This is a genomic window from Comamonas thiooxydans, assembly GCF_002157685.2.
GTDB lineage: Bacteria > Pseudomonadota > Gammaproteobacteria > Burkholderiales > Burkholderiaceae_C > Comamonas > Comamonas testosteroni_H.
Genome location: NZ_AP026738.1, coordinates 3,365,941 through 3,422,751, shown reverse-complemented (window position 1 = coordinate 3,422,751; position 56,811 = coordinate 3,365,941). Strand labels below are relative to the sequence as shown.

52 protein-coding genes and 2 pseudogenes (1 of these 54 only partly in view) are annotated in these 56,811 nt (G+C 59.1%); 29 read left to right on the top strand and 25 right to left on the bottom strand.

Translation table 11 applies throughout. From position 1 onward, the window contains the following. Positions 1-25: 25 nt before the first annotated feature. Complete coding sequence (locus CTR2_RS15835; RefSeq protein WP_087082780.1) at positions 26-1,534, bottom strand: M81 family metallopeptidase; 1,509 nt, start codon at positions 1,532-1,534, stop codon at positions 26-28. Positions 1,535-1,658: 124 nt separating this feature from the next. Here CTR2_RS15835 and CTR2_RS15830 point away from each other — a divergent pair, with 124 nt between their 5' ends. Next, on the top strand, positions 1,659-2,603 hold the full coding sequence (locus CTR2_RS15830) for a LysR family transcriptional regulator (protein ID WP_087082782.1): 945 nt from the start codon (positions 1,659-1,661) through the stop codon (positions 2,601-2,603). Between the two features lie 219 nt (positions 2,604-2,822). Here the strand turns inward: CTR2_RS15830 and CTR2_RS15825 are convergent, their stop codons facing one another. Continuing rightward, positions 2,823-3,728, bottom strand: a complete 906-nt coding sequence (locus tag CTR2_RS15825; RefSeq protein WP_087082784.1) for a LysR family transcriptional regulator — start codon at positions 3,726-3,728, stop codon at positions 2,823-2,825. A gap of 114 nt (positions 3,729-3,842) precedes the next feature. Here CTR2_RS15825 and CTR2_RS15820 point away from each other — a divergent pair, with 114 nt between their 5' ends. Genes CTR2_RS15820 through CTR2_RS15810 form a run of 3 tightly spaced genes read left to right on the top strand, consistent with a single transcriptional unit; the run spans position 3,843 to position 7,128 of the window. After that, positions 3,843-4,835, top strand: a complete 993-nt coding sequence (locus CTR2_RS15820) for a Bug family tripartite tricarboxylate transporter substrate binding protein (RefSeq protein WP_087082786.1) — start codon at positions 3,843-3,845, stop codon at positions 4,833-4,835. A gap of 16 nt (positions 4,836-4,851) precedes the next feature. Beyond that, the gene (locus CTR2_RS15815; protein ID WP_087084555.1) at positions 4,852-6,381 is read left to right on the top strand and encodes a M81 family metallopeptidase; all 1,530 of its coding nucleotides are present in this window, start codon (positions 4,852-4,854) and stop codon (positions 6,379-6,381) included. Positions 6,382-6,399: 18 nt separating this feature from the next. Further along, on the top strand, positions 6,400-7,128 hold the full coding sequence (locus CTR2_RS15810) for a sulfite exporter TauE/SafE family protein (protein WP_254913300.1): 729 nt from the start codon (positions 6,400-6,402) through the stop codon (positions 7,126-7,128). 28 nt (positions 7,129-7,156) lie between these two features. Here the strand turns inward: CTR2_RS15810 and CTR2_RS15805 are convergent. Both CTR2_RS15805 and CTR2_RS15800 read right to left on the bottom strand, forming a co-directional pair. Beyond that, positions 7,157-7,780, bottom strand: a pseudogene (locus CTR2_RS15805) (IS3 family transposase); the annotation flags it as partial. Positions 7,781-8,429: 649 nt separating this feature from the next. Next, the gene (locus tag CTR2_RS15800; RefSeq protein WP_087084556.1) at positions 8,430-8,699 is read right to left on the bottom strand and encodes a helix-turn-helix domain-containing protein; all 270 of its coding nucleotides are present in this window, start codon (positions 8,697-8,699) and stop codon (positions 8,430-8,432) included. 238 nt (positions 8,700-8,937) lie between these two features. Between CTR2_RS15800 and CTR2_RS15795 the strand changes: the two genes are divergently transcribed. Both CTR2_RS15795 and CTR2_RS15790 read left to right on the top strand, forming a co-directional pair. Beyond that, on the top strand, positions 8,938-9,357 hold the full coding sequence (locus tag CTR2_RS15795; RefSeq protein ID WP_087082790.1) for a hypothetical protein: 420 nt from the start codon (positions 8,938-8,940) through the stop codon (positions 9,355-9,357). A gap of 255 nt (positions 9,358-9,612) precedes the next feature. Beyond that, the gene (locus CTR2_RS15790; RefSeq protein ID WP_140401012.1) at positions 9,613-9,993 is read left to right on the top strand and encodes a hypothetical protein; all 381 of its coding nucleotides are present in this window, start codon (positions 9,613-9,615) and stop codon (positions 9,991-9,993) included. A 132-nt stretch (positions 9,994-10,125) separates the two neighbouring features. On the opposite strand, the gene CTR2_RS15785 is transcribed toward CTR2_RS15790, so the two are convergent. Further along, positions 10,126-10,542 (bottom strand): hypothetical protein, encoded by a 417-nt coding sequence (locus CTR2_RS15785; protein ID WP_176391628.1) that lies wholly within the window; start codon positions 10,540-10,542, stop codon positions 10,126-10,128. Positions 10,543-11,020: 478 nt separating this feature from the next. Between CTR2_RS15785 and CTR2_RS15780 the strand changes: the two genes are divergently transcribed. Both CTR2_RS15780 and CTR2_RS15775 read left to right on the top strand, forming a co-directional pair. Then, positions 11,021-12,136, top strand: a complete 1,116-nt coding sequence (locus tag CTR2_RS15780) for a ParB/RepB/Spo0J family partition protein (RefSeq protein WP_087082797.1) — start codon at positions 11,021-11,023, stop codon at positions 12,134-12,136. Between the two features lie 224 nt (positions 12,137-12,360). Then, positions 12,361-14,010 (top strand): site-specific integrase, encoded by a 1,650-nt coding sequence (locus tag CTR2_RS15775; protein WP_140401013.1) that lies wholly within the window; start codon positions 12,361-12,363, stop codon positions 14,008-14,010. A gap of 472 nt (positions 14,011-14,482) precedes the next feature. Here CTR2_RS15775 and CTR2_RS15770 read toward each other — a convergent pair whose 3' ends face one another. The 7 genes from CTR2_RS15770 to CTR2_RS15740 all read right to left on the bottom strand — a co-directional run bounded on the left by CTR2_RS15770 (position 14,483) and on the right by CTR2_RS15740 (position 18,183). After that, positions 14,483-14,737 carry a hypothetical protein gene (locus tag CTR2_RS15770; RefSeq protein ID WP_087082801.1) on the bottom strand — a complete coding sequence of 85 codons (255 nt, stop codon included), beginning with the start codon at positions 14,735-14,737 and terminating at the stop codon, positions 14,483-14,485. A 251-nt stretch (positions 14,738-14,988) separates the two neighbouring features. After that, positions 14,989-15,321 carry a helix-turn-helix domain-containing protein gene (locus tag CTR2_RS15765; RefSeq protein WP_087082803.1) on the bottom strand — a complete coding sequence of 111 codons (333 nt, stop codon included), beginning with the start codon at positions 15,319-15,321 and terminating at the stop codon, positions 14,989-14,991. Positions 15,322-15,418: 97 nt separating this feature from the next. Next, positions 15,419-15,790, bottom strand: a complete 372-nt coding sequence (locus CTR2_RS15760) for a hypothetical protein (RefSeq protein WP_087082805.1) — start codon at positions 15,788-15,790, stop codon at positions 15,419-15,421. A 44-nt stretch (positions 15,791-15,834) separates the two neighbouring features. After that, the gene (locus CTR2_RS15755) at positions 15,835-16,440 is read right to left on the bottom strand and encodes a hypothetical protein (RefSeq protein ID WP_087082807.1); all 606 of its coding nucleotides are present in this window, start codon (positions 16,438-16,440) and stop codon (positions 15,835-15,837) included. A 145-nt stretch (positions 16,441-16,585) separates the two neighbouring features. Beyond that, positions 16,586-17,629, bottom strand: coding sequence for a hypothetical protein (locus tag CTR2_RS15750; protein ID WP_087082809.1), 1,044 nt, complete (start codon positions 17,627-17,629; stop codon positions 16,586-16,588). A gap of 64 nt (positions 17,630-17,693) precedes the next feature. After that, the gene (locus CTR2_RS15745) at positions 17,694-17,966 is read right to left on the bottom strand and encodes a hypothetical protein (RefSeq protein ID WP_176391629.1); all 273 of its coding nucleotides are present in this window, start codon (positions 17,964-17,966) and stop codon (positions 17,694-17,696) included. After that, positions 17,938-18,183, bottom strand: coding sequence for a hypothetical protein (locus CTR2_RS15740; RefSeq protein ID WP_140401014.1), 246 nt, complete (start codon positions 18,181-18,183; stop codon positions 17,938-17,940). The genes CTR2_RS15745 and CTR2_RS15740 overlap by 29 nt, the downstream gene beginning before the upstream one ends. Before the next feature lie 157 nt (positions 18,184-18,340). Here CTR2_RS15740 and CTR2_RS15735 point away from each other — a divergent pair, with 157 nt between their 5' ends. Both CTR2_RS15735 and CTR2_RS15730 read left to right on the top strand, forming a co-directional pair. Further along, positions 18,341-18,685: a helix-turn-helix domain-containing protein gene (locus tag CTR2_RS15735; RefSeq protein ID WP_310220717.1), complete on the top strand. Its 345-nt coding sequence runs from the start codon at positions 18,341-18,343 to the stop codon at positions 18,683-18,685. A gap of 35 nt (positions 18,686-18,720) precedes the next feature. Beyond that, positions 18,721-18,951, top strand: a pseudogene (locus CTR2_RS15730) (IS5/IS1182 family transposase); the annotation flags it as partial. Here CTR2_RS15730 and CTR2_RS15725 read toward each other — a convergent pair. Then, positions 18,948-19,445 (bottom strand): HAD domain-containing protein, encoded by a 498-nt coding sequence (locus CTR2_RS15725; protein ID WP_176391630.1) that lies wholly within the window; start codon positions 19,443-19,445, stop codon positions 18,948-18,950. The pseudogene CTR2_RS15730 and the gene CTR2_RS15725 sit on opposite strands and share 4 nt — an antisense overlap. 1,669 nt (positions 19,446-21,114) lie before the next feature. Between CTR2_RS15725 and CTR2_RS15720 the strand changes: the two genes are divergently transcribed. From CTR2_RS15720 to CTR2_RS15690, 7 genes are all read left to right on the top strand, one after another. Then, complete coding sequence (locus CTR2_RS15720; RefSeq protein ID WP_087082815.1) at positions 21,115-22,182, top strand: efflux RND transporter periplasmic adaptor subunit; 1,068 nt, start codon at positions 21,115-21,117, stop codon at positions 22,180-22,182. Next, positions 22,182-25,280 carry an efflux RND transporter permease subunit gene (locus CTR2_RS15715; RefSeq protein WP_087082817.1) on the top strand — a complete coding sequence of 1,033 codons (3,099 nt, stop codon included), beginning with the start codon at positions 22,182-22,184 and terminating at the stop codon, positions 25,278-25,280. The genes CTR2_RS15720 and CTR2_RS15715 overlap by 1 nt, the downstream gene beginning before the upstream one ends. Positions 25,281-25,345: 65 nt before the next feature. Further along, positions 25,346-26,590: a TolC family protein gene (locus CTR2_RS15710; RefSeq protein ID WP_087082818.1), complete on the top strand. Its 1,245-nt coding sequence runs from the start codon at positions 25,346-25,348 to the stop codon at positions 26,588-26,590. 118 nt (positions 26,591-26,708) lie between these two features. After that, on the top strand, positions 26,709-27,233 hold the full coding sequence (locus tag CTR2_RS15705; RefSeq protein WP_087082820.1) for a cytochrome b: 525 nt from the start codon (positions 26,709-26,711) through the stop codon (positions 27,231-27,233). A 523-nt stretch (positions 27,234-27,756) separates the two neighbouring features. Beyond that, entirely contained in the window at positions 27,757-28,386 is a 630-nt protein-coding gene (locus CTR2_RS15700) for a tyrosine-type recombinase/integrase (protein WP_087082822.1), read from the top strand. 155 nt (positions 28,387-28,541) lie between these two features. Next, positions 28,542-29,033, top strand: a complete 492-nt coding sequence (locus tag CTR2_RS15695; protein WP_087082824.1) for a GNAT family N-acetyltransferase — start codon at positions 28,542-28,544, stop codon at positions 29,031-29,033. Between the two features lie 73 nt (positions 29,034-29,106). Continuing rightward, positions 29,107-29,388 carry a hypothetical protein gene (locus CTR2_RS15690; RefSeq protein ID WP_140401015.1) on the top strand — a complete coding sequence of 94 codons (282 nt, stop codon included), beginning with the start codon at positions 29,107-29,109 and terminating at the stop codon, positions 29,386-29,388. A gap of 1,666 nt (positions 29,389-31,054) precedes the next feature. On the opposite strand, the gene msrA is transcribed toward CTR2_RS15690, so the two are convergent. The 3 genes from msrA to msrB are packed head-to-tail and all read right to left on the bottom strand — an operon-like array spanning position 31,055 to position 34,137. After that, positions 31,055-31,795 (bottom strand): peptide-methionine (S)-S-oxide reductase MsrA, encoded by a 741-nt coding sequence (msrA, locus tag CTR2_RS15685; protein ID WP_087082828.1) that lies wholly within the window; start codon positions 31,793-31,795, stop codon positions 31,055-31,057. A 4-nt stretch (positions 31,796-31,799) separates the two neighbouring features. Continuing rightward, positions 31,800-33,632, bottom strand: coding sequence for a cytochrome c biogenesis protein DipZ (locus tag CTR2_RS15680; RefSeq protein WP_087082830.1), 1,833 nt, complete (start codon positions 33,630-33,632; stop codon positions 31,800-31,802). Between the two features lie 13 nt (positions 33,633-33,645). Further along, positions 33,646-34,137, bottom strand: coding sequence for a peptide-methionine (R)-S-oxide reductase MsrB (gene msrB / locus CTR2_RS15675; protein WP_087082832.1), 492 nt, complete (start codon positions 34,135-34,137; stop codon positions 33,646-33,648). 177 nt (positions 34,138-34,314) lie between these two features. Between msrB and CTR2_RS15670 the strand changes: the two genes are divergently transcribed. The 6 genes from CTR2_RS15670 (at position 34,315) to CTR2_RS15645 (ending at position 41,634) form a co-directional block, all read left to right on the top strand. Beyond that, positions 34,315-35,031: a response regulator transcription factor gene (locus CTR2_RS15670; protein WP_087082835.1), complete on the top strand. Its 717-nt coding sequence runs from the start codon at positions 34,315-34,317 to the stop codon at positions 35,029-35,031. After that, on the top strand, positions 35,028-36,494 hold the full coding sequence (locus CTR2_RS15665; RefSeq protein WP_087082837.1) for a sensor histidine kinase: 1,467 nt from the start codon (positions 35,028-35,030) through the stop codon (positions 36,492-36,494). Before CTR2_RS15670 ends, CTR2_RS15665 begins: the two co-directional genes overlap by 4 nt. A gap of 449 nt (positions 36,495-36,943) precedes the next feature. Beyond that, a complete protein-coding gene (locus CTR2_RS15660) occupies positions 36,944-37,642 on the top strand; it encodes a gluconate 2-dehydrogenase subunit 3 family protein (RefSeq protein WP_087082839.1) in 699 nt (232 codons plus the stop codon). 3 nt (positions 37,643-37,645) lie between these two features. Then, on the top strand, positions 37,646-39,415 hold the full coding sequence (locus CTR2_RS15655) for a GMC family oxidoreductase (RefSeq protein ID WP_087082841.1): 1,770 nt from the start codon (positions 37,646-37,648) through the stop codon (positions 39,413-39,415). Between the two features lie 12 nt (positions 39,416-39,427). Next, positions 39,428-40,807, top strand: coding sequence for a cytochrome c (locus CTR2_RS15650; protein ID WP_087082843.1), 1,380 nt, complete (start codon positions 39,428-39,430; stop codon positions 40,805-40,807). Positions 40,808-41,178: 371 nt separating this feature from the next. Next, complete coding sequence (locus CTR2_RS15645; protein ID WP_003062481.1) at positions 41,179-41,634, top strand: Lrp/AsnC family transcriptional regulator; 456 nt, start codon at positions 41,179-41,181, stop codon at positions 41,632-41,634. A gap of 63 nt (positions 41,635-41,697) precedes the next feature. Here CTR2_RS15645 and phnE read toward each other — a convergent pair whose 3' ends face one another. The 4 genes from phnE to CTR2_RS15625 all read right to left on the bottom strand — a co-directional run bounded on the left by phnE (position 41,698) and on the right by CTR2_RS15625 (position 47,248). Then, positions 41,698-43,272, bottom strand: a complete 1,575-nt coding sequence (gene phnE / locus CTR2_RS15640; RefSeq protein WP_087082845.1) for a phosphonate ABC transporter, permease protein PhnE — start codon at positions 43,270-43,272, stop codon at positions 41,698-41,700. Then, the gene (locus CTR2_RS15635) at positions 43,263-44,108 is read right to left on the bottom strand and encodes a phosphonate ABC transporter ATP-binding protein (RefSeq protein WP_087082847.1); all 846 of its coding nucleotides are present in this window, start codon (positions 44,106-44,108) and stop codon (positions 43,263-43,265) included. Before CTR2_RS15635 ends, phnE begins: the two co-directional genes overlap by 10 nt. A 75-nt stretch (positions 44,109-44,183) precedes the next feature. Further along, complete coding sequence (locus CTR2_RS15630; RefSeq protein ID WP_087082849.1) at positions 44,184-45,065, bottom strand: putative selenate ABC transporter substrate-binding protein; 882 nt, start codon at positions 45,063-45,065, stop codon at positions 44,184-44,186. Between the two features lie 224 nt (positions 45,066-45,289). Continuing rightward, positions 45,290-47,248 (bottom strand): choice-of-anchor I family protein, encoded by a 1,959-nt coding sequence (locus CTR2_RS15625; protein ID WP_409021330.1) that lies wholly within the window; start codon positions 47,246-47,248, stop codon positions 45,290-45,292. A gap of 507 nt (positions 47,249-47,755) precedes the next feature. Between CTR2_RS15625 and CTR2_RS15620 the strand changes: the two genes are divergently transcribed. Continuing rightward, on the top strand, positions 47,756-48,592 hold the full coding sequence (locus tag CTR2_RS15620) for an RNA ligase family protein (RefSeq protein WP_087082853.1): 837 nt from the start codon (positions 47,756-47,758) through the stop codon (positions 48,590-48,592). Between the two features lie 72 nt (positions 48,593-48,664). After that, positions 48,665-49,810, top strand: coding sequence for an AAA family ATPase (locus CTR2_RS15615; RefSeq protein WP_087082855.1), 1,146 nt, complete (start codon positions 48,665-48,667; stop codon positions 49,808-49,810). 63 nt (positions 49,811-49,873) lie between these two features. Here CTR2_RS15615 and CTR2_RS15610 read toward each other — a convergent pair whose 3' ends face one another. From CTR2_RS15610 to CTR2_RS15590, 5 genes are all read right to left on the bottom strand, one after another. After that, positions 49,874-51,112, bottom strand: a complete 1,239-nt coding sequence (locus CTR2_RS15610; protein ID WP_087082857.1) for a cyanate transporter — start codon at positions 51,110-51,112, stop codon at positions 49,874-49,876. A gap of 96 nt (positions 51,113-51,208) precedes the next feature. Further along, on the bottom strand, positions 51,209-51,649 hold the full coding sequence (locus CTR2_RS15605; protein ID WP_087082859.1) for a nucleoside deaminase: 441 nt from the start codon (positions 51,647-51,649) through the stop codon (positions 51,209-51,211). A gap of 179 nt (positions 51,650-51,828) precedes the next feature. Beyond that, a complete protein-coding gene (locus CTR2_RS15600) occupies positions 51,829-52,830 on the bottom strand; it encodes an alpha/beta hydrolase fold domain-containing protein (RefSeq protein ID WP_087082861.1) in 1,002 nt (333 codons plus the stop codon). Continuing rightward, entirely contained in the window at positions 52,827-53,783 is a 957-nt protein-coding gene (locus CTR2_RS15595) for a class I SAM-dependent methyltransferase (RefSeq protein WP_087082863.1), read from the bottom strand. Before CTR2_RS15595 ends, CTR2_RS15600 begins: the two co-directional genes overlap by 4 nt. 150 nt (positions 53,784-53,933) lie before the next feature. Continuing rightward, positions 53,934-54,239, bottom strand: a complete 306-nt coding sequence (locus CTR2_RS15590) for a hypothetical protein (protein WP_043003708.1) — start codon at positions 54,237-54,239, stop codon at positions 53,934-53,936. Between the two features lie 116 nt (positions 54,240-54,355). On the opposite strand from CTR2_RS15590, the gene CTR2_RS15585 reads away from it, so the two are divergent. From CTR2_RS15585 to CTR2_RS15570, 4 genes are all read left to right on the top strand, one after another. Beyond that, on the top strand, positions 54,356-55,072 hold the full coding sequence (locus tag CTR2_RS15585; protein WP_087082865.1) for a methylated-DNA--[protein]-cysteine S-methyltransferase: 717 nt from the start codon (positions 54,356-54,358) through the stop codon (positions 55,070-55,072). A 218-nt stretch (positions 55,073-55,290) separates the two neighbouring features. Continuing rightward, positions 55,291-56,082 carry an SDR family oxidoreductase gene (locus tag CTR2_RS15580; protein ID WP_087082867.1) on the top strand — a complete coding sequence of 264 codons (792 nt, stop codon included), beginning with the start codon at positions 55,291-55,293 and terminating at the stop codon, positions 56,080-56,082. Between the two features lie 125 nt (positions 56,083-56,207). Beyond that, positions 56,208-56,630, top strand: coding sequence for a PaaI family thioesterase (locus CTR2_RS15575; protein WP_012838708.1), 423 nt, complete (start codon positions 56,208-56,210; stop codon positions 56,628-56,630). A 135-nt stretch (positions 56,631-56,765) separates the two neighbouring features. Beyond that, positions 56,766-56,811: the 5' portion of an NADP-dependent oxidoreductase gene (locus tag CTR2_RS15570; RefSeq protein ID WP_087082869.1), read on the top strand. Its footprint extends 971 nt past the window's final position; 46 of the gene's 1,017 nt are visible here — the first part of the coding sequence; its start codon is at positions 56,766-56,768; its stop codon lies beyond the right edge, outside the window.

Below are 56,811 nucleotides of genomic sequence, written 5' to 3'. Positions count from 1 at the left end.
TCGATTGGTTTTTATAAAGGGAATGTCAGGACACCGAGAATTCCAGCGGGGTATCCAGCTCCAGCGGATAGATGGGCCGGCGCAGATTCTCGAAAGGAAACAACTTGTAGTCAGAGCTGCACACGCCCGGGCCCGCCACCAGCACGATGTGCTGGGCAATGGGACCGAATCCGGCGCGAAAGTGCTGTCGTGACTTGATCAGAATGTATTTCTTGCGCGCCGGATCAATCCCGGCATGGGTGAACACCCCGGTGTCGAACGGTTCCTGCGGTTTCTCGCAGACCATGACCAGAATGCCCCCCATGTCCAGTACCGCAGTCCGTCCCAGACTGAGATGAACACCGGTGAACATGGGTCCGGTGACCTGATAGTTGCCATCGGTAATGCACTTAATGCGCCCGCTCAACTTCAGCGGCTGACCCTTGAGCTTCATGGCCGGCATATCGGTCTTACCGCCCACCTCCAAGCTGATGGTCTGGCCAACACCTGCCGCTATCATTTGTGCCACGGCGCCGGGGTCACAGAAAGGACCTGCCACCACATCATCAAGGCCCTGACGCATCACTTCCGCCAATACGGCCATCTGGTCCGTAGGCCCGCCTGCACCACAGTTGTCGCCATGGTCCACCAGAACAATCGGCCCACCCTCGAGCGTCTTGGCATGTGCAACCGACTCAGCCATGGGCTCGACGGGGTAGACAAAATCGGCACGCCGCTCCCAAGCCATCTGCGTCAGCTCATCTAGCAACTGCTGGGCAGCCTGCTTCCGACCGGCATCGGCCACCAGCAGCACGGTCAGGCCAACGTGGGGAATGTCCGAAAGCGGAAAGCCGCCGAATAAGGAAGCATTGAGCACCTCGCCATCGAGCTCCGCGGCCAGGACACGGTCCATGATGTCCTTCATAGGCTGCTCCCGCGGGGATTGGCGCAGCATATGGGTGAGCATGGGCAGCGTGCGGCGGAGGATGACAGGCTGCACCTCGCCTCGCAGCTTGGCCATCAGCGTGCGCGCGGCACGCACACCGGTTTCGTAGACATCCACGTGCGGGTAGGTGCAATAGCCGGCAATAACCGTTGCGTTACTCACCAGCGCATCGCTGAAATTGGCATGAAAATCCAGTGCGACCGCAATCGGTATCTCGGGTGCCACAGCCCGAATGCGTCTGAGTAACTCGCCTTCTGCGTCCGCAAAGCCTTCGGCCACCATCGCGCCATGTAGATCGAGCATCACGGCATCGCATCCCTCACGCACCGCGGACACAATGCGCTCGCTCATGAATTCGAAGGCCTCGGCCGTCACGATCCCGCTGGGAACGGCATTGCCCAACAGCGGCATGACGAACTCATCGCCCTGGCTGCGCACGATGTCGATAAAGGCTGCAGCCGCGTTGTTGGTGCCTTCACAGGCGCGGATGGCATTTTCACCAACCGCCGGTCCATTGGTGTCCGAGCCACGATTAAAGGCCGTGAGCGGCGTGGCAATGGGGGAGAAGGTATTGGTTTCATGCCGCATCAGGGCAATGACAAAGCGCATTTTTTCGTTCCTTGGCTCGCATGATTTCGCTCGCGTTCAGGAAAATATAGTCCAGGCACTCATTAGCTAAAAGCGAATTAATATTGATGTATGTTGAGCAAATAGTTAACCATCTGGGAATTGCATGTTGTCTGCCGTCCATCCCGTCCAATCGCTGCTGGCGCGTCTCAAGCTTCGTCATTTGCGCGTGATCCAGGCGCTGGGAGAACTGCGCACCGCAGCCAGAGTGGCAGAGCATTTCCATGTCAGCCCGGCTGCTGTTTCAAAGACGCTTTCGGAAGTGGAAGAGATAGTCGGCATGCCCCTGTTCGAACGTGAGCATCGAGGAATGCGCCCCACCGAAATAGGCAAGGAAATGTTGGAAGGAGCCGCCATCGTCATCGGGCAACTCGGCCGCATGGCAGAGTCGCTACATGCGCTGAAAGAGGGCACGCAAGGCCAGCTCAGCCTAGCCTTTCGCACTACCTCGATGCACGCTTACATTGCTCAAGCAATTTGCACATTCCGCGAGAGCCATCCGAACGTGGACATCACCATCGTGGAAGGCGGAATCCTGGAGCTGATCGATCAACTCGACGAAGGTGTGCTTGATCTGGTGTTTGCATATGACGATCCGCGCTTTGAACAGGAATTCTTGCGCCGCACACCCATGCTTGCGGAGCAAGCGCTTCTCGTTGTGGCCAGCGTGAATCACCAGTTGCTCGGTCGCAAACGGCTTACGGCCAAGGAATTGGCCGAGCATCCATGGTGCTTGCCAGTTCAAGGTGGGCGCATGCTATATCACCTGCAAGCTGCGTTTCGCGCCTTGGGTGAGGCGCCTCCGACCCAAGGAGTGCGAGTCAGCGACGTATCCATGACGACCAAGCTGATGCAGGCAGCTGATTTTCTGGCGGTCTATCCGCAGCACATCGCAACCCAGCTGGAGCAGGAGGGGCTGGTGCGAGTTCTGCCCTTCAAACTGGACAGAAAGGTTGAGCAGGTCGTTGCCGTGTGGAATGGTGCTCTGGTTTCCCGTTCAGCGGCGAAGGCATTTCGGAATTTCATTTTCAACGGGAAATCAATGGCCTAATTTCGTTGATGCAGCCGCAATGGATATCAATTCTGAGAGTGACTAGTGGCACGATCCAACGTTCCTCCTTGTAAGAATGCACGAATAAGCAAAGGTCGCTTCTTCGCTTGATGGGTAACTCCAGATGGCAATAAGTCGCCTGTAGATGGTTTGTCTCCCTCAGAGTTGGAGAGATGAGTGTTCGTGAGATTTCAAGCAACTTAGGAAAATCTGGTGGATTCATTCCTCAAGCGCTGTTGGCGAAAATTGCTCCAATATGATTGTTTTAAGACGTTCGGCCGCAGGCGGTAGCGGATGGTGGCGCGGCCAGATGATGTTCAGATGCGTGCGCAAGGCAGGGTCATCGAGTGGTACCAGGGTCGGAAGCCCTTGCATGCCGAGCTGCGCAAAGCTTTCCGGAACAAAGGCCACCCCTAGGCCTTTTTGCACCATCAATAGCATGGGCAGCGTTTCCACGCCCCAATACAGCACGTCTGGCGTGAAGCCTGCGTCCTGGCAGGCGCGCATCAGCATGTCGGAAATACCGGAGCCCAGCAGCGAGCTGTGAAGCAAAAAGCGTTCATTACGCAGCTCTCCGATATGGACCTGGGCACGGTCATGCAGCCTGTGGCCCGGCGGCAGAGCCAGCCGCAAGGGCTCATCCATGAGTATCTGGTTTTCCAGTTCTGGCGCTGTGTACTGGCTGCGGCAGATGATCAGATCTAGGCTGCGCTCGCGCAGGCGTTGTAGCATATAGCCAGTCTCGCCTTCATGGACATGCACGGTGATTTTCATCCCACTGACCGTAATGTGCTCCATGACACTGGGCATGATGAAAAGACTGGCGGCTGTGGCACAGCCTATGTGCACTGTGCCGCGCGACCCCAGCTCCGCTTCCCGTAGCTCCTGTCGCATGGCTTGCAGGCTGGCCTGCAAAGCTTTGGCACGCAGATAGAACAGCTCCCCCGTTGCAGTTGGTACAAGGCGATGCCCGCTGCGATCGAACAGTCCCACGCCCAATTCATCTTCCAGCTTGCGCAGCAGGATGCTCAAGGGGGGCTGCGTCATGTGTAGGCGCACGGCGGCAGCCGAAACGCTGCCTTGCTCGTAAACCGCGATAAAGCATTTCAGTCTGTGCTCATCCATATACTAACTATATAAAAAAATACTCAATATATATTAGACGATATCGAGATGCGTTTTTATACTCCGCCCGTTCGCACTCCACTGGAGTCCGAACCTCATAAACAGGAGACACGCATGCACCACATCCGCCGACAGGTCTTAGGCCTGGCACTCACCACATGTCTGACGCCCATGTTGGGCCTGAACGCCGCCCATGCCGAGGCGGAATGGCCAAATCGCCCGATACGGATCGTGGTGCCCTATCCGGCCGGCGGTACGGCGGACATCATGGGACGCTTGGTCGCCAACAAACTGGGCAAGGCTTTTCCCAAAGTGAGCGTGGTAGTGGAGAACATCTCGGGTGGCGCCACCGTGTCCGGAACGATGGCAGCCCTGCGCGATCCTGCCGACGGCCACACTTTGCTCATGGCCAGCGACAACACGCTCAACATCAACCGTTGGTTGCTCAAGGACGTGCGCTACGATGGCGACCGTGATTTTTCCCCTGTCACCGTTCTCGTGACCTATCCCCACTGGCTGATCGTCAACGGGCAAGGCCCGTACAAGAGCTTCGACGATCTGGTCAAAGCCATACGCGCCAAGCCAGGTAAGGTATCGATCAGCGTCAATACCGTGGGTGGAGCTGCTTATCTGGCTCTGGACAACTGGCGCCGCGAAAACGGTCTGAATTTCGAGATCGTGCCTTACCGTGGATCGCCGCCGGCCGTGGCCGATCTGATTGGCGGCCACATCGATGCGCACCTGGACGTCGTGGGATCGTCCATAGCCCATGCTCGCAGCGGACGCGTACTGCCAGTGACCGTGTTGCAAAACACGCCGCTCAAGGAATTTCCCCAGGCGATTCCGCAAAACGAAGGCAACCCCAAGTCATTGAATGCGCGTGTCAATCTGTCTGTGGTCGTGCGCAGCGGCACGCCTGCCGCCATCGTGGACAAGCTGTATTCCGTGCTGAAAACTGGCGTCAAGGAGGAAGATTTCGTCAAGACTGTGGACATGATGGGCCTGGCCACGGTGATGTATGAGCCCAAAAAAGCCAAATCCTTTCTACAGCAGGAGACCCAGCGCTATCGCGTGCTGATTGAAAAATCTGGCCTGGAAAAGCAATAAGCAGGAAATGCACGCCATGAAGTTTGTTGTTGCGCTGATCCGCCACGAAACCAATACTTTTTCGCCTGTCAGCACGCAGCTGAGTGACTTTAGGCGCGGCACCGGCAAGAGCGGCCCAGCGTATGGCGAAGCCGCCCGCAAGGCCTGTGAAGGGACGAACAGCGCCGCCGCCGCCTATCTGGACCTGGCCCGTGAGATGGGGGCCGAGGTGGAATTTGCGATCTGCGCTAATGCCGTACCTAGCGGGCTGGTGACGCGTGAAGCGTTTGAGAGCCTGTGCGATACGGTGGTGCAAAGTGTCAGCCAAGGCTGTGATGCGGTGCTGTTGGATCTGCACGGCGCCATGGTGGTCGATGGCTTCCCCGATGCAGAAGGCGAGTTGCTGCGTCGTTTGCGCGAGTCCGCGCCTGCCGGCCTGCCGATTGGCGTGGCCCTGGATTTTCATGCCAACTTCAGCTCCGAACTGATCCGCCATGCCACGGCGATTGCTGGCTACTGTACCTATCCGCACATCGATATCTACGAAACCGGCGTACGCGTAGGTCGCAGCATTCGCGCATTGCTGGAAAAGCGCAGCCAGCCGGTGATGCTGTGGCGGCGCTTGCCCATGCTCACGCATATGTTGCGTCAGGCCCCTTCCATGCAGCCCATGAAGGACATCATGGATCGTGCCATGCAGGCCGAGAAAGATGGACTGGTGTGCAACGCCTCGGTGTTTGGCGGCTTTCCGCTATCCGATATCGACTGCGCAGGCCTCTCGGTGGTCATCGTGGCGGAACGCGCTCAAATCGACGCCGGCAATCGCCTCCTGGATGAGCTGTGCGAGCTGGCCTGGTCGCGGCGTGCCGATTTTGTCTTCCCGGCCGAGTCGGTGACAGCTTCGGTAGCCTACGCCAAGACGCTGGAGCAAGGTCCGGTGGTTTTGGTGGATCATGGCGACAACTGCGGTGCCGGGGGCACTACAGACATCATGGCGGTGCTGGAGGAAGTGCTGCGCCAGGGGCTCGAGGATGTGGTGGCCGGCCCCTTCTGTGATCCTGCAACCGTGGCAATCTTGGTCGAGCAGGGCGTGAATGCCGAAGTGACCGTGGATCTTGGTGGCAAGATCGATATGCCGGCGCTGGGCTTGACCGGCCAGCCACTGCGCTTGACCGGCGTGGTTGAGCGCCTGACCGATGGCGAATACACGGTCACCGGCCCCATGTTCACAGGCATGCGGCTGAGTCTGGGACGCACGGCTGTGCTGCGTGTGGGCTCGGTGCGTATTTTCATCTCCGAGCGGCCGCAGGAGCCCAACGACACCGGTGTTTTCACCCATGCGGGCGTGGACCCAACGCAATCCAAGTATGTGCTGCTCAAGTCGCGCCAGCATTTCCGCGCGGGATTCGAGCCTTTTGCGCGGCATATTGTCTTGATCAGCGGCCCAGGTGTGTGCAGCTCCGACTATGGACTTTTCCCATTTAAGCATCTGCGCCGTCCCATGTATCCGCTCGATGCTGACGCCAGCTTGGCCCAAGCCGAAAGCTGGACGTATGACGTACGTTGATATCCAGAGGGGCTGATTTTGGATCTGGTTTATCCCGTTTGTGTCGTGTTGCTCGGCTATGTGGTGCTGGGCATTACGGGGTTTGGTTCAGCGCTGGTCATCGTGCCCTTGCTGGCCTGGCATTGGCCCCTGCCTGAAGTGGTGGCTTTGACCTTGCTCATGGATGTGCCGGCTTCCCTGCTGCACGGTGGTCTGAACCTGCGCCAGGTGAGCTTTGCCGAGTTACGGCGCTTGCTTCCGGGCATTGCGGTCGGCGCCTTGGCCGGCTTGTGGCTATCCAGCGTGCTGGCAGCGACCTGGCCCTTGCTGGTGCTGGGTCTGTACGTCGTCATGGTGGGGGCGCAAACGCTGCGCGTCGCACCAGCTAAGCGCCCCCAACTGGCCACACCTTGGGCCTATGCCATGGGTGGAGCCATTGGGGTAGTTGAAATGTTGTTTGGGACAGCAGGTCCGCTGGTAGTTGCAGGGTTCAGTCGCCGCTTATCCGATGTGAATGTGGTCCGCGCCAGCACTCCCGTGGCAATAGCTGCCAGTGCCTGCGCGGTGCTGGCGACCATGGGGTGGTCAGGTAGGCTGTCCCATATTGATCTGTGGCAGCGTTGGCTGGCTTTGATTGGTGTGGCGGTTCTCGGCGTGATGTTGGGTAACCGAATGGCACATAGCGTGCCGCCTCTAGCCTTGCGTAAAGTCATTTGTGGTCTACTGATCGTCAGCGGACTCACGCTGGTAGCGCATGCCTTGAACTAGGAGGGGGGGATAAAAACTTGGACTGGTTTTATGCCGTAAGTCCAAGGCTTACTCGATATTCAATGGGGCTGAGGGAGCCAAGAGAGATTTGGATCCGCTTTTCGTTTTACCAGCGGATGTTCGAATCGAGCGCATCGATGAATTGCTCGATGGTGGGGCCTTTCCAGCCCCTAGGATAGAACTGTTCACTCTTGGGTCGACCGAAGAAGCCCTCGCTTGCAGCGATGTCAGGAAAGCAGGTCTTACGAGACATTGAGCATGTGAGGTTTGCTTCGATCATTCTCGATAGCCAGCCGGGCCAGCACTAGCGGCCTTCCGTGTTACAGGGCACTACCGGACGCTCGGTGGTTTGCGCAAACGTCTCACTGGCGGCATCCAGCATCATGTTGGCCAGTTCCGCGTCTGGAGATGTTCCAATAGTCCAACTCACCACCATGCCGATGAGGTAATCGATAATCGGTGACAGGTGAGCCTTACCTTCCGTAATCTCGAACTCCGTGATGCCGGTGCGCCATTTCCCGTTGGGGGCTGCGGCCTGTAAGTCGCGGTTGATGTTGTTCTCGGGCGCGGGGCTGATTTCGCCGAGATAAGGCGTGTAGCGGCGCCGCTTGTGCTTTGCAACGCCAAGACTCTCTTGCTTCATCAAGCGTTGCGCTTGGCAATCTTGCCGATCCCTTGACTACTGTCTGGCTAGGCATTTCCGGTGCGTCGGCGGCCAGTGTTTTGCCATTTACTACAGTCTTGGGAGCGGCATCTTGACGATTGCTATAGGCACACTGCCGCTCACGTTGTTCGGATCTTAAGGATATGGCCAGCTTCAAGGGCGGCTCATGGTTCCAGCACGTATCGTGCAAGTCGGCTCACCATTTCTTTTCAGCTGGCCCTCGCAAACTGGGGCAACTAGGCTCTGTGACTGTCGTCTCTGCTGGTGATCACCCTATTGTCTACTACATACGAGAAACCAGTTCTTGAGGGTCAACTTTTCGGCTACTCGGGATGACTGCTATCTGGCTGAAACCGGGTGTTCCGGTAGCCGACATGAGCTACTGCAACCGCTGCGGAGCAGTCGTATGCGTATTCCGGTTGAATTGGCCGCCGAGGGCTAGTGGGTCAATTTGGGTGGAAATCAACAGACAAGGGGCTGGGCGAGCGGTGGGCTTTGGGCGTAGCTCAAGCCTACCGCTACAAGCCTGTGGCTGACAAAAACTGTGAACTTCCCAAGAGGATTAGGGCTTGGGCTTAGCGTCACCGGCGCTACGGTGTGGCCATGATTTACCTGAAACTGCGCCAGCCCACAGGGCTTATTTGGGTGGATGCTGCTCCGCCAACCCTAGAGGTGCATCGGCGAGTTGGGAAGCCAATTCCGAGAGGCTCACACCAAGGGCGTTGCACCAGCGAATCGTCTCGATGATGTCTAGACGTCGGTCTCCTCGCTCACACTTGCTCACAAAGACTTGTGTTTCCCCCATACGTTGAGCCAGCTCAGTCTGAGGAACTTTGGCCTCGATGCGAATGCGCTTTAGCAGCGCCAGAAACACTGCGTAGTCACGCGAGTGAACCGTCTTGTCCATTGGCAACTTTCTTGGAAAGTGCCAGAGCATGAATTCCCATATGGAATACTCCAAATTAGATTAGTCTAAAATAGAATATTGCTGCAATTGATATGCGACACATTGAGTAGGAAAGCGTGCCTCTAGTGGATGCCGTATCGGTACTGACATGTCAAGTGGCTTTCATACTCGATCGCCTCGTTTTTTGCTGGTGAGTTCCTGTTGGCTGCAGCACGTTTGAAGTTGCTAAGGAGTTTTTGTGAAGTTGAAGGATTTCGGCCCCATTGCCGCGCCGGACATTGAATATTTAAAAGAACAGCTCAGGAAATATGGGTGGGAAGGCTTGGTGCCATCGCGTCTCAACGATGAGGCACTTCTTAGCCTGGCCAAAGATATGCGCTATCCACAAATACGTGGGCGGATGCATTGGGTTCCCGAAGTCGGGTGGTGTAGCGAAATAGTTTCGTTTGTCGTCAATGCCATCGTGTTCGGGACTGGTAGACGCGGCACCAGCACAGGCACCAAAACGGCGGTTACACCTGACGGAATGGGCTTGGCAGTTGGCCATTTTCAGTATCTCGTCGAACACGAAATCGTTTCCAGGATTATTGACCGTGTCTTTGCGCCTGATGCCATAGGAGATGCCGAGGGTATGAGGGAACTTGCGCAAGGTGCTTGAGGCGCTCTTGGGCGACGGGCCATTGGGAGCACACGCTGTTACAGCAAGCGGGGCTATGGATTCATGGTCCTACGCACAATTCATGCCGGTATGAGGTCAACGGATGCAAGGTGGTCTGCAATCCGCGCGGCTATCCCATGGGACGGCTATCGAGCCAGTTCGAAAACGAGACATTCGATCCGAGTCTGCTGCTGGAGCAGAGCCCGCAGGGGCACTGGCAAGTGTGTGAAATCTAAGCTTTGTCGTCAGGTCGTCATGAATCATCCAGAACCTACAGCAGAAGCCCGGCTGCGTCATTTCTTGTGCCATCGCAAGGGCTCATTGGACGCAAACATGCAGGCTTGGCTGAATCAAATTGCCGATGACGATGCACGCGCCGTCCTCATCGAAGCAGAAACCGGACAACCGCCACCTAGGCTTCAACTGGCCTTACATTGCGCAAGCCAAACTTTGAAGGATGAAATCGCCAGCCAACCAGGCTTTGCCTTGCAATTTTTGGAACGTGCTACTCCTGCCTTTGACTCGCTGCGATCCAGGTATCTGCAGGTATGGGTTGCTGAATTGCTGGATTTGGCCCGGTCGGTAGTCGCCAAGTATGTGGCAGATTCTGTCTTGGCAGAGTTGCTTAAACCGTGACGCATAGTGATGGATTTCATCGGTGCTGTCGCATGGCTCAAGCCTTGATTTGCCTGCAAAACTGCGCTGCCAGGGCTGTTTGAAGATGACCTGCCGGAGGTGTCCATGAACACACTGCTTCGCCTGCTAGGCCTAGCCCCAACCCAACGTGACCGGGAAATCGCGCAATTGGTCAACAATTCCTTCAAATCCGTGCGAGTCGTTGGTCGGGGCACGATCAAGATTGACGCAAAAGAGGTATTCGATTCCCCTGAGTTTCAGCGGGCGCTTCAACGCGCCCAGGCAATCGTTGATGCACAGCGGCGACGCTGAGCGAGGATTGATGGGGCTCTGCTGGCAGGCGGTGGTTCGTGCCCCAGGCTGCAGGATGATTTGAAAGGTTGGCGCCGTTTCTGCGCCATGTCGGGCATGGATGTCGATCTGTCGATCGGCATCACACCGTAAGTTTGGCGGCTGTTGCAAGCCATGAACGGCACGCTCAAAAAACACCGGAACCAGCCAGCGACTGACGTCCATCCAATGTGACGATTCGGGCCGCAACCAAGACATATGCCGTTATGCCGCATCACGCATAGCGTGGCCCAAAGATAGGCCTCAGAGGATGCGAAGAGGAATCCGTTTGGACTCCCTTCTCCTCTATGCCCCGAACAGCCAGTTAGGAAGAATTCAAGATCGCTGCCCTGATGCAGTCTCTGCACCAGGGCAAGAACTCATTCTTGAATGTCAAAAATAAAGCGCGCTAAAAATCCACCACCGGCCCACCAACGCAAAAATCTTCGATATTCTTTAAATAGACGAGCTACTTCTGAATACCCATTGTGCAAAAACAATGGGCGGGGTCTGGCCAAGCGCATCACGCGCTATTTGCTGGGCTGGGCAGGCTCGTACTCGCGGTGATGGCCCACCCGTGAACCAAAAACCTATTCCATTAGGAATGCTTTTGCTGCAATGCGCAGCAGGTTCACGCGTGGGTTTCCTATATCGCTGAGCTTGATGCGCATGCAGTGCTTTCACAAGGAAATGCACCATGAATGCTGCTCAGAAATCTCTCGAAGCTCGTCCTGTCTCGGCTCCTGAATCCGGTCATCCGGTGGATGTCGATATCGTTCTTGCCCCGGATCCCGCCTCCGTCACTGTGGTTGGCTCTGCTCCACCTCATTCTTCACCTCCGCATCTCTCTTCGACGCTCCTCCTCTTGGCTAGCGAGAGCATTGAAGTGGGCGCTTCGCCCAATCGACTGGAGGAATCCTTTGATTCGGATGAATTCTTTAAGTTGGCAGATAGCATTCTGCACAACCGTGGCAATGTGCAGGCCATCGCCGTGCGGGAGTTGGCACCCGATGAGATCCCTTCGGACTCCCCACTTCGCTACCGTTTGATCTCCGGAGCTAGGCGTTTGCGTGCCTGCAAAATGCATCAACTCCCGGTGCTGGCCATCGTACAAAAAGTGCAGCCCACGCGTGAGCTTATCGATCGCCTTCTCGAAAACCATCTTCGTCAGCCGCTGAGTCCGTACGAATTGGGCATGCAGTTGCAGCACATCCTCGCTTCGAGCGAAAGCGTCTCCCGCAGAGAACTGGCAAGGCTTGTCGGACTTGATGTGTCCGTCGTGCAAAAAGCGATCGACATCGCCGCTTTGCCTGCGGCCGTGATTGCCGCCTTCGGCAGTGCATCAGAAATCCAATACCGGGATGCCAAACCTCTCAAGGATGCGGTGACCCAGTCCAGGGACTCGGTCATCGCTTGCGCCGAGTCCATCAAGGGCCAAGAAATCTCAGCCAAGGAAGTCATAGGAAAACTGATTGAGGTTGCTGAAGCGGCCGCCCTGGCCAACGGCCAAACCCCAGGTGTTGAACCGTTCAACACCCCAGGCAGCCCACTTGCCATTGAGGTGGATGGACAGCCTTTGGGAAATGTCGCAGTTGACAAAAAAGGCCTGCCTCAAATCCACCTTGCACTGCCACTCAACCTCAGACAGCAAGCCGACCTGGCGCAACTGATTCAAAAATTCCTGCGCAGCAAAGTGCTCCAGCCTGCAGCCAGAAAGCCTGCCGTCAAAAAAGCAGAAAAAGAAATCTTGGCAGCGACGTCGAATCAGCCTGCCGCCAACGACAGTGAAGCGGCTGCCAAGGGGCGTGCATGATGAGCAAAGGAACAGCGAAACAGCCTGCGAAGCTTGACGTTGGCGAACCCATTTCGATCACGAAAAGGTCTTCCGAAAACGATACGGACTTCACATTACCGAACCCTGCTGGCAAACCCAGCAGTAACCTCCGCCAGGAGGGTTTCCCGGATGGTTCGGTAATGTGGGACGGACCCGAACCTTTAGGTGAGGGGGCGCGTAGCGCAGTCCCGCGCATCCCGCCCATGAAAACCGTCAATCCTGCAAAAGGCGTGACAGACCCGTTGCCGGCTATGCCGGTGACGGTGTCTGGCGCGGCTTTTGCGACGGCGGACACACAGCCATTGCAGCCAGGTATTCCACAGGCTGTGCAGCCATCTGCGTCAACGAAACGGCTGTTGAATACGCAACCGACACATGGCGTGATCGAAAGTGATGTCAACGAAAGACGCGTTGACGAAAAACTTGCCTGCGCCAACGACGACATCTTTGCGAACGATCGCGATGCCCTGCATGCCAAACAACATGCCGCATTGGCCATGATCCATCACCCAGGATTGGGGAAATGGAGCGACCATCTGCTTCAAAAAGCGCAGGGATTGCTCGATTCGGGCAGGGCAGAGGATCCTGATATCCAGGCATTTGAAGCGTTGCTGGAAGCCACCACGCTGCGGCCAGAACCTATGGCTTCCCACGAGGATCAGGGCAATGCCGGGAGTGAAGAAAGGATTGAGGAGCCCAGCGTTGATGATCGGCCCATCTCGGAGAACGAGCGCCAGGAGGCGTTTGGAATCATCCAATCCGTGCGCGCAACGCTCAAGGAAACTGCCGAGACCCGTGCCCTCCGAAAAGACACCCAACCCGGTGCCGCCACCTTGGCGGACTATCAAAAGCGGATCAACTACCTCGAGCCACTGTTTGAACACACCCTGTCTCAAGGCAGTCAGATGCCGTGGACGGACACATTCGACATGCTCAATGTCGCACGCAGCACCTTCTTCCAATATCGCTCAGCCGTCAAATGGCAAAGCAGCTCGCGTTTGCAAACGCTGCTGACCGAGCAAGACCGGTTTCAGCGCAGCCTGGGCCACAGCAGAGCGTGGTATCGGGCCGTGAAGACTTTGCAAGAAGCACTGTGGGAGCATCAAGAGATCTGCGCATTGTCTTATGACGAAGATCGTGGCCAGGAACACTGGCCGCCATCACGCCTCAAAAAAGAGCACACAGGCAAAAGCAAAAAGCTTGCGCTCAAAAAACTGCCTGATGGCTGGCAAGAGCGGTTTGATTTCTTCAACGAACAGTCACCAACTTACCGATATGCCGGAGTGTTGCTGCGGTTTTGCGGCTTGCGACCCGCAGAGCTGGAGAGGGGTGTGCAAGTGCAATGGACCGCACAAGGCGTGCAGGTCCGCATCGAAGGCGCCAAAGTCCGTGCTACGGCGGGCCAGCCCTGGCGCAGCTTCTTGCTCAATCTCGCAATGCTGCCGGCATGGTTCGTGGACGAACTCAAGCGGCAAGGGCAGATACACATCAGCGCCAACAGCGACAACATGCGTTCTCACCTTGGGCGCCTGAGCACTGCTGTTCTCAATCCTGAGCAACGCAAAAACGGTTGCCAGGAAAACCTGTCGGCCTATCTGTTCAGACACGCACTGGTTACACAAATGCGTGAATCGGGCTGGGAGTCGGATGAAATTGCTGCAGCCATTGGTGAGAGCAGCGCTGAGACCACACGGCTGTACGGCCTGCGCGTGCGTGGCGGCAAGAAACCCAAGGTCCCCATCGCCATGGAAAAAAACAGCGTCGCTGCTGCAAGAGCCGTGAAGCCAGCTGACACCCAAGGACTGCAAAAATGGAAAAACCGCAAACCGGAGAAACTCACGAAACTTGGTTGAACGAGTACTCGTCCCAAGCATGCCTGAGGAAATGCTGAAGACAGAGATGACTGAGAAGTCAGGCTTTGCGGAGAAATTTTGGCGGGCGGCACAGCATAGCGGCCGTCCCTGTCTCTGCGTGCATGGATTGAACAGCTCATGGAATGTGCCTAATCCCAAGCCAGTTGGCATGCTGCAAACATCACCATGGCCGAATGGCCGGGAACCGGCATGACGCTCTCCCTACAAAGCGAAAGCGGTAGACGATGAACTATCGGGCACCGGGTTTGCTTTTTGGCCAAGTCAACTTCGCAAATATGTGGTGCTCTGCCAAGAAGGGGTGGGGCTGCAAGGGCTGGATTATCAGCGCTTGATAGAAGCCTTCACGTTGCGTGCTGGTGTGCAGAACAGTTCGAGCCAACCATGACGACAGAGCCAGAACAGTGGGCAGCTGCCTATCCCAGACCTTTCTTCAATCAAATGCTGGAAGGCTTCAGAGCTTATTTTTTTGGTAGCGATGCCTTCCTGTCTTGATGAATAGATGGGCAAAAGCCTGCCAGTCGTACAGAAAGACCAATACATCCCCGTTCGATGTCCCTAAACAGGTACTGCCTCGGGACGACTGCTTCCAGAAATCAAAAAACGGAAGCTGAGCAATCTCAGATTGCAAAACATATCTTCCATCTATGACTTGAAGGCCGAAATAGGTGCGTTGTGTGACTGGCTCTGATGTGGTGGCTTTGAACATGAAGATTGAACTTGAAACACAACTGGACTTGTGCCATTTTCCAGTCTGAACCTCCTGCACTCAGGTGTCGCTGGAGTGAGCGTCAGGTTGGCTAGGACAACTCCTGGTGGGGGCAACGTATTGAAATGTTCGCCCAAAGGCTGCAGGATGAACCGCTTACACAAAAATTCGGACACCCTGCCTCCCAGCAACTTTGATCGAAAGCTGTAGAGCGTTGACCACTTCGGCAGCAAAGCGGGATGACTGGCTTTCTATGAGTGATCCTTCTTTGACAAGGGTTGACCCATCACACTGCGCGTGGCTCGCAGGCGCTGCTTGCCTCTACGTTTGGCAATATCCATAGGGCTAATGCGCACCGTAGGACGAAATGTTTCTAGCCACTCTTCTTTGCCCAGGGCTTTCATCACTCGAATGAACGAATTCAGTCGTCCACCGGAACCATTCTCCAATGAGCGGAGTGTTTGCTCTGAAATTCCGGCTCTGAGAGCGATGTCGTGCATGGTTAGATTTTGACGAAGGCGCTCGGCTCGAAGCTGTTCACCCAGCTCTATCTCTAGTTCATCGGGCGTTTTGAAGAGCTGCATAAGCTATGAAAATTTGTAGGTTGCCTTGGTAATTTCAAGCTAACCTATGAAATTTGATAGATTGTGAAATGTCTGAGGTTGGCTGTTGCGCCAACGTTCATTGATCGGGCTGAGCACAGATGAATCCGGGAATTTCCCCTGAGTATTCATCAACAAACTTCTGTGACTTTGAGGTTTTGGAAGGTTTGCTGGCCTTGAACTCGCCTTTTTCCATGGGGCTGAAATTTTTTGGTGCTAAAAAAGTGTATTTCACGATACCTTTTTGATCCGTGGCCTTATGCGTAATGATAACGGGTTCATCATTTTTATTAGCGCATTTAAAATCATCAAACTCAGTTTCGCTCATGCCTTTAGCGGTCATCGCTTTGTCTTTTGGCAGGCTGGTCGGAATTCTGTAATGTACAGGATTGGCTGCCAATGCAAGGTTTGCAGAGACTAAATACGCAAATGCAATAAGTAGAATTTTCATGAAATGTTTTTTTGATGCTAATGGATGGATGTTTAAGAAGTGATCTACGCTTTCAGTGCACGTACATTGGAGATGTAGGTGTCAAGAATTTCCTCGATTTGCTTGTTGAGCTTCCGAACTCTCTGAATTTTTGGAATGCAGAGAGTGAATATATATATCAAAGTGAAAATCGCTGCGATCCACACGCTGGATGTGATGATTAAAGTAGCCGTCCAAATGAAAATGGTTAGTATGATCCCCCAAAATCTGATGTGATGAACTTTGAGGTTGTCATTAATTTGGGCCGGATAACGTATTATTTTATATTGATCGGCATTGTGATTGAATACACCGCAATTGACGGTTTTCTGCGTCGCACGATTGGTGGCTGTGATAAATGTGACGCTCTGACCCGTGCGCAGTTTGAGATCAATATTTGTCAGCGAAATGGGCTTTTCTATTCCGGAATCTAGCCTTAGCCAAATATCGTGATGTGAATTAACTTCCGAGGTAATCTTCTCACCTGGAATATGCATGCCGCCTACGTTGACGCCCCGCAGGGGATCGACTTCACTGCTGACTGTCACTGTTTCATGCTTGCGTTGATCGATCACCGTGCCGCTGAAGTGCTGAAAATCAATATGCTTGCCTCGGAACTCAATGGTTTCCATATTTCCTCTCTGTTTATTTCACATGCGATGGGCTTGAGGGGGTGCCTGCGGGCAGGAGGCCTCCTCAGACCCCGTCTGAATAAGGGGCTCGGGAAGAATCGGTGTGCCTGGGTTTGCGCACCAAGGCGCCCAGGCATGGCTGCGTTTACAGCGTTTTGGCCTTGGCTTGGCTGGACGTCTTGGCGCCCGCTTGGGTCAAGGCATCCGTGATTTCGGTGAGCTGCAGACGCTTGGCCTCAGCCAGTGGAGTGATCAAAATGTCGTACAGCGCAGGCATGGGGCTGGCGTTTGATTTGGTCACCGTCATCAGTCTTGAGGCAGCATTGACATCTGCACTTTGGGAGATCAGGGCTTTGACAGCGGCTGAATTAGCCCCCCATACCGCAAACATCATGGGCGTGGCATGTACTTCCAACAGCTGAGCGCTGTGGCCCGACGTCCCTGCCTGCTTGGCAATGACTTTGATATCGATCTTGCCAGGGGAGTCGGCTCCTATGCCTTCTGCTGCATAGAGCCGACTCAAGTCCTTGGTATCAAATACAAGGCCTTCGCTCTTGTTCAGCAGGGTTGCATGCTCGCCGTCAGAGAGCAGCAAATTTTCCAAACAAAAGGAAAACTGACCTTCGCCTTCTGCCTTGCTGAGCTTGATGGGCTTATCAGAAATTTGGGTCACGATTGCCATGGCTTGCATGCTCCCATCTGAGATGGCCCGACAAATATCGGCCTGAGACATGGTGTAGCCCAGCTTGGCCAAGGTTTCCGCCAGAGGCGCTTCTTGCTCCAGTTTTTCAATGATGTGTCTGGTGTTTGCTTGGGTTTGCAGACCCACGTCATGCACCTGCTGCAGATTGACGGCTTTATTGGCGCTGTATGCAGAGTAGATGGCGCCTACGCTCAGCACGAACAAGATGATCGAAAACACCTTGTCACTGCGGGCGGTTCTCAGCCCCTGGCGCACGCAGGCAAAAAGACTGCTGGCTTGTTTACCCAGAGCGGCTTTGCCAGAAAAATAAAGCGCCAATCCGATGGCAATCAACCAGGCCAGCAAGGCGATCAAAACGCTGGCCTTGCTGCCGAACAGGTGCCCGAAGATATTGGAAAAGATTCCGACCAGCGTGCATCCGGTCAGCATGACGGCATTGAGTGCCGTCATGCGCTGAACATTCATGGTTTGGGTGTGATCATCCATGGGGGGAGTTCTGAAGAGGCCGCGAATTCAAAGCAAGGCGCGAATTGCTTGTCTTTCTGATGTTTCAGTCCTGCAGGCAAAAATACTTCTGTCCTTGCAGCGCCAGAACCTGCTTTTCCATGGAATGTTTGGGATCGGTGGGATCCGCTATCCCTGCATAAGCTTGGGAGAAAGTGGAGACCTTGAAGGCCAACCTCCCGTCTGTCAGTGAGCGTAGTTCATCTAGCTGTGCGGGCTCGGCTGGGGCGGCGCACTGAATATGTTGGCCGGGGTTCGGGCTGGAATTCGTCGAGGCGACGGATGCAACTTCAGAGGCTGTTGCTGCGATAGCGGTCATCGAGCTTGCGGTCAAAACGAGAGCTGTCAGTGCATGCAAAGGAGTCATCATGTACTTCCTGAAAAATAAGCGCCAACAAGGCGCAACTTGAGAAACCGGCAAAGCTATTGCCGGTGCGCAGAGATTCAAACCATGAAAAAAATTCGCTTTGCAGAGAAGCGAAATAGGACTGCTCAAGCTGCAGCTGCGATCGCCTTTGTTCGTGGATGGCGATCACCAAAGCGTGCAGAGAGCGGCACTCTTGTCAGTTGCTTGGAAGAGGGCAGATCAAGGCCAACCGTTGTTGATCTCAATGCTCTTTGACTGACGTTCGGCATGTCTTCTCCCTATTGGTCTTGAGGTGTTTTGGAATGTGTTTTTGGTAATCATATACCGTGAAACTAAATCCCGTGGATTCTTTTCACCCAGAGCAACACCATCAAGAGATGGTTAGAGCGAAAGAATCACTGAAGAACAAGGTCCCAGAACTCGTGCGTTTTGGAGAGGCCGTAAGAGCTAGAAGAAAAGCGTGTGGCTACTCACAGGAGGCATTTGGCGATGCATGCGGCATCGATCGCAGCTACATCGGGGGGATAGAAAGAGGTGAGCACAATTTGGCCTTGATCAACATCCTCAAGATCATTGCTACTTTGAATCTGCAGCCGTCGGAGTTTTTCGAAGCATTAGATGGCCCGACCCCTGCTGCTTTAGCCGAGCGTAAAAGCAAATCCAAGCCCTGATAGGCCCTTCAGAGCAGTCTGCTCCCGACCGTGAGCACCAGAAATCAACACGCGCAGGCATTAAGTTTCTGGTGACTGTGCGTGGAAAACCAAGAAATACGAGGCTGAGCGGCGCCGTCAATGGCGCAAAAGTGCATCTGGGCTGTGATGTTGATACTTTGCAGGCTCGAGCCCGTGACCACCACATAGTGGGGGATTCACCAGTAGCTGCCCAAACACCAAGCCATGCAACGGGTGCCAGCTTCACGCTCGATGTAGGCAGCTATCGTGGCTTGCATTGCTCTCTCAACTTATCCGAGAGCTCGGCAACAGTCTCCGGTGCAGAGAGTCCTTTGTGCCCGTTGGTCAGCACAAGATGCTTAGATGCGGGGCCAACCCATCCTTCGTCGTCATCATCCAGCGCAACCCAGCCAGTCACCGCACGGCGTGTGGCGTCGGCCAACACTTGTGCGCCTCGGGTCATGGCATCGAACTCAAACTTGTTCATGGCGCTGTGAAAGGTGGCACCAATCACTCGTGAGCGCAGAGCGTCGGGAAGGTAGGTCTTAGCCTGCGAATAGCTTAATACACGTACCCAAGAAGTAGACAGGACGATGGCGACTTCAGGGTACGGCGCGAGCGCTTCAACAAGGATGCCTGCGTTTTCGAACAAGCGGTGTCCAGCATGGTCAACACTAAAGTACATCCCGCCTCGAGGGGACCGGTAGACGGGCTCCGGGTGCAGGACGCCGTCATAGTCAAGATAAAGAATCGCTTTCAATGCCGTTCAATCGATATTTCAGCCGCGTTCGTCAGGCCCTTGGAGGCCATGCATGTATGGCTTCTTACGCCGCCGGATTGCACCGCTCTTTTTGCTCGCAATGTTCAGGCTGCTGAAGTCATTTGAGTCCGTTCATACGCTAGCCAAATCTGTTCTGCCGTATCAGTCCACTCGGTAATGCCCGAATTGGCGGCTAAGGAACCTCTGCATGGGTCTAAATGGTAATCATATGCCGTGAAATCAAATGCTGTGAAACTTTCGGCCTAAGTCCAGTAAGTCGGCTCTAATTACTCAGAGGTGATCCCGGAGGATTGCGTACGTTCTTGATGGGTAAAACAGGGGCTCTCATCTTCTCGAGATCGCCCCCTGAGTCCCCGGATGCAGTCCATCGTTTCTCTTTCACATAGGCAGGTGTTCACAGGGGCGCGAAGAACTTTTCCGCCGAGCGCTGGATACGGGGCTGGCTCTCTTGATCCCCATCTCACAATGAGCTTCTCGGACTGCTTACGGTATTTCGTCAGCTGCGAACTGGTGGCGACGACTCATTGCTGCCATGCAATCATTACCAGCAGATGTCTCCTGCGCAGCGGTTGCCGCTACTCGTAGCCGCGTCTTGGCCTATCGGTCAGCACTCCATAAGGGCCATCCGAACATTGACGCTGGCGCTGCCCAACGACGGGTATCAGGTGAGCAGCGGGCAATGCCCATCAGTTGTAGGCGGATATGTTGCTGGATGTCCGCTGTCACCTCGTGCGAATAGGTGCTTGCGCTGCAAAGCCGACCTAAGTGCCTGAACGCGGCGTCAGGCTGAGGTCCATCATCAGGCTCTGGCCGCTTAATACTGATTTCCATCCAGAAGTAACCCGCTAGCTACCAGCGCCCTCAGTAGCGTCGGACTTTAGATGGTCTAGCTCTGGTCCTGGTGGCGAGAATGTGCGCGGGTAGCAATGCACACAGATGACCACGCTTCGATAATCGGAGAAATCTAGTAGTTGCCTATGGCATAGCAAGCATTAGAGCGGGGCCAAGTTGTAGGCAATCATTTCGGACGCCTTTTCCTTTGATTTGTTGAATATGGAGCCGCTTCAATAGAATTACTCTGTTGCTCTGCAAATCAAATCGCAGCAGTACAATTAATCACATGTCGCGTGCAATCCAGAGACCTTCTCTGCGGAGCGCATTGCTGCTGCTGATCATGGCGGCGCAACTGCTGATACCGCTGCTGCACGGCCACTTCGGGACTCCGAATCAATCTGGCCTGCATGTGCACACGACACCTTCCAGAATTGCTGATTCTCATTTCCATCTGTTCACTGGACACGACTCTCTCAGTGACCGCGATGTCCATCAAGCTCAATCCGAGCCTTTTGAAGTTGACGTGCAGAACGCACTGCAACCACTAGATCTGCTCCCTGTCCCGTTGCTGGCCGTTATTGGCCTCACTCTGCTGACTTGGGGTCTGCGTGCCTCGCTCATGCGTTGCACTGCTGCAAGGCCCACACCGCCCCCCGAGCCGGCGCACAGGCTTTCACGCTGGCAAGGTCGCGTCATACGACCATCCCCGGCCCAAGCTCCGCCTCAGTTTTCCTGACCCCCCAAGCCTTTCACAGGCTTGCCAGCATCCATGCAGACGCATGGATGCATGTCTTTTCTTTTTCCGGAGTCAGGAATGTTCTTCCACCAATGGCTGTTGGCCGGCGCACTTGCGCTGCCAGTCGCAGGCATGGCCGCCGAGGCCGTGTCTCTATCCCCTGAGCAGGCGCGTACCTTGGGCGTGCGCTTTCAGTCCATCCAGAGTTCTGACGAGCTCAATATTTCGGCTCATGCGCGTGTGGTTCTGAGACCCGATGCTCAGGCCGTTGTGGCTGCGCCTTATGCGGGGGGGCTGCCACGTGTGCTGGTCGCTGTAGGCCAGTCCGTGCGAGCGGGCCAGCCCGTGGTGACTTTCACCAGCCCTCAGCTCTATGAAGCGCGTCGCGCAGTGGCGGAAGCCGAGTCACAGTCGCGGCTGGCACAGCAATCCCTGACGCGAGACCGATTGCTCCATGAAGACGGCATCATCGCAGCCAGTCGATGGCAGTCAACACAGGCACGCGCCGCAGAGGCTGCGGCCATGGCCCAAGCCCGACGCGCCGAGCTGGCTGCCAGTGGTGTGAAGCTGGCTGGGAATGAGGCGCTGTTGCTGGCAACGCGTGCAGGCATTGTGACTGAAGTAATGGTCCAACCTGGCGCGCGTGTTGATGCATCGGCACCCTTGGTGAGAGTGGCTGATCCCAAGGCGTTGGAGCTTGATTTGCTACTGGGTCGAGAGGTCCCACTGCCCGCCGTAGGTGACAGTGTGCAGGTCATCACTCGCGGCGCCGCAGGCCGTGTCGAGGGTATTGCACCAGTTGGCGACGGTAGCGCGGGGATGCGTGTGCGTGTTGCGCTGGCCAAGAGCGGGGATCTGCGCTTGGGAGAAAGTGTTACAGCCATATTGACGTTGAAAGATTCAGGCACGGAAAAGGCGCAGTCGAAAGCAGGAAACCGTCTGCGCATCTCCGCCTCAGCACTGGTGTACTGGCAAGGCCAGACCGGTGTGTTCATTCGCACGGGCAAGAGCGTGCGCTTCGTCCCCTTGTCGGTGGACACCAGAGACGAAGCTACAGCCGTGGTGCGCGGAGTGCTTCCAGCAAATGCGGAGATTGCGATCGCAGGTATCGCTGCGCTCAAGAACCTGCTGTCCGGAGGTCAGTGATGCTGGCTAGGTTGATCGATTTTTCGCTACGTCAGCGGGCTCTGGTGCTACTCGCAGCCCTGGCCCTGGCACTGGCCGGCGCCTGGGCCTATGTGCATCTACCCATAGATGCGTTCCCCGACATCTCACCAACCCAGGTCAAAGTGATCCTGAAGGTGGCCGGCATGACGCCTGAAGAAGTGGAGCAGCGCGTCTCCACACTGGTAGAGCAGGAGCTACTGGGTCTGCCGCACAAGACCATCGTGCGTTCGGTTTCCAAGTACGGCATCAGCGACGTGACCGTGGACTTCTCGGAAGGCACGGACGTTTACTGGGCTCGCCAGCAGGTTTCCGAAAGGCTGACCGGCATACAGCGCGACCTGCCTGCTAGCGCAGAAGGTGGGCTGGCCCCCATCACCACGCCGTTGGGCGAGATGTTCATGTTTACGGTTGATGGCGAGAGCTACTCTCTGGCCGAACGCCGACGTGTGCTGGACTGGGTGATACGGCCAGCCTTGCGCACTGTCGCCGGCGTTGCCGACGTGAATGCCCTGGGTGGCGTGGTACGGGGCTACGAGGTGATTCCCGATCCTGCGAGGCTGCGCGCGCGTGGCGTGACCTTGGATCAGTTGCGTCAGGCACTCGATGCCAACAATCGCAACGATGGAGCAGGCCGGCTGGACCGAGGTGAGGAGCATTGGGTGGTGCGCGTGGAAGGTGGCGTGCGCGGGCTCGACGATTTGCGGGCCGTCGTGATCGTTCCGGCCAGAAACGGACAGGCCGCAGCCACGGTAGGTGATGTGGCCACGGTACGCCTGGGCGAGGCCACTCGCAACGGCGCCGTGAGTCGTGATGGCCAGGGCGAGGCCGTCCAGGGACTGGTGCTGGGACTGCGCGGCGTGGATGCTCGTAGTCTGGTCGATGCAGTGCAGGCCAGACTCGACGAACTGGAACCGCGCCTGCCCAAAGGGATGAGCATCCAGGTGTTCTATAACCGGGGCGAACTGGTTTCGCGTGCCGCCAGCACCGTAGTGCGCGCATTGGTCGAAGCCAGTGTGCTCGTAGTCGTCATCCTTTATTTGTTCCTTGGCGGCGTGCGCGCTGCATTGGTAGTGGCGGCCACACTCCCTCTGTCCATGCTGGCCACATTCCTGCTCATGCGCTACGTGGGCCTGACGGCCAATCTGATGAGCCTGGGTGGTCTGGCCATCGCCTTGGGCATGTTGGTGGATGCCTCGGTGGTGGTGGTGGAGAACATCGAGACAGCACTGGCGCACAAGCAAGAAGATGTGTCTTCGGCAAACTCCGTGGACCGCTTCAGCCTGATCGGGGATGCCGTGTCGGCAGTGTCTGCCCCCATGCTGGCAGGCGTGTCCATCATCGCCATTGTGTTCCTGCCGCTGCTGACGCTGCAAGGCCTGGAAGGCAAGCTGTTTGCGCCGGTTGCGTTGACCATCGTCCTGGCCCTAAGTGCTTCTGTACTCATTGCATTTACTGTCGTTCCGGCGCTGGCTTCACTGCTGCTGCGCTCGCACGCCAGCGATGCACCCTGGCTGATGCGAAAGCTGTCCGGTGGCTTTGCCTGGCTACAGGCCTGGAGCCAGGCGCACCGGCGCACGGTGTTTGGCATAGCACTGGCGACGCTGGCCGGCGCGGCAGCCCTGTATCTGTCAGTGGGAAAGACCTTTATGCCAACCATGGACGAAGGCGATCTCATCGTGCAGCTGCAAAAATCTCCGTCAATTTCACTGACCGCATCGCTGGATATGGATCAGCGCGTGCAACAAGCCCTGCTCGAAGGCATCCCGGAAATCCGCTCCATCGTGGCGCGCACGGGCTCGGACGATCTGGGGCTGGATCCCATGGGCCTCAACGAGACCGACACCTTTCTGGTGCTCAAGCCACGTGCTGAGTGGCGTGGCAGCAAGGAAGATATTGCAGATGCCATCCGCCGCGTGATGGAAGGCTTTCCGGGCCTGATCTACGGCTTTACGCAGCCCATCGAGATGCGCGTGTCCGAGATGCTGACCGGCTCGCGAGGCGACGTGGCCATCAAGATCTTCGGTACCGATCTGGCCAAGATCGATGCCGCGGCCCAGGCGATTGCTGCACGCATGCGCACCGTCTCCGGCGCCTCCGAAGTCATTGCTCCCAGCAACAGCGGCGTGCAATATCTGCAAGTCGTTCTCAATCGTGCTGCACTTGGCCAATCCGGCTTTTCCGGTGATGCCTTGCAGGCCCAGCTACGCGCATTGATTGAGGGCGATCGTATAGGCATCGTGCCCGAAGGCATGGTACGTACGCCGCTACTGCTTCGTGGCGGAACGACACTGCGGCAATCACCCGAAGGCCTGGCAAGCCTTCTTGTGACCGCCCCCGACGGGACCACTTGGCCACTCACTTCGCTAGCGACACTTTCCCCTCAGGACGGACCGGTACGTATCGACCATGAGGACGGAGCGCGCTTCGCCGTGGTTCAGGTCAATGTCGAAGGACGCGATCTCGCAAGCTTCGTTAGCGAGGCCCGGGCATCTTTGACTGCCGACCCCGCACTCAAGGATCTGCGCATTGTCTGGGGCGGCCAGTTCGAAAACCAGCAGCGCGCGGCTGCCCGCCTTGCGTTGGTCGTTCCTGTGGCGCTCTCGGCGATCTTCGTGTTGCTGGTTCTCACCTTCCGCTCAATGCGCCAGGCCTTGCTGGTCATTGCCAACATTCCGTTCGCACTAGTGGGAGGCATGGCCGCATTGCGCATAAGCGGCGAATACCTGTCGGTGCCCGCCTCTGTGGGCTTTATTGCACTGCTGGGCATTGCCGTGCTCAACGGCGTGGTGCTGGTTTCGCACTTCAACGCACTGCTGGTGTCGGGCATGGAGCTGACCCAGGCTGTACGTCAAGGCGTGCGCGACCGCCTGAGGCCTGTGCTTATGACGGCCTGCATCACGGCTCTGGGCATGGTGCCGCTGCTGCTGGCTACTGGCCCTGGCTCGGAAATTCAGCGTCCGTTGGCCGTCGTCGTGGCAGGGGGATTGATCAGTTCTACGGCTCTGACCTTGCTGTTGTTACCACTGCTGTTTGAGCGCTTTGGCGTAGCACGCAGTGCTAGGGAAGTACAAAAATGAAAGCTGCAAACGCTTTTTGCAATAGAGCACACGGTAGCTCCAAATCGTATTTTCTGAGTTTGCCTATGAAAAATCGTCTGCTTCATGCCTGTGCCGCAGTTCTACTTTTTACGAGTGCAGCCCAGGCTCAGAGCTACCTGCCTCCGGAGACGGCGGTGCGCATGGCGGTAGAACAGTCGCCTACTGTGCAAGCGGCCGACGCAGCACGAAGGGGTGCTCAGGCTCGAGCCGACGGTCTGCGCGTGGGCCCTCATGAAACGGTAGTCCGAGCTAGTGGTCAGCGCCGTTGGACCCATGATGGCTCCGGCCAGCGATTCACCGAAGGCCAGATTGCCATCGAGCGACCGCTACGACTCTGGGGCAAGGCAGCCGTCGACGCCGAGCTGGCCGAGACAACCCGGGCCACCGGCCTGCTGGCAGCGCAAGACGCCCGGCACGAGACTGCACGCCAATTGCTGGCCTTGTGGTTTTCGGTTCAGCGCTCTGCTCAAGCCCGGCAGGCGGCGCAGGGCAATGCTGATGCCGCCGCAGAGCTTGCAAGCATCACCGAGCGCCGTCTGCGCGCGGGCGATGCGGCCAGGCTTGAAGCCGAGCTGGCGGCCGCCGAACAGGCCCGCATGCAGGCTGCGCTGGCCGCAGCAGAGGCCGCACAGGCCTCGGCGCAGGCCGAGCTCTGCTCACGCTTTCCCGACCTCTGCCCTCTGGCCGGCATTTCAATCGACGCAAGCGCGCTGCCCGCACTCCCGAACGGATCGGAGGCTCAGCTGCGCTCGCGCTACATAGAGCACAGCCATGAGTATTTGCTGGCCCTGTCCGAGGAGACTCTTGCGCTGCACCAGGCCCGCCGCACGGATCTCGAACGCCGCCCAGACCTCACGATCGGTGTGTTTGCCAGCAGCGAGCGTGGTGGTGCCGAGCGCATTGCAGGCCTCAGCATCAGTCTGCCACTGGGCTCCGCCCACCGGGCTTCCCAGGCAGCGGCTGCGCTGGCCGATGCCGACGCGGCACTGTCACGCCGTTTGGCAGTGGAAAGGCGACTGGGCGCTGAGTTCGATGTGCTCTGGAGTCAGTTGAAAGGAAAGCGTGCGGCAGCCACGGCACAGGCTCAAACAGTGACGCTTCAGCGCAGTGCGACCGACCGAGCAATGCGAGCCTATCGTGCCGGTGAATCTGGATTAGCCGATCTGCTGGCGGCACGCCGGGTGCTCGCTGAGGCGGTGCTGGCTGAGCGCATGTCACACATCGACACGCTGGAAAGCGACAGTCGTCTGCGGCTGGACTTGCATGAGCTGTGGGATTTTGATGATTAATGCAGCCTGAATCTACCCTCGACGTTTTCTGCCCTGCAATCTGAATCAAACCAATTCGACGCAACGTGATGAATGACGGATATCAACACGTTCCTCGCCGAAAAATAAGGAATCAACAATGACCCGTTCAGACTCATATCCTCGCTCGCTGGTGCTGTTGCACTGGCTGGTTTTCGTCGCAGCAGCGCTCGCAGTCGCAGCCATCGAGCTCAAGGGCTTTTTCCCAAAGGGGTCAGCTGATCGTGCGCAGATGACTCTATGGCATGAAAGCTTTGGCCTCGCCGTACTGCTGCTCATGACAATCCGCCTCGTGGTGCGCGCCAGCGTCCAAGTGCCGCCGCTGCCCCCAGGTCCTCGTTGGATGGAGATTTCTGCTCACGCTATGCACTGGGTGCTGTACCTGTTGATGCTGGGTATGCCGGTGCTGGGAGTATTGGCCTTGGCTTGGTCCGGTAAGCCCATCGCTTTTTTTGGCGGCTCTTGGACATTGCCGTTGACTGTCGATGTGCCACTGGGCCGCAGCATTAAGGAGATTCACGAGGCAGGAGCCAACTTGGTATTCGCTGCCGTGGGTCTTCATGCAGTCGCCGCTCTATGGCACCAGTTCATAGTTAAGGATGGCCTTCTGCTGCGTATGCGTTGAGCATTGACTACGTCAACATTCGATGGGGCTAATGCCTGGCAGCTCAGTCATAGTAGTGACAGGCAAGCTCCTATCTCTGTTGCGGCCAAGCCAAGGCGGATACTTGTCCCATACTTGGAGCAGCTTGTATGTATACAGGTGTCGGGGTAGAGGAGCAGGCCGCTATCGGCTGTTAGCGCAGACAGAATATGTTATGACGTCTCCAGCGGTCCTTCGAGCCAATGCGTGGCAAACCGCGCAATCGAGCGGCCGGTCCCGAGGGTGAAGCGGCCGGACAGGTAGCCTTCAACGGCTGGTGTTGGCCATTGCTGCCGCTCAAGCACCGAACCGTGAATGGCTCAGATCAGCTTGAAGCAGTCGGCCAAGCAGTCTTCGCGAACGGCTGCTCCTGGCCGAGATGTTGAGTTCATGGCTATGCCAGGAAGCTGACAGTCATAAGCTATGGCAGCCGAGCATCACTAGTCGCTCAGGCGAGTCGAAGCCCGCGCATCCTGTGTGCCTCTCAACTCGATGGGAGACCATCATGGGATCTACAGGTAATACCGCTTATCGCGAGCCGTGGAACAAGGGCAAGATCGTCGGGCAGAAGGCTCCGTTCAAGCTCAAGGACATCTGGGCGCTGCGCGTAAGGCTCCAGATGGAAGGCCGGGTGCGCGAGCTTGCTCTCTTCAACTTAGGCATCGATAGCAAGCTGCGAGGATGCGACCCCGTCGCCCTCAAGGTTCGGGATGTATGCCACGGCGACCAGGTGGCATCGCGCGCGGTCGTCATGCAGCACAAGACTCAGCGTCCAGTGCAGTTCGAGATCACACAGGCTGCCCGTGACGCCTTGCAAGCCTGGATCAAGCTAGCTGGGCTGAAATCAGAGGACTTCTTGTTTCCGAGCAGACTACACAAATCTCCACATCTCGGGACACGGCAGTACGCCCGAATCCTCGGTCACTGGGTTGACGAGCTAGGCCTGGACTGCATGGAGTACGGGACACACTCGATGCGCAGGACAAAGGCGACACTGATCTACCGCCGCACCAAGAACCTGCGCGCTGTGCAGTTGCTGCTCGGCCACTCTAAGCTGGAGTCGACAGTGACAGTGAGGTACTTGGACATTGAGGTCAACGATGCCCTCGAGATCTTTGAACAGACGGAGATTTGATGTTGCCGCTGACGGCCACACCGGAAACTGCGGCCGGGTGGCCGTCTTCAACGGCTGCAATGCGGCGCTGGGCAAAACTGGTACTTTCGGCCACAACCCGACATTCAACTTCAGTGTGAATCACCTACCATGATCACCTCTCTGCCGAAGATGGCATGAGCATCCTGACCTTTTCTTCACCAAAAGTACAGATATCAATGGATCGATTTACTCCAATTTCGGCAGAAAACTCCAATCGATTTGCAGCCCTTTACCAAGAGGTGTTCAATGCCCCGCCATGGAACGATGGATGGACAGCTCTTGTGGCCGCTGAGCGGCTTGAAAGTTTTGCTGCTATGCCGACTTTTAGGGGCTTAAGCATGTTCAGAAATGAGCAAGCAATTGGCATTGCTTTAGGTTGGGGAGAGCGATGGGTGAACGGCTGGATTTTCCATCTCAAGGAAATATGTGTGCACACGGACTATCAGCGACAAGGAATAGGCCAAAAGCTCATGTATGAATTTGAAAAGCAGCTTGGTGAAGACGGATTCACAGGAATCAACCTTCAAACCGGAATGCAAATGCCAGCACGAAATTTCTATGAAAAATTGGGCTACGAACCACGATCCTTAGTCACTTTAAGCAAACCACTACGTGGTTATGATTGACTATTTAGGATAGGGTTCTGTCGCTGCTTTCGGTCACAATCAGTCCGTCAATTTCATCAGGAAACTAAAGATTATGGCAATTGTTCGTGTAAATGCTGGGGTTTTCTTGCGCACAGAATCAGTTGGAAAAATTATCCAGACCCAGTGTGTCGAAGCCTCTGTACGGAAAACCCAAACTGATGTTTACGACTTAACAGGACAGCATGTCTTGTGGTCAAAGTGCACATTGGTTCCTGTCAATGATTTGCCTGATGAAATCAAGCGTGACAACCACTGCCACGACGAGATAAGAAATGCACTTTGCGAAGAGCGAGATGCGCTGCCTTTCAAAACTACTGAGTCATGCTTAGCTTGAAATGAGCGAAAGCCCATCATTTCAAATGACTGCTTGGGGTCGACACGAGCCTGCCGGGGCACGCTGAAGCGGTCCTTCGAGCCAGTGCGTGGCAAACCGCGCAATCGAGCGGCCGGTCCCGAAGGTGAAGCGGCCGTTCAGGATAGGCAGCCTTCAACGGCTGGTGTTGACCATTACTGCCGCTCAAGCACCGAACCGTGAATGGCTCAGATCAGCCTTCATGATCAGCAGACTGGTCAGCCGCAACCGCTACAGGTGGTCAGCCCAACCAGAATACGCAATCAAGACACATAGCTTTCCCGTGAGGCCCGAAGTGCCAGATGAGGTCTTACATTCCATGATCTCCTTTGAGCCAAGGCAGCAATTCAAACAGCCCTGGCATTGGCAACCATAGACCACAGCACCCCGCTAAATCTTCAGCATTGGCACAGAACCACACAGGCGGGATCAGACCCCGTAAAACGATCCATGGGCTTTATCAATTGACCCTCAAAACGAAGTACCCAAGGCGTAAATTCCTTGAGCAAATCAGGAAAAATTTCGCGACAGTTTCGCGACAGTGAAGTCCGGGAAGATCGCTAAAATTGCGGGATCGACAGAGATGTATGTCGTTGCATTTTGTGCTGATAGATTTCCAAGTGATTGATTTTAAAAGTTAATCAGGAGTTCCGAGGGCGTATCGGGAAGAAGCAGGATTGAGTAAAAATATGTGCCCCCTGGCTTCACACGGCAGGGGTCACATGTTCGATCCATGTATCACCCACCAAATACTAAAACCTCTTAGGTCATTGATCTAAGAGGTTTTTTTGTTTGTGTGCGTACTGCGTACCTCCCGTTGGCACAGGCTATGCAGCTTGAAGTGGACGGCGTGGCAGCAGCCATTCCGGCCAGAGCAAGGTATGTGCCGGGCAGGCGAAGGGGCGAAAAGCCTTCCGGCATATGCTGAAATCTGCCTGGCCAGGGTTGAGCCAAATTCCTGGACTGAGGCGCGTAGAGGGCTCAGCCCTGATGATTCTTGGATGACCGCGCGGTCTTGAGTGAGTCCTTGGGGGCTTGTTGCTCGGGTTTGGCTGGCAAGCTTGTTCGAAGGTCGCCCAGTACGCGCGGAAGGCGTGCAACCAGACTTCGCCGTGCAGAAGTTGTTCGAGCCAAGCCAGCGCACTGCCACCGACCTTGCCGTGTTGGCAATCGTGGAAGCTGATCCAGCCGCGCCAGCTGTGTCTGAGACCTCGTCCTGCTGCATGCGCTGGCTGAGCGGTGGCTGCATGAGAAAGCAGATGGGGCCGCGAAGACATGCTGCACAGGCTGTTGGCGCTGGTGCCGGACATGACCGAAGCCGATGGGCAGGATGGTACTCATGGGGCTTTCTTGATGCTCGGGCTGATCGGCAGGATCGTTAGGGCGTGCAGCAGGCCATCGGCTGCGTCCAAGTCGGAGGGCAAGCCGTCCTCATTGAAGCCGATAGCCACACCATACCCCGTCGAACCGGCTCCGGAGCCGGCCTTGAATGGCACCCACACGACCCCGGGCCTCGACGGAGGCCCAGGTGGCTGTACTTGATGTGCGCGCGGATCTGGGGGGCGTCGACGGTGTGTGCCGGGTTCAGCGAGACCGTCAACTGTGCCGAGAATTGCTGCTCTGCCGCAGCATCGCTGAGATGGAGTCGCTATGGGCGCGTTTTCTTTACCAGAACCGGTTCGCTGCGGTAGCTGTCGGGGAAGAGGCGCTTGAGGCTGTTCACCTTGGGCATATCGTTGAAGACGATATAGGGGTGGCGCGGGTTTTCGGTCATGAAGTCCTGGTGGTAGAGCTCGGCCGGATAGAAGCTGGCCTTGTCCTCGAGGCGGGTGACTATGGGTTTAGGATACAGGCGCGCTGCATCGAGCTGCGCGATGTAAGCCTGCGCGGTCTTGAGCTGGGCCGGGCTGGTCGTGAAAATTGCCGAGCGATACTGCGTTCCTGTGTCCGGACCCTGTCGGTTGAGCTGGGTGGGATCGTGGACGACAGAGAAAAATATCTGCAGCAGAGCTCCATAGCTCACCTGGGTCGGATCGAAGGTGATCTCGACCGATTCTGCATGGCCGGTGTTGCCGCGGCTGACCAGCTCGTAGGAGGCTGTGGATGCAGCACCTCCGCTATAGCCGGAGACCGCGCGTTGCACGCCCTTGACGTGCTGGAATACGCCTTGTACTCCCCAGAAGCATCCGCCGGCAAAAATTGCACGTTGCGAGGACGATCCGGTAGCCGGGAGGTCCAGGACAGGGGCAGGAAGGCGAACCGCTTCTTCGGCCGAGAAGGCCATTGGCTGCCAGAGCAGTCCGCAGCCCAGCAAAACGATGCTGCCGGCCAGTGTCTGGAGCAGGCCGCGCCGATTCAAGGCGGCCCCTGAGATGATGCGTGTGTTCATATGGCTATCCGAAAGTGAAGGCATAGGCGGAAACGCCGCTGTCCAGGAACTCGATGCTGAAGGTGTGCTCGGTAATGACTCCGGATTGGCGCACCAGCTGGTAGAGCCGCTGGCCGGTAACCGTGCCACTACCGTCGGCGGCCACGTCCACGCCGTGGGCGGTGCCGGGTGGTTTGCCGTCAATGCGGACTTTGAAGCGCACGGGCTTTCCGTCAGGGCCGGGGCTCAACACCAGGTGCAGGTCACGTGCCTTGAACCGGTAGACGATGCTGCCTGATGGACCGGTCAGCAAGGCGCTTTCCGCTCCAACCATCCATTGCCCGGCAAGGCCCCAGGTGTTCAGCCTGGGCCGTTCCGGTTCCAGATACGTTGCCGTCCTGTCGGGAACGGCTTTGGGTGTGGAGAGAAAGTTCTCGGCACGCTCATAACCCAGATAGGTCTCGGGGGATGCGACCTCATCCATGTTGGCGGCCATTTGAACGCCCCCGGCATCTACCTCGGTCAGGCCCATGGTTGACCGGGAGCTGCCTGCCTCTTGGAGAAGCTGTTGTATCACCCGCTCCGACTCCGCGTAGCCGCCTTCGCCAAAGTGGTGGTGGCGGATGCGTCCCGTGGCATCGATGAAGTAGTGAGCAGGCCAATACTGGTTCTTGAATGCGCGCCAGATTGCATACTGGTTGTCAACGGCCACCGGATAGTTGATGCCCAGGTCTTTCATGGCCTTGCTCACGTTGCCGATGTCGCGCTCAAAAGCAAACTCGGGGGCGTGCACACCGATCACGATCAGGCCTTGATCGCGGTATTTTTCTGCCCATGCCTTCACATAGGGAAGGGTGCGCAGGCAGTTGATGCAGGAGTAGGTCCAGAAATCCACCAGCACCACCTTGCCACGCAGGTCTTGCCCGCTCAGAGGCTTGGAGTTGAGCCATTGGGTTGCTCCGCCCAGCGATGGTGCGATGCCTTCATCGGGCAGTGCAGGGGCTTCACTCGATGGTCCGCTCATGCGCATTGCGGCTCCCACTGCCATCATGGCGCCCCCTTCGGCGGGGGCCTGGGATGCTCCCCGCATCATCGGGTCCGGATTGGCACGCATGGTCATGGGGTCTCCACCCTGAGTCTGGTTCAGGCGCTCGACCAGTTTCTGCTCCAGGCCGCCGGTGGATGCCGTTGACAGTCGAGCCAGCACGCCGGTATCGATCCCCAGGGCGATGGCGGCCACGCCAGCGAGCATGGCTGCACCGAGGCCGCGACGCACCCATTCACCGGCACCCAGCGAACGCTTGAACGCGGCAAATACCCGACCGCCGAGCAGCAGGGCCGCCGCCATGGAGGTCGCAGCCCCGGCGGCATAGGCCAGCAGCAGGAGGGTCGAGGTGGTGTTGGCGCCCTGCAGGGCGGCACCGGTCAATATCAGTCCCAGGATGGGCCCGGCACATGGGGCCCATAGCAGCCCCGTTGCGACTCCCAGCACGACAGAGGATCCTATTTGCGGTGCACCGCCTGTCTGTGCCGATTCCGACAGGCGTGCGCCGACAGCCACCAATGGGCGGGTCAGCCGCTCCGACAGATGCGGCAACAGCAGTGTCACCCCGAAAACCGCCACCAGAGCCAGTGCCAGCCAGCGGCCATACTGATTGGCAGCTACCACCCAGCCGCCGCCGACGGCGGCGAGAGAGGCAACGATCGCAAAGGTCAATGCCATGCCTGCCAACAATGGCAGGCCGTTGCGCACAAAGGGCTGGTTCGCGCGAGAGAACACGAAAGGCAGCACGGGCAGGATGCAGGGACTGACGATGGTCAGCACACCACCCAGATAGGCAAGGACGATCAGCAGCATGGCCTGTTTCTCCTCAGGCGGGTTTGGGCGTGAAAGCCAAGGCAAGGCCGTTCATGCAATAGCGCAGACCTGTGGGAGGCGGTCCGTCGTCGAAGACATGGCCGAGATGGCCGCCACAGCGCCGGCAGTGTGCTTCGACACGCACCATGCCGTAGCTTCGGTCCTTGCGGGTGGCGACGGCGTTGTCCAGCGGCTTCCAGAAACTGGGCCAGCCGGTGCCGCTGTCGAACTTGGTGGAGGAGGCAAACAAGGGCAAGGAACAGCCCGCACAGGAAAATGTTCCAGGACGATGCTCCTTGTTGAGCAGGCTGCTGCCGGGCGGCTCCGTCGCTTCCTGGCGCAGCACCGCATATTGCTGAGGACTGAGCCGGGCACGCCACTGGGCGTCGGTATAGCTGATTTCGAAGGTCTCTGTCGCTGCAGTCGCGTGGCGCTGGAAGATTCCGGTGGCAAGCGCTGCGGCGGAGGCTGCTGCGCCCAGCAGCATATGGCGTCGGGTGGTCATGGCATCGGCTTTCTGGGTTCGATGACATTGAGCTTATGGAGTGGCGATCCCGAAGTCCTCACGCAAAGTTAAAAAAAACGTGATAACTCCCCGCCAGCAGTTTGAGCACAATGTGAAATCACGTGGCTGTGCTCCACGATGCTGCATCAACCACCCCTGCCGGAGACCTGATTACCCATGACTCTCGCTCGTCGCATTCTGCTGGTCGAGGACGATGCCCACATCGCCGATCTGCTTTCGCTCCATCTTCGGGACGAAGGGCTGGAGGTGGTGCATTGCGCCCGCGGCGATGACGGCCTTGCGCATCTGGAGCGCGGTGGCTGGGATGCGCTGGTGCTGGATCTGATGTTGCCTGGCGTGGACGGCTTGGAGATATGCAGGCGTGCGCGTGCCATGACCCGCTACACGCCGATCATCATCATCAGTGCCCGCTCCAGTGAGGTGCATCGCATTCTGGGGCTGGAGATCGGCGCGGACGACTATCTGGCCAAGCCGTTTTCCGTTCTGGAACTCGTGGCACGGGTGAAGGCTCTGCTGCGCCGGGTGGATGCTCTGGCTCAGAGTGCGCGCCTGGAATCCGGCAGCCTGTCGGTCAATGGTCTGGTCATGGATCCGGTGGCAAGAGATGCATGCCTGAATGGACGCCGTCTCGATCTCACGCCCCGTGAGTTCGATCTTCTGTATTTCTTTGCTCGCCAGTCGGGCAAGGTGTTCTCACGCATGGACCTGCTCAATGCGGTCTGGGGCTATCAGCACGAGGGCTACGAGCACACCGTCAACACCCATATCAACCGGCTTCGTGCCAAGGTGGAGGTCAATCCAGCACAGCCGACGCGGATCCTCACGGTTTGGGGGCGCGGCTACAAGTTCGCTGAAACTGGAGAGAGTGAATGAACCTGACTCTGACCCAGCGGCTGGCGATCGTGTTTGCCGTGTTGCTACTGGTCTGCAGCGGTACCTCGGCCTGGCTGCAACTTCGCTCCAACCGCATGCATGAACTGGAGGTGGTGCAAGCCTTGTCCCGCGACGTCGCCGAGAGTATTGCCCGCGATGCCCAGCTGACCGATGCGAATGGCTTGATGCCTAACGCGGTGCGAAATTTTTTCAACCAGCTGATGATGGTGAACCCGAGTGTGGAGGTCTATCTGCTGGAGCCCGACGGTCGCATTGCCGGCCATGCCGCACCCGAGGGGCGTTTGCGTCGCGACCGGGTTGATCTTGAGCCGGTGCATCGATTCATCGATGGACAGATGCTGCCCATTTTGGGGGATGATCCGCGCAGCCGCGATGGCCGCAAGGTCTTCAGTGCGGCCCCTTTGAGCGTGAACGGGCGGCAAGTCGGCTTCATCTATGTGGTGCTGCTTGGCGAGGCCCATGATCTTCTTGCTGCCAGAGGCTCGGCAGATGCGGTGTTGAAGACGGCACTGCTGTCGATTGGCATGGTCGGGCTGCTCTGTCTCGCTGCGGGCCTAGTCGCCTTCACCTTGATCACGCGTCCCTTGCGGCGTCTGACCGAGTCGGTTCGGCAGTTTGACATGCATGGCGCTCCTCCCGAGATGCCGGAACGCTCCCCGGATGTGGCCGATCACAGCCGTGACGAGATTGCAGTGCTGGACGCTGCCTATCGGCAGATGGTGCTGCGCATCAGCGAGCAATGGAAAGTCCTCGCGCGGCAGGATCAGGAGCGCCGGGAATTGATCGCGAATATTTCCCACGATCTGCGCACACCGCTGTCATCCTTGCATGGATATCTGGAGACCTTGCTGCTCAAGGATGCAAGCCTGGAGCCTGCAGAGCGCAGGCGCTACCTTGGCATTGCGCTCGACCAGAGTCGAAGAGTGGGGGCCTTGTCCCAAAGCCTGTTCGAACTGGCCAGGCTGGAATACGGCTTTGTGCAACCGGAGCTCGAATCATTCTTCCTGGCTGATCTGGTGCAGGACGTTTTCCAGAAGTTCGAGCTTGCGGCAGAGTCGCGCCATATTGCCTTGCAGGCGGACCTTGCTCCTCAACTTCCGGCAGTTCGTGCAGATCTGGGAATGATAGAGCGCGTCCTGAGCAATCTGCTGGATAACGCCTTGCGCTATAGCCCTGAAGGCGGGGCGATCAAGATAGCCATAAGAGCAGTGGGCCAAGAGCTGGAGGTGACTATCAGTGACTCCGGCCCAGGCATTCCGCCAGAGTTGCGCGAAGGCCTGTTCAGGCGTCCGTTTACCATAGGCGGTGCCCGCCGCGACGGAGGCCTGGGCTTGAGAATCGTGCACCAGATGCTGGAGCTGCACGGAGTCTCCATTCATCTTGTCGAGGGTGATGGACAGGGCACCACGTTCCGGTTTTCATTGCCACGGACTCCTGCTTAGTGTCGGAAAAGTGCACCGTCACCTTCCATCTTTTCGCCGTATGAGTCAGTGGTTGGGGTCGAGTCTGGGCTTCTCCACTGCCTTGAGTCTGGCATCACTGCCTGGCCGCGTCTTGGGCCGCAGAGTTGCAGGCGGTCTTATGTCTTATATCTAAGTGAAAACCCCAGTTGCGCACTCCAATGAAAAACCACGATTTGCTGGTAGGCAAGCTGCTTGCCTGGCACAGATACTTGCCAGCACAACTATTATCAAATTGTTAAGGCGGTATGGGCCGGCTTGAAAAAGGCTCTGACTCTGCATACGAGTGCCCGCTTTGCGGGCATTTTCTTTGGGGGTGCGCTTCTTCCTGACCGACCCCAAACCCACCGCTGATTCAAAAAACCTGAACACTCGTTCATCGCGCAACTGGCTGTGCATGGCCGAGGTTCACACGATGTAGGAATCGCACAATGTCCAACTTTTCCCCACCAAGCCGCAGATCCTTTCTGTTCGCCTCCGGTGCTGGCGTCGCACTGGCTGGAACGGCCGTGGCAATGCGTGCCAACTCCAAAGAGCCTGCGCTCAAACTGGATGCATACAAGCCCGAGTATTTCAATGCGGACGAGTGGGCTTTTGTTCTGGCAGCAACAGCGCGCCTGATCCCGTCCGAAGGGGATGGACCTGGAGCGATCGAAGCTCATGTGCCGGTATTCATTGATCGCCAGCTCAAGGGCTACTACGGCAATGCCGAAATTTGGTACATGGAAGGCCCGCACGACCCGGCCGCCACGCCCGATCGCGGCTGGCAATCGCCTCTGAACCCTGCGCAGCTCTATCGCAAGGCCATTCCCGCCTTCAATGCGGCTTGCACGGAGCGCTTTGGCAAGGAGTTCAAAGGCCTTGCCGCAGAGCAGCAGGACGAAGCTCTGACCGCGCTGCAAAAGGGCGAAATCAAGCTAGACCCTGAGCTGAGCTTTTTCTTTACCACCTTGCTGGCCAATACCAAGGAAGGCTATTTCGCCGATCCCTTGCATGGCGGCAACCACGGCATGCAGTCCTGGAAATACATCGGCTTCCCTGGCGCCCGCGCCAGCTATGCCGAATGGGTCGATCAGCACAACGTGAAGTACCCGCTGGGACCGGTATCTATCAAGGGCGAAAGGGCTTGAGTCATGGCACGCATTGAAAAGAAAAAAGACGTGGTCATTGTTGGCCTGGGTTGGACCGGCTCCATCGCCGGCATGGAACTGGCCGCAGAGGGCCTGGAAATCGTCGCGCTGGAGCGCGGCGGTGACCAGAACACGGTGCCCGAATTCAAGTACCCCAATCAGATCGACGAGCTGACCTATGGCGTGCGCCTGAAGAATATGCAGCATCCCCGTCAGGCGACCGTGACGGTACGCCGCGACGACAGCGAAATCGCTTTGCCTTACCGTTCGATGGGTTCCTTCCTGCCTGCGAATGGCGTGGGCGGTGCCGGCACGCACTGGAATGGCTTGCTGTGGCGCCCTCAGCCCGAGGAAATCAAGCTGCGCAGCTATGTGAGGGAAAAATGGGGCGAGTCCATCATTCCGGAAGGCATGAACCTGATGGATTACCCCGTCAGTTACGACGAGCTGGAGCCTTTCTTCACCCGGTTTGACGAAGTGGCCGGCGTCTCGGGCAAGGCTGGCAATATCAAGGGCCAGATCCAGGCCGGCGGCAATCCGTTTGAAGGCTGGCGCTCGAAAGAGTACCCCATGCCTGCTCTGCCATCGACCTACGACGCGAGCAAGTTCGAAGCCTGTGCCAGGAGCATGGGCCTGCATCCCTTCCCGGCGCCTGCCGGCATTGCGTCCACGTCCTACGTGAACCCCTATGGCATGCAGATGGCTCCCTGCAACTTCTGCGGCTTCTGCGAGCGTTTTGGTTGTTATCAGTACTCCAAGTCTTCGCCGCAGACGGCGGTGCTGGATGCGCTCAAGCGCAAGAAGAATTTCTCCTATCGCACGCACTGCGAAGTGCTGCGTGTGGAGAGCTCGGAAGACGGCAAGACCGCAACCGGCGTGACCTACTTCGACTCCAACACGAACGAGGAAGTGTTCCAGCCCGCTGACCTAGTGATTCTGTCGTCCTATCAGCTCAACAACGTGCACCTGCTGCTGGTCTCCGGCATTGGCAAACCTTACGACCCCAAGACCAACACCGGGGTGACCGGCAAAAACTACGCCTACCAGATGAATGGTGGCGTGACCCTGTTCTTCAAGGAAGAGAACTTCAATCCCTTCATCGGTCACGGCTCCAACGGCATGTGTATCGACGACTACGGTATCAACCAGAACGACTTCGGCAAGCTGGGCTTCATTGGCGGCGCCTACTGGCGCGTGGGCACCATGAATGGTCAGCCCATCCGTTCCATGCCGCTGCCCAAGGGCACGCCGGGCTGGGGCGCAGGCTGGAAGAAGGGCATTGGCGAGTGGTATGGCCATTCCATGTCGATCGGCACGCATGGCTCGCACATGTCCTACCGCAACAACCATCTGGATCTGGACCCCACCTACAAGGATCCACATGGTCGTCCCTTGATGCGCATGACCTTCAACTGGCAGGACAACGACATCCGGATGACCCAGTACCAGAAGATCAAGGCCGAGGAGGTGGGCAACGCCTTGAAACCGGATCTGCTGCAGTCGGGTTTCAAGAATATCGGTGCCAAGTTCGACGTGCGTCCCTACCAGACCACGCACAACACCGGTGGCCACATCATGTCCGACAAGCCTGCGGAAGGCGTGGTGAATCGCTACTGTCAGGCCTGGGACAAGCACAACGTGTTCGTCTTCGGCGCCGGCAATTTCGTGCAGAACACCCAGTACAACCCCACCGGCATGGTCGGCGGCCTGGCCTACTGGACGCTGCATGCGATTCGCACCATGTATCTGAAAAACCCACGTCCGCTGGTCTGAGGAGAGCAAGACATGAAGAAAATCCTCAGCATTCTGATTGCGCTGATCATTCTGGGCGTTGTGGTGGCGCTGGCGCTGATCTACCTGCCGTTCAAGCCTACGCCCGCAAATGAAGCGCTGGCCGCCGACTGGAAGGCCGAAGCTGGTCGTGGCGAATATGTCATGCGCGCCAGTGATTGCATGGCCTGTCATACCGCCAAGGGTGGCGAGCCCATGGCCGGCGGTCGCGGCATTGACAGCCCCATGGGCACCATCTGGTCCTCCAACATCACGCCGGACAAGGAAACCGGCATCGGCAACTGGACTCTGGAGCAGTTCCGTGCCGCGATGGTGGACGGTATCGGTGGTCATGGCCAGCAGCTGTATCCGGCCATGCCCTACGAGAACTATCGCTTCATGAAGGAAAGCGATATCCGCGCGCTGTTCGACTACCTCCAGACCGAGGTGAAGCCCGTCAGGAACGAGGTGCAGGCCACCAGCCTGAGCTTCCCGTTCAATATGCGCTTCGGCATCCGTGCCTGGAACTGGCTGGCGCTGTCGGGTGAAGCCGAGTTCAAGCCCATGGCCGGTGACGATCAGCAGATTCGCGGTCAGTACCTGGTCGAAGGTGCCGGTCACTGCGCAGCCTGCCACAGCCCTCGCACTGCCTTCATGGCGCAGAACGGCACACGCCTGTCCGACTCCAGCTTCCTGACCGGCGGCATGGTGGACGACTGGTCTGCTCCTGCGCTGCGCGGCAAGGACTCGCGAGTTCAGCAATGGACGACCGAGCAACTGGCCGCCTATCTGGCAACCGGCCGAAATGCCCATGCGGTTGCCAACGGAGAAATGGCCCTAGTGGTCGAGCACTCCATGCAGTACATGACCGATGCCGATCTGAACGCCATGGCCAAGTTCCTCAAGACCATGGACAGCCAGGCCGCAGATGCAGCCCCTGAAAAAGTGGCCACGCCAGGCCCTCGCAGCACTGCGGTTGCCAAGGCGGATGGAGCCGGTGAGGCCACGGCCAAACTGCTGCAATCCGCGTCTCCCGACATGCCTTTGGGTGCTCGCCTGTATCTCGACAATTGCGCCGCCTGCCACTTTGTCAGCGGCAAGGGCGCTCCCGAGATCTTCCCCGAGCTGCAAGGCAATGCCATGGTGCAGGGCAAGGATGCCAGCCCGCTGGTATCGGTGATTCTCAAGGGCGCTTCCTCGCCCGCTACGGAGCGCCGTCCCATGCATCTGGTGATGCAGGGCTATGCCGACCGCCTGACCGACGGTGAAGTGGCAGCACTGGCCAGCTTCGTGCGCAAGGGCTGGGGCAACCAGGCTTCGGAGGTGAGCGAAAGCCTGGTCAGCAAGGTGCGCAAGCATGTGCAAGCCGATGCTGCTCCGCAGCGAGCCCTGTAAACAGCATGAACGTCCGCCGGGTGCCTTGTGCGCCGGGCCGGCTTCCGAAAACCCGGCCCGATGGAAATCCGGCCGGGTTTTTTCATGCCGCTGCCGTTTGCCGGGGCGATTGAGCAGTCCAAATATCAACAGGCCGCACCACTGTGCTTAAGTGATGCGGCCTGTTGCATATGCGTATTGCGGATCAACCAACCGGATGCTGACGGTAAACGGCGCGGTATGTTGAATGGTTTTGCTGCGTCGGTAAACGTGCTTCCATGGACTCAAGTGTGCATGTTGCAGTGCAGAAAATGTTGCTTCAAATTCTGTAAATACGGTATTGCTACAGAAAATTTTTCTGATTTTGGATTTTTGACGGTAAATTCAGAGATATGGATACTCTGGATAAAAAGATTCTTGCTGCATTGCAGGCTAACGCACGCGCCAGTCTGCAGGAGATTGGCGCGGCCGTGGGTCTGAGTGCATCACCATGCTGGGCACGCATCAAGAAGATGGAGGAGGCTGGTGTGATCGAGGGCTATACCGTGCGTTTGAACCCGCAGGCGCTGGGACTGGCCGATTCGGTTCTGGTCATGGTCACGCTGGACAGCCACTCGGACAACACGCTGGAGAAGTTCGGCGAGGTGCTGGCCACCATTCCCGAGGTCGTGGAGGCGCATCTGGTTTCGGGCGAGTACGACTATCTGCTGCGTATCGTTGTCAAGGACACGCGCGATTACGAGCGCCTGCTGCGCGAGAAGCTCTACAAGATCAAGGGCATACGCCATAGCCAGTCCAGCTTTGTGCTGCGCACGCTGAAAAAGGCCGACCTGCCCCTGGGCGTGTGAAGCAGCATCGCTCTAAGCGGTGTGATCAGTCACGGCGCGGAGCCGGGGCACCGCGCCGCCATCTCAACGCATGGAGCGGCGCAAGGCAGCGCTGCTCCAGTCCACGGCAATGCTCAGCAAAAGCATGGCCATGATCACGGTGCTGGCCTGGGCATAGTGGAACAGCGAAAGCTCGAAGTACAGCAACTGGCCCAGACCGCCGGCACCCACAAAGCCCAGAATCGCCGCCATGCGGATATTCATTTCCCAGCGGTACAGCGTGTATGCCAGCAACTGCGGTGCCGCGCCAGGGAGGGTGCCATAGCAAAATGCCAGCAGGCGATTGCTGCCACTGAGCTTGAGCGCATTCGCGGGAGCGGCCGGCGCATTCTGCAAGGCCTCGGCAAAAAGGCGGCCCAGCACGCCGGTAGTATGCAGGGCCAGGGCCAGCGCACCGGCAAACGGCCCCAGGCCCACGGCCAGCGCGGTAATCGTGGCCCAGACCAGCTCGGGCACGGAGCGCAGCACGTTGAGCACCACATTCCATGGCGCACGCCAGCGGGGCAGGGCCAGCAGCAGGCCCGCGATCGCGGCCAGCAAGGTGCCGACTATGGAGATGGCCAGGGTCTCCCAGATGCCTTGCAGCACCTTGAGCAGCCAGGGCCGGCTCAGATCGGGCGGGAAAAAGCCGCGGACAAAGTCGCCCATGCTGGCGGCCGCATCTGTCGTGAACAGTGCCGAGAAATCAATATCCAGAAGCCGCAGGCTGGCCCATAGTGCCGCACAGGCAGTCAGCACAAATGTGCTGGTTCGCCAGCCGAAGGGCAGTGCGCGCGCGGCAGGCGCGGCGTCGAGCGCGCGACGCAGCCACCAGGAAAGCAGATCGGCCGCAGCCACCAGCAGCATGAAGGCCAGCAGAATGCTGGCGGCTTCGCCGCCGTTGAGCATCTTCATGGCCTGGTCCATGAGCTGGCCCAGGCCTCCCGCACCGACAAAGCCCATGACCACCGAGGCACGGACCGCGCATTCCCAGCGGTAGACGGTGTAGGAGGTCAGCTCCTTGGCTGCCTGTGGCAGCAGGCCGTAGAGCAGGGCTTGAATACGGCCGGTGCCGCTGGCACGCAGGGCGCGGGCCGGAGCGGGAGCAGTGGATTCGAGAATTTCGGCATAGACCTTGGCCAGCATGCCGCCGTAGGTCAGGCCCAGGGCCAGCACGCCGGCTGCGGGTCCCAGGCCGAAGACGCGCACAAATACCAGAGCCCAGACCAGCTCGGGAATGCCGCGCAGGATGGTGAGCACGCTGCGGGCGATGGGGTTGAGCGTGACCCTCTCGCGTGCCGCGCCCGTGGACAGGTAGGCCATGGGCACGGCAATCACAAAAGCCAGCGCCATGCCGGCCGTGGCGATGGCCAGGGTCTCCAGCGTGGCCTGAGCCAGATAGGCCAGGAACTCCCCACTGGTCTCGGGCGGCAGAAACTGCGCGAGAAAGCCGCTGATGACCTTGAGATTGTCGGCATCGAAAAGCGGTTTGAGCGAGAAGCCCGAGGTCTGCAGCATGGGCCAGAGCAAGACCAGGGCCAGGATCAGCCCGCTCAGGCGGCCACGTGCGGCGGGGTCGCGGCGCGGCGCGGCAGTTGGCGTGTCCCTGTTCACCGGCATGCGTTGACCTGGATGGGGGCGGGCGCCGCCGTACCGGCAGGAGCGACCGGAGCCTGGCGCTTGTGCAGCGTGGGCAGATCGGCCGGGCTGCCATCGGCATGGGCATAGAGGGCTTGTAGCTGCGCATCGCTGACCTGCGCGGCCGGCAGGTCAAAGGCCAGGCGGCCATCGCGCACGCCGACGATGCGGGCAAAGTTGGCCAGAGCCAGATCGACGGCGTGCAGGCTGGCCACCAGCGTGGCCTTGCGCGCGGCAGCTTCCTGCACCAGCAATTGCACCGTGGCCTGCGAGAGCGCAGGGTCCAGAGCGGATACGGGCTCGTCGGCCAGAATCAGGCCGGCCTGCTGGTAGAGCACGCGGGCAATGCCCACGCGCTGCAACTGGCCGCCCGAGAGCTGGTCGCAGCGTGCAAACAGCTTGTCGTCAAGCTGCACGCGGGCCAGGGCTTCGCGGGCGCCCGCAATGTCCTGCGGATAGGCCAGCGATGCCAGCGCCTTCCACAGCGGCCACTGGCCGAGCTTGCCGGCCAGCACGGCTGTGACCACGCGCTGGCGCAGCGGAATGGGCGCGGCCTGGTGCACGGTGCCGATTCGGCTGCGCAAAGCCTTGAGTTCGCGGGCTGCGGATTGCGCAGACGCCGTCCGGCCCAGCACCTGCATGCGACCTGCCGTGGGCAGGTAGGCTGTGCCTATGGTGCTGAGCAGCGAAGTCTTGCCGGCGCCCGAGGGGCCGATGAGCGCAATGCTCTCGCCCTGTGCGGCGGACAAGGAGATATGGGACAGGGCGGTAAAGCCGTTGCTGTGGGTCAGGCCCACATCGTCCAGCATGAAGCTCATGAGACGAATACTCTGAAAACAATAGCTGCCAGCGCTTTATGCATAAGCGCTGGCAGTCAAAAAGGCCTGAAATTCTTACTTCAACAGACCGGCGGACTTGGCGGCAGCCTCGATGCCGTCGTAGTTCTTGGAGTCGGTGGCGATGAACTTGGAGGCGCGCTGCAGGTCCATGATGGCCTTGTGCTCCGGCTTGCTGGGGTCCAGTGCCAGGAAGGCAGCGGTCAGCTTCTTGACGATGGTCGGGTCCAGGTCGCCGCGCACTGTCCAGTTGTAGTCAAAGTAGGTGGGCGTCGTGGCGAACACGCGTACCTTGCTGGTGTCCACCTTCTTGGATTCGACCAGCTTGTCCCACACCGAAGTGTTGAGCACGCCGGCCTCGGCCTTGCCTGCGGCCACAAAGGCCACGGTGGCGTCATGTGCGCCCGAGTAGGCCACGGTCTTGAAGTCTTTTTCGGGGTTCAGGCCGTCCTGCTGCAGGAAGAAGCGCGGCATCAGGCTGCCCGAAGTGGAGGAGGGGGCGCCGAAGGCAAAGGTCTTGCCCTTGAGGTCGGCCAGTGTCTTGATGGCGGGGTCGGCTGTGATGAACTTGCTGGTGAAGACCGCATCCTCGGCCCGCTGCACGATGGGGATGGCCGTGCCGTTGGTGCGGATCTTGGCTTGCACATAGGTGAAACCGCCCAGCCAGGCCAGATCCAGCTTGCGGGTGGCCAGCGACTCGACCACGGCCGCATAGTCCGATACGGGGGTGAAAACCACCTTCATGCCGGTGGCTTGCGAGAGGTATTCGCCCAGGGGCTTGAACTTGCGCTGCAGCTCGGTCGGTGCCTCGTCGGGAATGGCCGAAACGCGCAGCACGGCGGGGGTGTCTGCATGCGCTGCGGACAGCAAGGAGGAGGAGGCGAGAGCTGCCACGGCCAAGCCGCGCAGCGCCTGGCGGCGAGCGAAAGAGTGCGTCATTAAGTGCTCCGTTCAAAAAGCCACCGCCGTCCGGATACACGGCGGTTTAGTAGGTCGCAAGCGTCTGGCTTGCGGCGAATGGGAACCCATAGGCGGTACACCGACCGCTGGCGCTTATTGTTACGTAATTGAGAAACCCTCGGCGCAGCCTTTGCTTGATTTGAATAGCAAAAAGCCCCGTGGGGACGGGGCTTGGCATGAAAGCGACTGCTTGTCTGAAGGTGTCAATACTGCAGATTGAGCTGGTAGATGGCCGTGGTTCCGCTGACCTCGTTGCCCACCATCAGCAAGGGCTTGCCGTTGGGTGACTTGGCCGCGGAAATGAAGTGCAGGCCCTCGGGGCCCAGATCGCCCACATCGCTGAGTGCGGTGCCTGCCGGCGCGGACTTGCTGTCAAAGCTGGCCGTCCAGTTCTCGCGAGTGTTCAGATAGTCGATCTGCCTGGGTGCCTTGGGGTCGGTGATGTCGAACACCAGAATGCCGCCCATGCGTTCCAGGCCCACAAAGACAAAGGTCTTGGTGCCGATCTGGCCCACGGTCAGGCCTTCGGGCTCGGGACCCTTGGCGCTGCTGCGCGCATCGAGCCTGGCCGTTTCGTCATGACCGGTGTTGAAGTAGGTGGCGCAGGCAATGTCACGCTTGGCACCCAGCTTGCATTCGGGGCTGGCGAGGAATTTTTCGATGGCCGCGCCAGAGTCCCAGACCTGCTTGCCCTTGGCGTCCCAGATGGAGATGGAGCGACCGCCATAGGCATAGAGCTTGTCATAGGTCAGATAGCCCTTGCCGTCCTTGACGGGGTTGCCGCTGCTGTCGGTCTGGTAGCCCATGGTCCAGGTGACCTTGAGACGGCCCAGTTTGTCGTCATCGCGGCAGGTCTTGGGGTCTGTGCCAACAGCGCCGCACCAGGCAAAGTTGGCGCCATTCAGATAGGCGCCGCTGGCCAACTGAGCCAGATGGGCGGGCAGATCGTCGCCCGCACGGCGCAGAAAGCCGTCCTTGTGCACCAGGTGCTTGATGCGCCACTCTTCCACAAAGCCCTTGGTCACGTCGCCTGCCGCAGCCGGGGTGCCGCTCGTCTTGTCGGCGGCGGTGCCGAAATAGCTCTTGTTGCCTTCACCCCAGGCACGTGCATCGCCTTCGTTGGCCGTGACCAGATAGGTTGCACCGTCGGCGGCCTTGTAGGCGGCGATGGAGTCCGGCTGGAACATGCCGAAGACGTTGGGGGCCTGGGTGATGTCGATGACCGGGCTCTTGCCGTCACTGTCGGCGAAGTCCAGCTCGTTGCCGGCCGCGCCATGATCCTTGTAGCCCAGAGCCACCACATCGGTCACGGTGGCGCTGGCGATGTCCACGATGGCCAGCGCATTGTTTTCCTGCAGCGTCACCCAGGCCGTCTTGCCGTCCGGGGCCACTGCAATGTATTCGGGCTCCAGGTCGTTGGCCACGGCGGCCGTGCCCTGGCCGTCTGCGGTCGGGCCGAAGATGCGCACGCCCTTGGCCAGCAACTGGGCCTTCTGGCTGTTGAAGGCCTTGAAGTCGGCAGTGCGAGCCACAGGCTTGGCGGGCGTGCTCACGTCGATCACGCTGATCGAGCCTTCGGGGTCGATCTGGTAGTCATCGCTGGGCTCGCCCTCGTTGGCGACCAGAATAGTCTTGCCGTCGGGGGTGAAGGTCAGCATATCGGGCAGTGCGCCCACGGGCACTTCGGCGATCACGCCGAGCTTGTCGGCGTCATAGATGACGACCATGCCTTTGTCCGTCTTGACCGATGCCTGCACGGCTGCAGCCACCAGGCCGCCATGCACGGCCACGCTGTTGATGGAGGCTCCCGCACCCAGCGAGAGCTTGGTGGCATCCAGGCTGGCGAGCATGCGCGGTGCGGCGGGGTTGCTCATGTCCAGCACATCCAGCGCACCTTTCTGGGCGTTGACCACAAAGCCGCGCTTGGTGACGGGATCGAAAGCCGTAATTTCGGCGGCGCTCTGCAAGAAGATGCCCGACTGATAGCTGCCGATTTTCTCAAGCAGGAGCGAGACAGGCGTCTTCTCGGGTTCGGGAGCCGGTGCCGGGACTTCGGGAACCGGAGCAGGCGCTGGTGTGGTGTTGTTCGTGTTGTTGTCACCGCCACCACAGGCGGCCAGGGCTGCGGCTGTGATCAGGGAAATCAGAAGAGGTTGGCGCAAGGTCTGTGCAGATGTCATTGAGAGTTTGGCAGGTGCAGGAAGAAAACTACGATTTGTAACCAACCTCTGTTTCATCTCTGTGAAACCGTTTCGTGTTCTTTGCGCAACAAGTTTCGGTCAAGCGCTTGGCAGTTGAGCTTGCAAGCAAATACACTCGCCAGCCTTGCTCCACTTGCGCTATTAGCTCTCATTTTCGAGGTGCACCATGTCCTGCCGTATTCGTTTGAGCTAAACGACTTCGTCACACGCTGATCTTTCTCGCGTGTGCGCTGCGGTGTGGAGTTCCCGCTCTGTGAAGGGCGGCAATCTTCCTGCTTGGCGTCTCTGGCCTGAATTGCATTCAGGCTCCAAGCTCCTCCCACTCTCTGAACTCCAGGCCGGCCCTTTGCTTGGTGGCCTGGGTTCTGTCTTTTTCCGATGGCAGCGGAGAGCGGCGCTGTCCATGTCCTTGATTTGTCTGCCGCGCCTTTTTTGCGCGTGGCTTATTCCCTTTTAGGAAAGCACAACATGACTTCACCACATCTATTCAATCTGGAGATCCTCAAATATCCGCGCACGCCGCATCTGCGTGGCTCGCGGCTGCAGGTCGGCGATCAGGCCGACGCCGAGCCTTATGAAGCGCTGGCCGGCCGCCATATCGTGGTCGAGGAAAAGCTGGACGGCGCCAATGCGGCGCTGAGCTTTGGCGCCGACGGCAGCTTGCTGCTGCAGTCGCGCGGCCACTATCTGCAACCCGATCAGATGGGCGGGCGCGAGCGTCAGTTCAACGCCTACAAGCAATGGGCCCGAGCCCATGAAAGTGCGCTGATGGCGCTGCTGGACGATCGCTATGTGATGTATGGCGAATGGTTGTATGCCAAGCACTCTCTGTACTACGACGCCTTGCCGCACTGGTTTTGCGAGTTCGACATCTGGGATCGCTCGGCGCAGCAGTTTCTGGACACGCCGCAGCGCCACGCGCTGCTGGACGGTGTGCCCGTGGTGTCCGTGCCCGTGCTCTATGCGGGCATCGCACCGAGGCGCATGCAGGATTTGCTGGCATTGCTGACACCGTCTCTGGGGCGTAGTGCGCGCTGGCAGGCGGTGTTCGAGGATCAGGTGCAAAGACAGAAGCTGGATCTGCCGCTGGCCTGGCGCCAGACCGACCGATCCGAGCTGGCCGAAGGTCTGTACATCAAGGTCGAGGAGAACGGCCAGACCGTGGAGCGCTACAAGTTCGTGCGCTCCGACTTCGTACAGGTGATCCTGGAGTCGGGCTCGCACCACAGCGAGCGCCCCATCGTCGTCAACGGTCTGCGCGCAGGCGTCGATATCTTTGCCAACAAGATTCAAAAAAGCTGGTGAGGCTTTTACAAAAAGCATTGATAGCTATCAAAACCGTAGTTTCCTGATGAAGCTGCGGTGAAAGGAGAACTTATGTGGAGCTGGAAACAGATCGCGGCCCTGGTGCCGCATTCCGCTCACGACTCGGTGGACTGGGCGGCCTGCCTGGACGCCTTCCCGCAACTGGAGCTGGCCAAGACCACGCCGCAAGACCCGATCTACCATGCCGAAGGCGATGTCTGGACGCATACGCAGATGGTGGTGACCGAGTTGCTGCAGGACGGCGACTATGCAGGGCTCTCCAACGAGGAGCGCGAGACGGTCTTTCTGGCCGCGCTGCTGCACGATGTCGCCAAGTGCTCGACCACGCAGATAGCCGACGACGGCCGCATCTCGCAGCCCGGCCATTCGCGCCGGGGGGCGCTCGATGCGCGGCTCATGCTCTGGGAGGCTGGCGCGCCCGTGGCCCGGCGCGAGGCGGTCTGTCGCCTGATTGCAGTGCATCAGGTGCCATTTTTCGCCTTTGCCGATTCGCGCAGAGGCGTTTCGCCCGAGTTCATGGTCAGAGAGCTGTCCTGGCAGGTCGATCTGCATTTGCTGGTGCTGCTGGCCCGTGCCGATATTCGCGGCCGCATCTGCCCCGATGTGGGCAATGTGCTGGTGAATATCGAACTGTTCAGGGAACTGGCGCTGGAAGAGGGCTGTTTGCGCAAGCCGCGCAGCTTTGCTTCAGCCGAGACGGCAGTGCGCTATTTCCGCGGTGCCGAGTTGCACCCGGACTACGCCTTGCACGAAGAGCCGGGCTCGCGCGTCATCGTCATGTGCGGCCTGCCGGCATCGGGCAAGAACCACTGGGTGGCCCAGCATCATCCGGGCTGGCCCGTGGTATCGTTTGACGATGCGCGCACCGAACTGGGTCTGCGCCACGGCGAGAACGAGGGCGCAGCCGCCCATCATGCCGTGGACAAGGCCAAGAGCCTGCTGCGCGCCAAGGCCGCTTTTGTCTGGAACGCCACGCATCTGTCCAGGCAAATGCGCGGCAAGACGCTGGACCTGTGTCTGGCCTATGGTGCACAGGTGGAGCTGGTGCATCTGGAGGCAAGCAGGTCCACCTTGCTGGCGCGCAACAGCAAGCGCGACACCACGCTCGGCAATGCCGCGTTGCTGGGCATGTTGCACCGATGGGAAGTGCCCTTGCCGACCGAGGCGCATGGGCTGCAACTGCTGGTCAACGAGTAGTTCAAGCCAAAACAAAAAGGGCCTGGAAATTTCCAGGCCCTTTTTTGCCGTGAGATGGCATGTTCAAGGCCGCTGCATGGCTTGTGGGTAGCCCTTGGGGTTGAAGCGTGTCACCAGCAGGCAGACTAGCGCCGCCACTCCGGCCTGATAGAGCCAGCCCGTCATCCAGTTGCCGCTGATCTGGTGCAACTGCGCCATGACCAGAGGGGCCAGTGCGGCGAGGATGAAGCCGCCGCCCTGCATCAGCGAGTTGAGGGCGCCGGCCTGTGTGGGCGAGGGCAGATGGTCCAGCGCCACCAGCATGAAGAGCGAAAAACAGCCGCCCAGACCCAGCCCCAGTACGATGGCATTGAGCGTGGGCATGGCATCGGGCCAGAGCCCGAGGCCGGCAAAGCCGACGATCTGAAGCAGCAAGGCCAGCATGACCCAGGAGCGACGATCCAGGCTGCGGCGCGCGAGAGCGGGCATGGCCAGCGCCGATGCCGCCTGTGCAATCGACACAATGGCCAGCAGCGAGCCGCTTTGCGTGGCCGTCCAGCCGTGGGTTTGATAGAACGGAGCGAGCCAGGCAACGGTGGAGCCATAGCCGCCGTTCATCAGGCCAAAGCTGATCACCAGCAGCCAGGTGCGGCCACGGCGCAGCAGCCAGCCGGTGTTGCTGTCGCTGTCGGCTTGTACCAGGGGCGCGGAGGGCGCAGGGGCAACGGGCTCGCGCATCAGGGTCAGCGCATACCAGGCCAGCGGCAATGCCAGCAACACGGGAATGGCCCAGATGGCCAGCGAAGCCTGCCAGCTCAGACCCAGCTGCATGGCCACGGGCGAGAGCTGGGCGCTGAGTGCGCCGCCGCCCATGAGCGCCGCCGAATACAGGCCCATCATGGGCGCCACATTGTGGGGGGACTGGCGCTTGATGAGCCCCGGCAGAATGCTCTGTGCCAGCGCCACGCCCGCGCCGCACAGGCCGGCCGTGGCGATCAGCAGAGTGCCGGTGGCAGCACCTGCGGGCGTCAGGCGCAGGGCACAGCCCAGGGCAATCAGCAGCAGCGAGGCGCAAATGCTGGCGCGTGCGCCCCAGAGCTGCAGGGCGGCGGGCGCCAGCCAGCCGCCAATGCCCATCAGCGCCATGGGCAGCAGCGTAAGCCAGGAGAAGCTGCGCAAATCCATGCCCGTGGCCTGCTGTATGGTCGGTGCCAAGGGGCCGGGGGCCGTCAGAAAGGGACGCAGATTGATGGTGACCAGCATCACCACCAGCAGCCAGAGCAGCGGCGGCACGCGATGTGTTCGGGAAGATGTCGATGTCATGAAGCTCTGAGGCTGCCAGCGGTGCAGCGCGCCGGTGCGCGCGCCGCTCGTCCTGGGCAGCCCGGTTTGTTGTTATGGTTTTGGCGGCAGCGAGGATCAGGCGGCGGGCCAGGCCTCATCCCCATAGAGTTGGGCTGCGCGGATGCCGGTGTCGATGCGGGTGATTGGCAGCGGCGGCGGCGTCAACGACAGGCGCAGGCGCTGGTAGGTCCCCTCACTGGACAGACCATAGGGTACTGCATCCTGGTTGTCGAAGGCGAAGAACACCTGTTCGGCGCCATTCATGACCAGGGCCGCCAGACACATTGGGCATGGGTGGCCGCTGGCATAGATGGACAGGCCCGCCAGGCTGGGGTTGGCGCGCTGTTGCGTGCCCGCGCGTATGGCCTGCATTTCGGCATGGGTGCTGGGGTCGTGGCTGGCAATGATCTCGTTGACGCCGGTGGCAACGACTTCATTGCCCCGGGCGAGCACGGCGCCGAACGGGCGGCCGCCCTGAAGGCGGTTGGCATGGGCCAGGTCCACGGCCAGGCGCATCAGTTGTTGTGGGGTACCGGAAGTTGGGCTCATGACTCAAAAAGATATGGCGGTGAGCGCCGGATGCTTGATGCATCAGCGTCGCAGCTCTTGTGTTTGAAAAGGGGGGCAGTGCGGCGCCCGGCGCCGTGCAGCGTACACCTGCAGGGCCATGCCGCTACCTGTCTGGAAAGCAAAGCTTATTTGCTCTGAGGACGTTGGCGGCCTATTAGTTCCGCCCAGGCCGAGCAGGCGAGCTCGACCTGCTGGCGTGCCGCCGGGCTGGCGGCCAGCATGCGCGCAAAGCCGTGGACCATGGCCGGCGCGCGCAAAAGCTGCAGCGGTGCGCCCAGGGCCTGGGCTGCATGGGCAAAGGCTTCGGCCTCGTCGCGCAGAATATCGTGGCTGGCCGTCATCAAAAGTGTGGGCGGCAAAGCGGCAATGGCTGCGCTGCAGCAGCCTGGCGTCAGCCATTGCGCGGCCTGGCCCTCGGGCCGGCCCAGCTCCTGCCAGTAGCGCTGCATGGCGGCGGGCGTGAGCCCGAAGCCTGTGGCAAAGCAGCGCATGCTGTCATTGTCCTGATCGGGCTCAAGCGGCGGGTAAAGCAGCAGCAGGCCTGCAATGCGGGCCGCATCAGCTGCTTGCTGAATCTGGCGTACAGCCGCTGCCAGCGCCAGATGGGCGCCAGCGCTATCGCCACCGAGCAGGACCTGGTCGGCCGCAAAAGGCAGCAGCCCGCGCATATCGCTCAGCCACTGCAACACGGCCATCACATCGTCCAGCGGCGCAGGAAAGCGGCTCTCCGGTGTGCGGCGGTAATGCACGGACAGCACCACATGGCCGGTGAACTGGGCCAGATGCTCGCACAGGTCGTCATGGGTGTTGAGATCGCCCACCATCCAGCCGCCGCCATGCAGCCAGACCAGCGTTCGGCCGCTGCCGGTGCCTTGCTTGCGATAGCTGCGCACGCAGATCTCGCGGCCCTCGGCTGCCACGAAATGCTCGGCCCTGGAAATGCCGGGCAGGGCCGAGCGAATCAGCCCGGCCTGCAGCTCGCTGAGAAGGCGCCGGCGCTCCACATAGTCAAGTTGCGGGGTCGGCGTGTCCGCATCGAGCCGGGCAAAGCGCTGCAAGGTGCTTGCCAGGGCCGGATCTATGGGCTGCAGAGGCAGGTCCTGACGGTCGACTGTGCCGCCGTTCATGGCTGCTGGGTCTCAGCCAGCGCCGGTGCGCGATAGACCATGACCTTTAGGCTGCGCTCCTCGTCCACATCGGCAAATACGGCTGGGTTGGCCAGGCGCTCTACGAACTGCAGCTCGGGTGCGATTTCCGCCATCTGCTCGCGCAGAAAGTCGGTGCCGAGTTCGGGGGCGTTCAGGCACAGCAGGACCTGGCCGCCCGGCACCAGCAGATCAGGCAGGCGGCGCATCAGGCGCGCATAGTCCTTGGTGGCGATGAAGCTGCCTTTCTGGTAGCTGGGCGGGTCCACGACGATCAGGTCGTACGGTCCGCTGCGGTTGATCTTGCCCCAGCTGCTGAAAATATCGTGGGCGGCGAAGCTGGCGCCGGCCTTGACGCCGTTGAGCTGATGGTTGTGCTGGCCCGTGGCCAGAGCACCCTTGCTCATGTCCATATTGAGAACCTGGCCCGCGCCGGCCAGCTTGGCCACGACCGAGAACGCGCAGGTGTAGGCAAACAGATTGAGCACCTTCATGCGCGCGGGCCGCTCATGGGCCAGCACCTGCCGGCGCACCCAGTCGCGGCCGGCAGCCATGTCGAGGAACAGGCCGTGGTTCTGCCCGCGTGCGATGTGGATCAGATAGCGGGCGCCGTTTTCTGTGACCACATGAGGCTCGGGCAGCTCGCCGGCCATGACGCGGGTTTCGACCTTGCCGCCGCTCTCACGGCTCTGGAAGGCCCAGGTCAGAGGCTGGCCTGCCGGGGCGATCTGCTGCCAGCGCTGCTCCAGGGCCTGACCGATCTGGCTCAGCTGAATTTCCTCCATGGGGGCAAAGCTGGTCAGCACGATGACGGGCGCAAAAGCATCCAGCGAGATCTGCTCGCAGCCCGGATACCGCCCGCCGCGGCCATGAAAGATGCGCTGGGCATCGGTGGGGAAGGGCATCTGGGCAATGGCGGCTAGCAGGGCTTGCATGGAGAGAGAACAGTCACACGGTCAAACAAGCCGCCAGTGTAGGCATTGCAGCGAGCTCCGGTGGCCAGGGCGGCACATGCCCCTTGCAATAGTTGGCGGCCCGGGCCGCCGCAAATGGCCTTGGGGTTTGCGCCGACCGTGGCTGTTCACTCAGTGGTAGATGCGCCGCACATCGAAAAAACAGCTTTCGGTGCCGCCAATGCCTTGCAGGCCGGCTTCGGCAGCGGCGCGGGCCGCTTTCATCCAGCGCTGGAAGGTGAGCTTGGCGTCGTCGGTGATCTCTTCGGGCGGGGTGTCTTCCAGGCCTTGCACCAGAGACAGTGCTTCGCCGACCTGTTCCTCTCCGCCGAGCTGGCGTGCCAGTACGCGGGCATAGCGTGCCTCGGCTTGATGGCGCTTGTCCTCGGGAAGCTCGGGGTAGTCGCAAAGAGAGACGGTGAAATGGGCTTCTTGCATGTCCGTATATCCACAGTGTTTTGACTGTTTAAATATACAGTAATTAACTGTTTTTTCATCCAGTCTGTGAAAATATTTTGCGGCAGCCGATGGACTGCGTTTTGTAGACTGTGGACATGAGTCACGCTGCTTCATTGCCTTTCCCCGGGCATGCCCTGTTTGTCACGCGCATCGGTGCATGCGGGCTGGCTTGGAATGCCAGTGCCATCTGCGCCGTGCAACTGCCAGAGGCCAGCTGGGGCGAGACCCGGGAGCGCATGTTGCTGGGCCTGTCAAAACGCCATGCGCTGCAGCCGCAGCGCGGGCCTGCGGCCTATGGCGCCGTGACCTCCATATCCGCTGTTCCGGGCTTTGCCGTGCAGGCCATGGCAGGGGTTCAGTGTTTGCTGGCCGGAGTGCATGCGCAGATCGAGCCGGGCTGGGCGCAGCCCGGCGCGGAGGCCGCGGCTTTCGGCGTGCTGGGCGATATGCGGCAGGCCTTCGCGCGTGAGTTGGGCGACGGTCTGCCCGATCTGCAGCAGATTGCGCTCGACGAATTTGCCGTCCCTGCATTTCACAGCCGGGTCTATGCCTTCACGCGCGCGCTGGCACCGGGCCGAACCAGCACCTATGGAGAAGTTGCCGCAGCGCTGGGTGAAACCGGTGCGGCGCGCGCCGTGGGCCAGGCGCTGGGAGCCAATCCATTTGCACCGATTGTTCCCTGTCATCGCGTGCTGGCGGCGGGGCGGGCACCGGGCGGTTTTTCGGGAGGTCAGGGCGCTTTGACCAAGCTGCGCATGCTGGAGATCGAAGGCGGTGCCTGGGGCGGTACGCAGTCGCTGTTTGCCGATTGATGTCGATTGAAGGCGCCGGACGCGCTTCGCCTTGCTGCTGCCGGCAGACCCTGCAAGCCGCGCCAGCATGGGCTCTGCCACCTGCGGGACAGCGCCGACACGCAGGTGACAACACCGGGCCTGAGGCGCCCGCACAATTCATGCAGCTTTTGACGGGCAGGCCTTGCAAGGCACTGCGCACCCGGTTTGAACCTTGAAAACAAAAAGGAGACATGAGAATGACACGTACGGTGCAGCAACTTTTCGATCTCTCGGGCAAGACGGCCCTGGTGACCGGCGGCTCGCGTGGCCTGGGTCTGCAGATGGCGCATGCGCTGGGCGAGGCAGGCGCGAAGATTTTGCTGAGCTCGCGCAAGGCCAAGGATCTGGAAGAGGCCGCAGCCGAGCTCGAGGCCGCAGGCATAGAGGCCGACTGGATTGCCGCCGACTGCTCGGACGAGGCCGACATCGCCCGTCTGGCCAAGGAAGCCGTGCAGCGCCTCGGCCATGTGGACATTCTGATCAACAATGCCGGAGCCAGCTGGGGTGCTCCGGCCGAGGATCACCCGACAGCGGCCTGGGACAAGGTGATGAATCTGAATGTGCGCGGTTATTTTCTGCTGAGCCAGCAGATCGCCCGCCTGTCCATGCTGGAGCGCAAGAGCGGCCGCATCATCAATCTGGCCTCGATCGCCGGCCTGGGCGGCAATCCCACGGGCATGAAGACCATTGCCTACAACACCTCCAAGGGCGCAGTCATCAATTTCACGCGCGCTCTGGCCGGCGAGTGGGGCGAGCACGGCATCACCGTCAACGCCATCTGCCCGGGCTTTTTCAAGACCAAGATGGCGGCCGTGCTGATCGAGACACTGGGCGAGGACGAAATGCGCTCCCATGCCCCGCTGCGCCGCCTGGGCGACGATGAGGATCTCAAGGGGCTGACGCTACTCTACGCCAGCGACGCCGGCAAGCACATCACGGGCCAGTGGATGGCCGTGGATGGCGGCGTGAGCGCTCTGGTCGGCGGTTGATAGTGGCGGATGAAGGGTGAGTCCTGTTTTTGTGCGGCGCAGCATTCTGAGGCTGTCCGCCGCGCTTACATTCACGGTTCAGCTGCTGCGGTCTGCGGCGCATCACTCTTCTGAAAGGTTTCGCGGTGTTGTCATTTGGTCCTGAAATTCCCTTTGTGCATGAGCTGGGCTTCACCCTCCACAAGATGGAGAACGGTGAGTCCGAGCTGCACTTCACACCGCGTCCCGAACATCTGAATTCCTTCGGCATCACCCATGGCGGGGCCTCGATGACGCTGATGGATGTAACCATGGCCGTGGCTGCGCGCAGCGTGGATTTCGATCTGGGCGTGGTCACCATCGAGATGAAAACCTCGTTCATGCAGGCGGCCAACGGCCCGCTGGTGGGCAAGGGCGTGCTGCTGCATCGCACCGGCACCATGGCTTTTACCGAAGGCCGCATCTACGATGCACAGGGCCGACTCTGCGTCCATGCCACGGGCACCTTCAAGTACATGAAGCGCAGGCCTGCGGCCGAAGGCGGATTGCAAGCCCTGCCCACGGATTGAGTACGGATCGGTTGCTCTGTTTTTATGAGCGGCTGTCGCTTTCCCTATTGTTGTTTTGTGTGCTATCAGCTTCAAGTGCGAGGTATATCAAGCGCTTGCAGCTATGAAATCTGAAGTTCAAACAGGAGACGAAACATGACGGTCAATCAGCAAATCCTTCTGGACAACCGCCCCCAGGGCG

Coding starts and splice junctions, on each gene's coding strand:
- CTR2_RS15670 (WP_087082835.1), top strand. CDS start 34,315: ATGACTCTCGCTCGTCGCATTCTGCTGGTCGAGGACGATGCCCACATC.
- CTR2_RS15655 (WP_087082841.1), top strand. CDS start 37,646: ATGGCACGCATTGAAAAGAAAAAAGACGTGGTCATTGTTGGCCTGGGT.
- CTR2_RS15600 (WP_087082861.1), bottom strand. CDS start 52,830: ATGAACGGCGGCACAGTCGACCGTCAGGACCTGCCTCTGCAGCCCATA.
- CTR2_RS15715 (WP_087082817.1), top strand. CDS start 22,182: ATGCTGGCTAGGTTGATCGATTTTTCGCTACGTCAGCGGGCTCTGGTG.
- CTR2_RS15835 (WP_087082780.1), bottom strand. CDS start 1,534: ATGCGCTTTGTCATTGCCCTGATGCGGCATGAAACCAATACCTTCTCC.
- CTR2_RS15820 (WP_087082786.1), top strand. CDS start 3,843: ATGCACCACATCCGCCGACAGGTCTTAGGCCTGGCACTCACCACATGT.
- msrB (WP_087082832.1), bottom strand. CDS start 34,137: ATGACCACCCGACGCCATATGCTGCTGGGCGCAGCAGCCTCCGCCGCA.
- CTR2_RS15665 (WP_087082837.1), top strand. CDS start 35,028: ATGAACCTGACTCTGACCCAGCGGCTGGCGATCGTGTTTGCCGTGTTG.
- CTR2_RS15780 (WP_087082797.1), top strand. CDS start 11,021: ATGAATGCTGCTCAGAAATCTCTCGAAGCTCGTCCTGTCTCGGCTCCT.
- CTR2_RS15770 (WP_087082801.1), bottom strand. CDS start 14,737: ATGTTCAAAGCCACCACATCAGAGCCAGTCACACAACGCACCTATTTC.
- CTR2_RS15825 (WP_087082784.1), bottom strand. CDS start 3,728: ATGGATGAGCACAGACTGAAATGCTTTATCGCGGTTTACGAGCAAGGC.
- CTR2_RS15590 (WP_043003708.1), bottom strand. CDS start 54,239: ATGCAAGAAGCCCATTTCACCGTCTCTCTTTGCGACTACCCCGAGCTT.
- CTR2_RS15690 (WP_140401015.1), top strand. CDS start 29,107: ATGGCAATTGTTCGTGTAAATGCTGGGGTTTTCTTGCGCACAGAATCA.
- CTR2_RS15790 (WP_140401012.1), top strand. CDS start 9,613: ATGAATCATCCAGAACCTACAGCAGAAGCCCGGCTGCGTCATTTCTTG.
- CTR2_RS15595 (WP_087082863.1), bottom strand. CDS start 53,783: ATGCAAGCCCTGCTAGCCGCCATTGCCCAGATGCCCTTCCCCACCGAT.
- CTR2_RS15705 (WP_087082820.1), top strand. CDS start 26,709: ATGACCCGTTCAGACTCATATCCTCGCTCGCTGGTGCTGTTGCACTGG.
- CTR2_RS15815 (WP_087084555.1), top strand. CDS start 4,852: ATGAAGTTTGTTGTTGCGCTGATCCGCCACGAAACCAATACTTTTTCG.
- CTR2_RS15695 (WP_087082824.1), top strand. CDS start 28,542: ATGAGCATCCTGACCTTTTCTTCACCAAAAGTACAGATATCAATGGAT.
- CTR2_RS15645 (WP_003062481.1), top strand. CDS start 41,179: ATGGATACTCTGGATAAAAAGATTCTTGCTGCATTGCAGGCTAACGCA.
- CTR2_RS15765 (WP_087082803.1), bottom strand. CDS start 15,321: ATGCAGCTCTTCAAAACGCCCGATGAACTAGAGATAGAGCTGGGTGAA.
- CTR2_RS15710 (WP_087082818.1), top strand. CDS start 25,346: ATGAAAAATCGTCTGCTTCATGCCTGTGCCGCAGTTCTACTTTTTACG.
- CTR2_RS15720 (WP_087082815.1), top strand. CDS start 21,115: ATGTTCTTCCACCAATGGCTGTTGGCCGGCGCACTTGCGCTGCCAGTC.
- CTR2_RS15830 (WP_087082782.1), top strand. CDS start 1,659: ATGTTGTCTGCCGTCCATCCCGTCCAATCGCTGCTGGCGCGTCTCAAG.
- CTR2_RS15615 (WP_087082855.1), top strand. CDS start 48,665: ATGTGGAGCTGGAAACAGATCGCGGCCCTGGTGCCGCATTCCGCTCAC.
- CTR2_RS15745 (WP_176391629.1), bottom strand. CDS start 17,966: ATGACCGCTATCGCAGCAACAGCCTCTGAAGTTGCATCCGTCGCCTCG.
- CTR2_RS15775 (WP_140401013.1), top strand. CDS start 12,361: ATGAAAACCGTCAATCCTGCAAAAGGCGTGACAGACCCGTTGCCGGCT.
- CTR2_RS15785 (WP_176391628.1), bottom strand. CDS start 10,542: ATGTCTTGGTTGCGGCCCGAATCGTCACATTGGATGGACGTCAGTCGC.
- CTR2_RS15605 (WP_087082859.1), bottom strand. CDS start 51,649: ATGCGCCTGGCCGTGGACCTGGCCCATGCCAACCGCCTTCAGGGCGGC.
- CTR2_RS15760 (WP_087082805.1), bottom strand. CDS start 15,790: ATGAAAATTCTACTTATTGCATTTGCGTATTTAGTCTCTGCAAACCTT.
- CTR2_RS15580 (WP_087082867.1), top strand. CDS start 55,291: ATGACACGTACGGTGCAGCAACTTTTCGATCTCTCGGGCAAGACGGCC.
- CTR2_RS15700 (WP_087082822.1), top strand. CDS start 27,757: ATGGGATCTACAGGTAATACCGCTTATCGCGAGCCGTGGAACAAGGGC.
- CTR2_RS15650 (WP_087082843.1), top strand. CDS start 39,428: ATGAAGAAAATCCTCAGCATTCTGATTGCGCTGATCATTCTGGGCGTT.
- CTR2_RS15680 (WP_087082830.1), bottom strand. CDS start 33,632: ATGCTGCTGATCGTCCTTGCCTATCTGGGTGGTGTGCTGACCATCGTC.
- CTR2_RS15585 (WP_087082865.1), top strand. CDS start 54,356: ATGAGTCACGCTGCTTCATTGCCTTTCCCCGGGCATGCCCTGTTTGTC.
- CTR2_RS15755 (WP_087082807.1), bottom strand. CDS start 16,440: ATGGAAACCATTGAGTTCCGAGGCAAGCATATTGATTTTCAGCACTTC.
- CTR2_RS15635 (WP_087082847.1), bottom strand. CDS start 44,108: ATGAGCTTCATGCTGGACGATGTGGGCCTGACCCACAGCAACGGCTTT.
- CTR2_RS15800 (WP_087084556.1), bottom strand. CDS start 8,699: ATGGACAAGACGGTTCACTCGCGTGACTACGCAGTGTTTCTGGCGCTG.
- phnE (WP_087082845.1), bottom strand. CDS start 43,272: ATGCCGGTGAACAGGGACACGCCAACTGCCGCGCCGCGCCGCGACCCC.
- CTR2_RS15660 (WP_087082839.1), top strand. CDS start 36,944: ATGTCCAACTTTTCCCCACCAAGCCGCAGATCCTTTCTGTTCGCCTCC.
- msrA (WP_087082828.1), bottom strand. CDS start 31,795: ATGAACACACGCATCATCTCAGGGGCCGCCTTGAATCGGCGCGGCCTG.
- CTR2_RS15750 (WP_087082809.1), bottom strand. CDS start 17,629: ATGGATGATCACACCCAAACCATGAATGTTCAGCGCATGACGGCACTC.
- CTR2_RS15630 (WP_087082849.1), bottom strand. CDS start 45,065: ATGACGCACTCTTTCGCTCGCCGCCAGGCGCTGCGCGGCTTGGCCGTG.
- CTR2_RS15620 (WP_087082853.1), top strand. CDS start 47,756: ATGACTTCACCACATCTATTCAATCTGGAGATCCTCAAATATCCGCGC.
- CTR2_RS15610 (WP_087082857.1), bottom strand. CDS start 51,112: ATGACATCGACATCTTCCCGAACACATCGCGTGCCGCCGCTGCTCTGG.